This is a genomic window from Allokutzneria oryzae, from assembly GCF_042429765.1.
GTDB classification, from domain to species: domain Bacteria; phylum Actinomycetota; class Actinomycetes; order Mycobacteriales; family Pseudonocardiaceae; genus Allokutzneria; species Allokutzneria oryzae.
In genome coordinates, this window is record NZ_JBHLZU010000010.1 from 164938 (window position 1) to 220625 (window position 55688).

Consider the following 55688-nt stretch of genomic DNA (forward strand, 5'->3'; position numbering starts at 1 on the left):
GCCCACTGCAGTCGGTCGCCCTCGGCGGGTCCGAAGCCGCCCACACGTACGGCGTGCCGAGCACGGACAGCGCGTTGCGCACCGCTGCCGCCGCCACCGGGTTGGGTGCCTGCACGGTGTGCCCACCAGGCAGGTTGATGTCGACACCGGAACCGGGCTGAGGCGGGATCGCGACCGGAAGGTTGGGCCTGCCCCCTCCTCCGCCACCGCCACCCCCTCCGCTGTAGCCACCGCCTCCGCCGGAACCCGAGCCACCACCGCTGCCGCCGGAACCGCCACCCTCACCCCGGCCGCCTCCCTCCGGGGGTGCGGGCGGAGCGATCGGAACACCGCCACCCTGAACCTCGACCGAGCCGCCGCTGCCGCCGAGCGGGGAGCCGAGTCCCCTGAGAGCGCCGGGATCCGCGGGTTGCAGCGCCCGGAGCCGCGAGGCCGCCTCGGTCAGCTGGTCGGCGACCTTCTTCAGCTCCGCCGCCGTCTTCCCGGCGTAGTCCGACGAACGTCCGAACGCCTTGGCGGCCGCCTCGCGTACCGCGTTGCCGTCGCCGGCCTTCTGCGCGGTCAGCGCCGCCTCGAACACCGGCTTCGCCCAACCGATGAACTCGTCGATCAAACCCTGGATCGCCTTGCGCCCCACGGTGATCGCCGTGACCGCTCCAGCGACTGAGCCCTGTGCGCTGCCGCAGTTGCCGGAGAGCCGGTCCAAGCCACCGTCGAGGGTGGCCACCCGCCCCTGGAACGCATTGGCCCGCTCGCCGTACCAGCCGCCCAGGGTCGCGCGGACCTGCGTGCTGTGCTGTGTCTTCACCTCCGCGATCGTGTTCTTGGCGGTGCCGAGCGACTCGGCCGCCTTGCTCGCGCTGCCGGTGTCACCGTCCAGCTTGGCCAGGTGCTCGCGCATGGGTCGCACGAGCGGTTCGATCAGACCCGCGGCGTCGGCCACGCGTCACCCCTGTGCCTGGGTGCGCCGCATCAGCGCGGCGTGGTCCGCGTCTTGCCGCTGGTACTCGGTGAGGGCTCCCGCGACCGACTTGGCGAGCCCGGTCAGGCCCGCGGCCGCGGCGGAGACTCCGTCCACCGTGGCCTTGGCCGCTTGCCCGAAGGCCTGGCCGATGCCGACCTCCGCGCCGATCTTGCCGAAGGCGTCCGGCGGCAGTGCGGTGATCCGACTCAGCGTTGTGCTGCCCACTCTGCCGAGGTCGTCCGCCAGCCGCGGGGTCGAGCTCGAATAGCTCGACAGCGCGGCCGGATCGACCTTGAAACCCTGCTCCACCATGCGCCTCAGGCTGCCGCACTTCAAGTGGCTTTGTCCTGAGATACCAAGGATTCACGCGAGTGAGGGGTGCTGCGGCCAGGATTTCGTCACGCAGAGCTGATCACGGATCCGTGGTCGGCCGGGACTGTCGGTGGGTGCTGTCACGATCCCGGCATGTCCATCGAGCAGAGCTGGAACCGGATCACTCGCACCCTGGCCGAACACGCGCCCGCCACGGCGAAGGAGCTGTTGCCACCCGCGGCGGAGGCGGACGTGCGCGCGGTGGAGGACGTGCTCGGCCAGCGCCTGCCGGTGGAACTGTTCGAGTGGTGGACGAGCTGCGGTGGAGGGCTGCATCCCGTTCTTCCGCACGGCTACATCCCGTACCGGCCGATCGGCTCGGCGAGCGCGTGGCGGGAGTGGACCCGCCGACACGGCGACGGCCCGCAGAAGGGCTCGGCGGCAGGCCTCCCCGGTGCTGGCTGGCATTCCCGCTTCGTCCCGATCGCCACGGACGGCGGCGGCTACGACCTCGCCGTTGACCTCCGGCCGGGCCCGCTGCACGGGTGCCTGTTCGCCTTCAGCCACCAGTGGGGAGTCGCGTACCCACCAGAGTGGTCGAGCCTCACCGCGATGCTCGGCGGCGTCGCCGACGCGCTGGAGACGGGCGGCCCGGTTGGCCGCTACCACGCGGAGACCACGAGGGGAGGCATGTTGGTCTGGAAGCTGTGACACCGACACGAGGCAGTCGCTGGCCAGGGAAGTCGCCAGCCCACGTCTGCCATGCCTGGAGCTGTCCGAGGAGGGACTGTCAGGCGTGACGATCCGGCCCGAGTGGGATCAGACCGCGGGAACCAGCAGTGCCCAGGACTTCACGGTGCCGTGGCCGACTCCCCACGGCAGGTGTCGGCCGACGTCCACGAAGTGCCCGCTGACGTCGTTGTTGTTCAGGGTGACCTCGACGGTGTCCTCGTCCTGTCCGGGCACGTGGCCGCACAGGCTGTAGAGCCACACCGGCCGGTCCGGCAGCTGGCCGTCGCTCATCAGCCGCTCGGCCACCACGAGTGTGGGCGGTCGCTCGCTGGCGGCACGGACGAACTCGTCGTCGATTCCGCCGAAGTCGCGCCAGGCCACCGGGCCGGCGAACAGTTCGGTCGGGCGACCCTCGCCATCAGCGCCGAGCTGGTGGAACACGGCCTCCGCGAGCGGGTGGTCCGGCTGCTGGATGGCGATGAACACCGGGAGCACGTTGTGCACCCAGGACATCAGGGCGTCGGCGAGCGGATGTGCGTCAGCCGAGCGCACACCCACGGCCTGGTCCCAGGCGTAGCCCTCCTCCCAGGCGGTGTAGCGCACGCCTAACGGCAGTCGCACGTACGCGCCGCCCGGGCCGTGCTCCGGTTCCTCGACGGCGATCTCCAGGTCGAGGTCGGAGAGCGCGACGACGGCGTCAGTGCGCTCGGTGCGCAGTCCGTGCGACTCGCTGAGCATCGCCGCGACCACTTCGGCGATACCGCAGGCGTCGAGTTCCTCCACGTCGGACACCCCTTCCGAAAACGATGTGCCCCGCGATCCGCGGACCGCAGGGCACATCGTGGCCGAAACGACGGATCAGACTCCCATCGGGTGCCAGACCGTCTTGTGTTCGAGGTACGCGCGCAGCCTGGTGATGTCCGGCTGGCGGGTCCAGTCCGGCTCCTTGGCCGCGGCGCGCAGCACGCGCTTGACCGTGCCCGCCGCGGTCCGCTCCAGATCGGCGCGGATCACCTCGGGCGCCCCGCACACGTCGAGCGCGTTGACGTCGGCGTGCGAGGCCAGCCACGGACCCAGCTCCGCGGCGTTGCCGGTCAGCAGGTTCACCACACCGCCCGGCAGGTCCGAGGTCGCCATGACCTCGGACAGCGTGACGGCGGGCAGCGGACGGTGGTGGCTGGACACCACGACGCAGGTGTTGCCGGTGGCGATCACCGGAGCCACCACGCTCACCAGGCCGAGAAGCGATGAGGCCTGGGGCGCGAGCACACCGACAACGCCGGTCGGCTCGGGCACCGAGAAGGAGAAGTACGGGCCCGCGACCGGGTTCGACGCGCCGAGCACCGAGGCGACCTTGTCGGTCCAGCCCGCGTACCAGACCCACCGGTCCACCGCGGCGTCCACAATGGACTCCGCCTTCTTCGCGTTCACGCCCTCCGCGGCCGAGACCTCCGAGACGAACTGGTCCCGCCTGCCCTCAAGCATCTCCGCGACGCGGTAGAGCACCTGGCCGCGGTTGTACGCGGTGGCACTGGACCAGCCGGGGAACGCCTTGCGCGCGGCGCCGACCGCGTCCCGCACGTCCTTGCGGGAGGCGTGCGAGGCGTTGGCGAGGAAGTTGCCCTTGGAGTCGTTCACCGGGTACACCCGCCCGGACTCCGAGCGCGGGAACTTCCCGCCCACGTAGAGCTTGTAGGTCTTGGTCACGCCAATACGCCCGTCAGACATCGAGGTACGCCTCCAGCCCCGCGCGGCCGCCCTCGCGACCGAAACCGGACTCCTGGTAGCCGCCGAACGGGGCGGTGGGATCGAACCGGTTGAAGGTGTTCGCCCACACCACACCGGCCCGGAGTTTCTGGGACATCCACAGGATCCGGGACCCCTTCTCGGTCCAGATCCCGGCGGACAGGCCGTACGGGGTGTTGTTGGCCTTGGCGACCGCCTCGTCCGGCGTGCGGAAGGTCAGCACGGACAGCACCGGCCCGAAGATCTCCTCACGGGCGATGCGCATCGCCTGGTGCACGTTGGAGAACACCGTCGGCGCGAAGAAGAAACCCTTGTCCGGCAACGGGCACGAGCTGGACCAGCGGTCGGCGCCCTCGGCCTCGCCGGAGGCGGTCAGCTCGCGGATCTTCGCCAGCTGCTCCTTGGAGTTGATCGCGCCGATGTCGGTGTTCTTGTCGAGCGCGTCGCCGATGCGCAGCGTGGAGACGCGGTAGCGCAGCTTCTCCATCACCTCGTCGACGATGGACTCCTGCACCAGCAGCCGCGAACCCGCGCAGCACACGTGGCCCTGGTTGAAGAAGATGCCGTTGACGATGCCCTCGACCGCCTGGTCGACCGGCGCGTCGTCGAAGACGATGTTCGCGGCCTTGCCGCCCAGCTCCAGGGTGAGCTTCTTGCCGGTCCCGGCCAGCGAGCGCTGGATCAGCTTGCCGACCTCGGTCGAGCCGGTGAAGGCGACCTTGTTGATCCCGGCGTGGTTGACGATCTCCGAGCCGACGTCACCGGCGCCGGGCAGGATGTTGACCACACCGGCGGGCAGCCCCGCCTGCTGGCAGATCTCGGCGAAGACCAGCGCGGTCAGCGGCGTGGTCTCGGCCGGCTTGAGCACCACGGTGTTGCCGCAGGCCAGCGCCGGGGCGATCTTCCACGCCAGCATCAGCAGCGGGAAGTTCCACGGGATGACCTGGCCGGCGACGCCCAGCGGTCGCGGGTCGGGGCCGTAGCCCGCGTAGTCGAGCTTGTCGGCCCAGCCCGCGTGGTAGAAGAAGTGCGCCGCGGCCGTCGGCACGTCGACGTCGCGGGACTCCTTGATCGGCTTGCCGTTGTCCAGGCTCTCCAGCACGGCGAGCTCGCGGCCGCGCTCCTGGATCAGGCGGGCGATGCGGAAGAGGTACTTGGCGCGCTCGGCGCCCGGCATCCGGCCCCACACCTTGTCGTAGGCGCGGCGGGCCGCCTTGACCGCGCGGTCCACGTCGGCGCTGCCTGCCGTGCTGACCTCGGCCAGCACCTCCTCGGTCGACGGGTTGACCGACTTGAGCGGCTCGCCCTCGCCCTCGACGAACTGGCCGTCGACGAACATCCGGTAGTTCGGCTTGAGGTTGGCGATGTCCCGGGACTCCGGAGCCGGGGCGTACTCCCAGATCTGCGTCATGTCTCAGTCCACCGTCACGTAGTCCGGGCCGCTGTAGTGGCCGTCGAGCTGGGTCCGCCGCTGCATCAGCAGGTCGTTGAGCAGGCTGGAGGCGCCGAAGCGGAACAGCTTCGGGTCCAGCCACTCCTCGCCGGCCACCTCGTGCACGGCGACCAGGTAGCGCAGGGCGTCCTTGGTCGTCCGGATGCCACCAGCCGGCTTCACGCCGCGCAGCTGCGAGGTCTGGGTCCACCAGTCGCGGACGGCCTGCAGCATCAAGTGCGTCACGGGCAGCGTCGCGGCGGGGGAGACCTTGCCGGTCGAGGTCTTGATGAAGTCACCGCCCGCGAGCAGCGCCAGCCAGGACGCGCGGCGCACGTTGTCGTAGGTCGACAGCTCGCCGGTCTCCAGGATCACCTTGAGGTGGGCGTCTCCACAGGCTTGCTTGACGGCGACGATCTCCTCGTAGACCTGGCCGTAGCGACCGGAGAGGAACGCGCCGCGGTCGATCACCATGTCGATCTCGGTCGCGCCCGCGTCCACCGCGATCCGGGTGTCCTCAAGCTTGATCGCCAGCGAGGACCGGCCGGAGGGGAACGCCGTCGCCACGCTGGCGACGCCGATGTCGGCGCCCTTCAGCTCGCGCACCGCGGTCTCGACCATGTCCGGGTAGACGCAGACGGCGGCGACCTGTGGCACGTCGGCGCGCTCGGGGTCGGGGCGCCGCGCCTTGGCGCACAGCGAGCTGACCTTGCCAGCGGTGTCGGCGCCCTCGAGGGTGGTCAGGTCGACCATCCTGATCGCGGTGTCGATCGCCCAGAGCTTGGACGCCTTCTTGATGCTGCGGGTGCCCAGCGTTGCGGCGCGTTGCTCCAGTCCTACCTGGTCGACGCCGGGCAGTCCGTGCAGGAACCGGCGCAGCGCGGCGTCGTCCCTGGTGGCGTCTGCCAGCTCTGGGGGAAGTCCCGGGATGTGCGGCGACTGGCGGGTCGCGGGGGTGTCCGCGGACTCGGCAGCCGTCGGCGGTGACGGTGCGGCCATGGTCTGGAGTCTAGGGCCAGGTCAGCGGGCGTCCAGCCCGTCGCGGTCGAGCACCGCACCGCGCCGCTGGCCCTGATCGGAGCAGGTCAGCGCCGGTGCGGGTGACCGGTCGCGGCGGAGCGGGCCGCTCGGTGATGGTGCTGCTCACATCCGGGTGCGGTTCCGGAGCGGTGGCCTGAGCTGCATGAGAGCGTGATCACCCCAGGTCGCGCGGTGGCCAGTAGGCCATTCGGTGATTACTTTTCTTAAGTGTTCATCAAGTTGTTGATCGGCCACGTTTTCCAGGGTTACCGTGGAGTAGCCGATCTGCCGAGGCGGGTCGGGCTAGGCCCGAGGGTCCACCGGACGCGCCACCGGTGGACCCTCGATTTTTACTTCTCCGCCAAGGCGTCCGCGCGAGCCGGGAAGACCGGGATCCGATCCAGGTAGGGCTCGGGGTCGCAGTCCCACTTCCATCCGCGCATCTGACCGGTGCTGCGCCTGCCGAAGAAGGCTCGCCACAGCTCATAGGGCTCCGCCTCCACGGTCGCGACCACCTCGCCCTCGCCGATCCGCCACTCGTCCTCGTTCGCTCGGACGACCAGCGCGCCAGTCGCTTTGCGTCGGGAGCCGACCATGTTCGCGATGTGGCTCAGCATCGGTCGCCATGCCTCGTCCGGCAGTCGCTCCAAACCGAGCGCCGAGCGTAGGTCGGCCTCGTGCTGCGTCACGTCGTGCACCATGTTGAGCTGCGCCTCTTCCTGGCGCAGGCGCTCCTCAAGACGGTCGCTGAACCCCGCCCACTCCATGAGGTTCTCCGTGACGGTCCGCGCCAGCCGCTCGCCGACGTGCCGCTCGGTCCACGTCTTGCCGGGAGCTCCGTCCATCCGGCCGGTCGCCGCGTCGTGTGCCACCCCGGGCAGATGTGCGAGCAGCGCACGGACGGACCACTCGGGGCACGCTGCCACCGGCAGCGCGAGCTGCCGCTCGTCCAGCGTTTCCGCGATCGCGCTGATCCGCATCCGTGCGTCTCGGTAGATGACGTCGTACATCTGTGCCTCTTCTCCAGCTAACGTCTGCGGTCATGGACGTGCTCGTCGTCGAACACCCGCTGGCAAAGGCCCGGCTCACCACCATGCGTGACGCCCGCACCGACAGCGCGGCATTCCGTGCCGCGCTGCACGAGCTGACGGTGATGCTGATCTACGAGGCGATGCGGGACGCGCCTCTCGCCGAGGAGCGCATCCACACCCCGGTGGCCAGGACGACGGGTTTCCGGCTCGCGAACCCGCCGCTGCTGGTGCCGGTGCTGCGCGCGGGTCTGGGCATGGCGGACCAGGCGCACAAGCTGATTCCGGACGCCCAGATGGGCTTCGTCGGTCTCGCCCGCGACGAGGAGACCCTCCAGCCGACGCCGTACATGGTCTCGCTGCCGGAGGACCTCGCTGGTCGGCCGGTGCTGGTGCTCGACCCGATGCTGGCGACCGGTGGCTCGATGGTGCACACCATCAGGCTGCTCACCGACCGCGGTGCCGCGGACGTCACCGCCGTCTGCGCACTCGCCGCCCCCGAAGGCATTCGCACGCTGGAAGGCGCCAACCTGCCTGTCCGGGTGGTCACCGCCAGCGTGGACGAGCGGCTCAACGACTCCGGCTTCATCGTGCCCGGGCTCGGTGACGCCGGGGACCGGCAGTACGGCGCCGTCTGACCCCTCCAGCAGGTCCTGTTCGGTCACCGCGCACCCCCGGACTACTTTAAAAAGATATAGCGCGGGTGATCTTGCCGTTCCGTTTCGCGCGGGTCAAGGGTGCGACATTCGAGTGAGGCGAGTGGTCTAGACCTTGACGTCTTGTGGTCTGGACCACATCGTCTGCTGTACACATCCGCGAACCCCGACCGAAAGCCGGACCCCGCACCGTCGCCTGATTCCGCTCCGCCGCCACGCAAGGACTTCTCCCTGCACCTTCCGGGCCCGCCCGGATTGAAGGAGCGATCGATCATGCACCGCAAGCGATGGCAACTGCCCCTCGCCCTCTGCGCGACCGTCTGTGTCGTGCTCGGACTCGCGACCTCCCCTGCGCAGGCCGCGACGACCCCGACCGCGACGTTCACCAAGAGTTCGAGCTGGGACGGTGGCTTCACCGGACTGATCACTGTCACCAACGGCGGCGCGACCGCGCTGAACGGGTGGAAGGTCGAGTTCGACCTGCCGAGCGGAACCAGCGTCGGCGCGTACTGGGACTCCCTCCTCACTCGCAGCGGTGACCGCTACGCGTTCGTCAACCGCGAGTACAACGGCGCCGTCGGCGTCGGGGCATCGGTTTCCTTTGGCTTCAACGGGGTCGGCAACGGCAGTCCGGTGAACTGCCGCCTCAACGGCCTGCCTTGCGAAGGCGGCGCGCCGGACACCGAGGCCCCGAGCGTGCCTTCGGGCATCGCCGTCTCCGGTACGAGTGCGAACACCGTTTCCTTGAAGTGGAACGCGTCCACCGACAACGTGGCCGTCACGGGGTACGAGGTCTTCCGTGGTGGGGTGTCCGCCGGGAGCACTCCGGACACGACCTTCACCGTCAGCGGACTGACCCCGGAGACCGACTACACCTTCACCGTCCGTGCCAAGGACGCGGCGGGGAACGCCTCCGCACAGAGCGTTTCGGTGGCGGCGCGCACCGGAAAGCCCGGTAGCGAGCCCCCTCCCGGCGGTCACGTGCGCGTCGGGTACTTCCCGCAGTGGGGTATCTACGAGCGCAAGTTCTTCATCAAGAACCTCGACACCTCGGGAGCCGCGGCGAAGCTGACGCACCTCAACTACTCCTTCGCCAACATCCACCCCACCGAGCTGACGTGCTTCGCGGTCACCAAGCCGACGACCTCCGACCCGAAGGACCCGGACCAGGGGACCGGGGCCGGTGACTCCACGGCGGACTACGTGTGGCCGTTCGACGCCGCGCAGAGCGTCGACGGTGTCGGCGACGGCGGCTGGGCCGGGGCGGGGCCGCTGAAAGGCAACTTCAACCAGCTGAAGAAGCTCAAGGCCAAGCACCCCAACCTGAAGGTGCTGCTCTCGCTCGGAGGCTGGACGTACTCGAAGTTCTTCTCCGACGCGGCCAAGACCGACGCGTCGCGCAAGAAGCTCGTCTCGTCCTGTGTGGACATGTACATCAAGGGGAACTTGCCCAAGCACTACGACATGGGCGGCCCGGGAACGGGGGCGAACATCTTCGACGGCTTCGACCTCGACTGGGAGTGGCCCGGCGCGGAAGGGCACCCCGGCAACCACTTCAGCCCGGCAGACAAGGTCAACAACTCGTTGCTGATCGAGGAGTTCCGCCGTCAGCTCGACGCGCTCGGCTCCACGACAGGCAAGAAGTACCTGCTGACCGCCTTCACCCCGGCCGCGCCCGCGCTGGCCGAGGCGGGCTGGGAGATGGCCAGGGTCGCCAACAGCCTGGACCTGTTCAACTTCCAGGGCTATGACTTCCACGGAGCGGGCAGCGACAACTCGTGGGAGCCGAACCGCACCGGCCACCACGCGAACCTGCACACCGACGTCGATGACCCGTACACCACCAAGTTCAGCGTCGACGTGGCGCTGAAGATCTACACCGATGCCGGTATCGACCCGAAGAAGCTCGTGCTGGGCGTGCCGTTCTACGGGCGCGGCTGGCAGCAGGTGACCGACGGCGGCAAGAAGGGGGAGTGGCAGGCGGCCAACGGTGCCGCTCCTGGCGACTTCGCCGTCGAAGCGGGAACGCGGGCGTACAAGAACCTGAAGGTCCAGTTCCCGACCGTCCACCACGACGAGCAGGCGGTCGCGGCGTACGCGTTCGCCAACGGGCAGTGGTGGTCCTTCGACGACGCCTGGGTGATCGGCAAGAAGATGGAGTACGTCAAGGCGAAAGGGCTTGGCGGAGCCATGATCTGGTCGCTCGACGGAGACGACGGAACGCTGATGACCGCCTTGGACAACGGGCTGAGGTGAGTCGGTCGGCGCACAGGGACGGACTGTCCTGATCGGACAGTCCTGGTGGGGCTCGGGGAACCGTTGGCGGCGGGGTATCCCCGGGCCCCTCCTTCACTTCGGCTCGACGGACCAGCCCCGCGACTGGGCCCGCAGGACCTTCTCGAAGTTCTCCGCGACGTCGATCCCCGGGGGCATGTGCGCCCTGGCCTCCAGCGACACGAGCCCGTGCACCAGCGCCCAGGACGCCAGCGCGATCTCCTCGGCCCTGGAGCCTGTGAAGTGCCCGGAGACGATCCCGGAGCGCACGACGTCGAGAAGCGGCTGGAGCGTGGCGGCCGCCTCGCGGCCCGCCTCCTCGTCCGGGTCGAAGCCGGGAACGGCGTCCGAGAACATGATCGCGTAGAGGTGCGGGTCGGCCTGAGCGCTCTGCCGGTAGGCGATGCCGAGCCGGACCAGGTCCTCGACGGGGTCGCCGGAGAGCTCGACCGTGGTCAGCCGCTCGCCGAAGCGGCGGAACGCCTCTCGGTAGAGCTCCCGCAGCAGCGCGGGCTTTCCCCCGAAGAGCGAGTACACCGCGGTGGTCGATGTGCCCACGTCCGCTGCGAGTTTGCGCAGGCTCAGCCCGTCCGGTCCGTCGGTGGACAGCGTCTCCGCGGCGCGGTCGAGCAGGCGGACGCGCAGGGCGTCGTCGTGGACCTTCGGTCTGGGCACCCCTCCAGGGTAACGGAACACTGTTTTGAAACGTCCGTACGCCGCTTGACCTGGTGATCAGTGATACCACGGCGGTACCATCCCCCGCATGGCTATGACGCTGCGGTTGACCGAGGACGAGAATCGGCAACTCGACGAGCTCGCCGTCGCCGAGGGCCGATCCAAGCAGGACGTGGTGCGACTCGCGCTCGCCGACCGGTGGGCCCGGCTGCACAAGGAACGGCAGCTGACCGAGGTGCTGGCGCGGGTGATGCCCAGGTACGGCACCCTGCTGGACCGCCTCGGCCCCACCTGATCGGTGGCCATCGGGCCAATTTCGGTGCTGTGCCTGAGAAAACCCGCGATTTCTACCTAGATTCAAGTCCTCTATGAAAGCCGCCCCCAATGGCCGATCGGGCGTCCACTGTCAGTGACCCCCGATATCGTCAGACCGCGCGGTGAGCTCGGCCCGTACGCGGGTTCTTCCCTGCCCCGCGAGCTACGTCGACCACGGGAAAAAGGCCGAGTGATCTCCTATCTGGACGCCAGCGACCTGCTGGTGCTGGCAACCGCTGTGACCGGCGGTGACCTCGTCGTTCGCGACGTGGGGCTGCTCGATGCCGCCGCGCACCGCCCCCGCGCCGCCGTTCTCGGCGTCGAGGCGTACGGAACCCTCTGGCTCAAGGCCGCCGCGATGCTGGACTCCATCGTCTGCACCCGCCCGCTCGTCGAGGGCAACTGGCGGCTGGCCTGGGTGGCCGCGGTGACCTTGTGCGACATCAACGGCTGGTGGATCGACGCCGAGGAGGACGACGCGCTGGAGGTCGTCCGCGAGGTCGGGCGCGGCGAGTTCGACGTCGCCGACGTGGCAGCGCGCTTCGAAGCCTGGGCCGTCGCCAAGGAGGAGCAGGGCTGAGCCGCCTCCGGCCCGGAGCTTGACCTGGAGCGCGCTCCAACTTCTACCGTCGTCCTCGTGAGTTATTCGATCGCCGAGGCAGCCGAGCGCAGCGGACTGTCCATGGACACCCTTCGCTACTACGAGCGCATCGGGTTGATCGACCCGCCGGCCCGGGACTCGGGCGGCAGGCGCAGCTACTCCGATGACGACCTCGGTTGGCTCGGGTTCCTGTCCTGTCTTCGCATGACCGGTATGCCGATCCGCCTGATGTGCGAGTACGCCAGGTTGCGGCATTACGGCGCGGCCAGCGCGGGCTCGCGCAAGCAGATCCTGCTGGAACAGCGTGCCGCGGTGCGGGAGCGCATCGCTGAGCTGCAGATGTGCCTGAGCACGCTGGACTACAAGATCGACAACTATGAGACGGTCGAGCAGAGGGTCGCTGAGCTGACCCCGCTCGCCCAGGAAGCGACAGCATCATGAGCAATCTGCCCACCCGTCGGCTCGGTGCGCTTGAGGTCTCCGCTCAGGGCCTGGGGTGCATGGGAATGAGCGAGTTCTACGGCGAGACCGACGAGAAGGAGTCGATCGCCACCATCCACCGTGCCATCGACCTCGGGGTGCGGTTCCTGGACACCGCGGACATGTACGGCCCGTACCTGAACGAGGAGCTGGTCGGGCGGGCCATCGCCGACCGGCGCGACCAGGTCGTGCTGGCCACCAAGTTCGGCATCGTGCGCACCGACGACCCGCACGTGCGTGGTGTGCGCGGTGACGCCGCGTACGTCCGCCAGTCGGTCGAGGGGTCGCTGAAGCGGCTGGGTGTCGACCACATCGACCTGTACTACCAGCACCGGATCGACCCGAACGTGCCAACGGAGGAGACCGTCGGCGCCATGGCCGAGCTGGTCGCCGAGGGCAAGGTCCGGTACCTCGGGCTGTCCGAGGCCGGCGCGGACACCATCCGCCGGGCGCACGCGGTGCACCCGATCGCCGCCCTGCAGAGCGAGTGGTCCCTGTGGTCCCGTGACATCGAGGACGAGGTGATCCCGACCTGCCGTGAGCTCGGCATCGGCATCGTGCCGTACTCGCCGCTCGGCAGGGGCTTCCTCACCGGCCGCTTCACCAAGGCGGCCGACTTCGGCAGCAAGGACTTCCGCGTCGTCGGTCAGCCGCGCTTCAGTGAGGAGAACCTGGCGAAGAACCTCGCCATCGTCGAAACGCTGCGGGAGCTGGCCGCGGCCCGTGGTGTCACCGCGGGGCAGCTCGCGCTGGCCTGGGTGCAGAACCAGGGCGAGGACGTCGTGCCGATCCCGGGCACCAAGCGCCGCAAGTACCTGGAGGAGAACGTCGCGTCCGTCGCGATCGAGCTCAGCGCCGAGGAGCTCGACCGCATCGCGGCCGCGGTGCCGCTCGACCAGGTTGCGGGCAACCGTTACCCCGAGCAGATGATGCGCCTGCTCAACGGCTGAGCTGACGGGATGGCCTCCCGGCCCGTGGGACCGGGAGGCCATCCCGCGCCTAGCCGAGCAGTGTGGAGATCTCCTCACGCAGCGCGGAAAGCCGCTCGCGGCCCCGCTTCCGCGCGTCGTCGAGCTCCGTCGCGGCGGCGACCGGTTCGACGATCTCCAGGTACGCCTTCACCTTCGGCTCCGTGCCCGAGGGGCGAACCAGGACCCGCAGTTCCTGTCCGCGCATCGTCAGCACGTCCGCCTTCGGGCGCAGGTCCGTCACGTCCACGGGGATTCCGGCCAGCTCGGCAGGTGGTTCGGCGCGCAGCCTCGCCATCGTCCTGCCGATCACGCCAAGGTCCTGCACGCGCAGGGAAACCTGGTCGGTGAGGTGCAGGCCGTGCGCGACCGCGAGGTCGTCCAGCGCGTCGAGCAGTGAGCGCCCGGACGCCTTCAGTGACGCGGCAAGATCGCAAGCCAGCACGGCCGCGCTGATCCCGTCCTTGTCCCGCACCACATCGGGGTCGACGCAGTGGCCGATGGCCTCTTCGTACGCGTAGACCAGACCGGTGCCGTTTCCGTCGCCCGCGCGCACGAGCCACTTGAAGCCCGTCAACGTCTCGTCGTAGCGGGCGTTGTGCTTGGCGGCCACCGATCGCAACAACTCGGACGAGACGATTGTGGTCGCCACCAAGGGGTCCGGGTGGGCCGATCGGTCCAAAGTGGACAGAACGCGCTCGCCGAGCAGTGCTCCGGTCTCATCGCCCCGAAGCATTCGCCACGAACCGTCCCGCTGCCGGACGCCGAGCGCGCAGCGGTCCGCGTCCGGGTCGAGCGCAACGGCCAGATCAGCGTCCACAGCGGAGGCCAGCTGGAGGAGCAGGTCCGAGGCGCCGGGCTCCTCCGGGTTCGGGAAGCTCACGGTGGGGAAGTCCGGATCGGGTCGCTCCTGCTCCGCGACCAGATGGACATCGGTGAAACCCGCGTGCGCCAACGTTTCCCGCAATGTCGCCGCGCCAACGCCGTGCAGCGTCGTCGCGGCGACACGAAGTCCGCGCTCGGGGCTCCTCGGCAGGCTGGCAGCTCGCTCCACATAGGACTGAACGAGGTCCTCGCCGAGCGTCGTCCAGCCCTGGGCGACAGGGACGCTGACCGCCGCGCCCACCTTCGCGATGGCCGCCTCGATCTCCCGGTCCGCCGGGGGCACGATCTGCGAACCCGCGTCCAGGTACACCTTGTACCCGTTGTCAGCGGGCGGATTGTGCGACGCGGTCACCTGGACACCGGCCACGGCGTTGAGCTTGCGCACCGCGAACGCCAGCACCGGGGTCGGCAGGGGCCGGGGCAGGACGCGAACGTCGAAGCCGGCCGCGGTGAGCACGCCGGCGACGTCGCGGTGGAACTCCTCCGAGCCGTGCCGCGCGTCGCGCCCGACCACGACGACGCCGCCGGACTTCCCGGCGGCCGCGAGCCACTCTCCAAGACCGGCGGTGGTGCGAACCACGACCGCGCGGTTCATCCCGTTCGGCCCCGGACGAACCGGTCCGCGCAGACCCGCGGTGCCGAAGCTCAGCGGCGCGCGCATCCGGTCGGTCAGCTCGTCGATGGCGGGCTGCTCACCGACCATCGCCTGGGCGAGCAGCCGCTGCAGCTCCTCGCGGTCGGCGGCGTCGACGTCGTCGGCGATCCAGCGGAACGTGCGGTCGCGGAGCTCCGGGGACAGCGTCACGCCCGGCTCACCAGCTCGTGCAGCAGCGTGCCCATCCGGCTCGCGGCCTCGCGACCCGCCTCCAACACCTCTTCGTGGTTCAGCGGCTCGCCGGTGATGCCCGCCGCCAGGTTCGTGACCAGGGACAACCCGAAGACCTCCGCGCCAGCCGCACGTGCGGCGATGGCCTCCAGCACGGTGGACATGCCGACCAGGTCGGCGCCCATCGCGCGCAGCATGCGGATCTCGGCGGGCGTCTCGAAGTGCGGACCGGGCAGACCGGCGTAGACGCCCTCCTCCAGGGCGGGGTCGATCTCCCTGGCGACGGCGCGCAGGCGGCTGGAGTAGAGGTCGGTCAGGTCCACGAACCGCGCGCCGACCAGCGGTGACGCCGCGGTCAGGTTGAGGTGGTCGCTGATCAGGACGGGCTGGCCGACCTGCATGCCCTGCCGCAGGCCGCCCGCAGCGTTGGTCAGGACGACGGTGGTGCAGCCGGCGGCCGTCGCGGTGCGGACCCCGTGCACCGTCTGCGGGATGCCCCTGCCCTCGTAGTAGTGGGTGCGGCCGAGCATCACCAGCACGCGCTTCTCACCGACGCGCACCGAACGGACCGTGCCACCGTGGCCGGCCACGCTCGGCGCGGCGAACCCGGGCAGCTCGCCCATGGGGACTTCGGTGACGAGCTCGCCGATCACGTCGGCGGCCGGGCGCCAGCCCGAACCGAGGATGACGGCGAGGTCGTGCTGGCCGGTTCCGGTGCGCTCGGCCAGGGCCGCTGCGGCCGCGGTGGCGGCGGCTTCGGGGTCGATGGCCGGGTTGAGGGCGTCCGCGTCGCTGGTGGCGGCGGTCGCGCGGGTCTCGATGCTCACGTCCGGAGCCTAGCGACCGGATACGGGCGAGTCAGCTCGCGATGGCGAAGGTGGGCGCGATCCGGTCGTAGAGCTCGGTCTTGCCCCAGTCCTCGGAGTCGGTCGGCACCGTGATCCGGAGCACCCACAGGTCCTTGGTGTTGGGCAGCAGCGTCGCGTAGGTCGTGCGCGCCACCTCGACGCCCGCGCCACGGCCCCGGCTGTTGGACTTGCTGCTCTTGGCCGAGATCGTCCGGTAGATGATCTCCTGCGACCGCTCGTAGGAGTTCTGCGTCGCGGACGGCCGCTGAGAGCTCAGGTTGAAGCTGCCGCCGTCACTCGTGGCCGCCGCGCCCAGCTGCTCGAGGTACCGCGAGATCTTGTTGTGCGGGTAGAAGCCGGCGAAGCGCTCCACGGCCAGCTCGTTGCGGCCGTCCGGCGAGATGAACCTGATCACGGTGCTCGACATGGTCGAGTTGATCCGCTGCTCCTGGAAGTCGGTCCAGTTCTTGGGCACCTGGACGCTGAAGTCGCCACCTTGGTCTCCCTTGGCGAGCTGGGCCACCTCGTTGCGTTGCTCCAGTGCGGCAAGCGGAACGGACTGGACCGCCAGGTTCCCCGTGGTCTTCTGGGTGCTGAAGTCCGGCAACACCCGATAGCCCGCGGCGGTTCTGGCCAGCGCGAACCCGCCACCTGCCGACAAGACGAAGAGGAGGGCGGACAGGGCCACGGTGAGCAGCCGCGCTCCACGCCGCTGCGGCGGTGGCGCGGACGTGGCGGCCAGCATGAACGGCAGCGGCCCCGGGTCGGCGGCGAGTTCCTTCGCCATCGACGCCTCAACCGCTCGTTGGCGCTCCGAGCCGCGCTGCTTCACCTGTTCCACCACGGGGTTCGGCGTCAGTGCGTAGCTGTGCTCGGTCTCGTCGTGCGGGAACAGGCGGGTGCCGGGCTCCGGCAGCAGCGGGTGCAGCCGTCTGCGGACCTCCGCCAGCGGCATGCGGTCGCCGGGGTTCTTGGTCATCAGCCCGGTGATCACCTCGCCGAGCACACCCTCGTCGCTCGGAGCCGGGACCTCCCCGTGCACGACCTGGGTGACCGTCTCCAGCGGGTCGTCCTCCACGTCGTAGGGCGGGGTTCCCTCCATGGCCGCGAAGAGCGTGGCGCCCAGGCCCCACAGGTCGGCGCTGGGCGACGCCGGGTCACCGGAGGCGACCTCGGGCGCGATGTAGGCGGGAGTTCCCAGCAGGAGCCCCGCGCTGGTCAGGGTCGAGTCGGTGACGCTGCGGGCGATGCCGAAGTCGGTCAGTTTGACCCTGCCGTCGGCCCCTACCAGCACGTTTCCCGGCTTGACGTCGCGGTGCGTGACGCCGGCCTGGTGCGCGGCCTCCAGCGCCGCGGCGACCGCGTTGCCGACCTCGGCGGCCTGCGTGACGTTGAGCGGGCCGTGCTTGCGGACCAGTTGGGCGAGGCTGCGCGAGGGCAGCAGCTCCATCACCACGAACGGCTCGCCCTCATGCCGGACGACGTCGAACAGGGTTACCACGTTCGGATGAGAGAGAACGGCGATGGCCCGCGCCTCCCGGAGGGTCCGCTCGCGCATGGCGTCGGCCTCATCCGGCGGCATCCCCAGTGGTAGCCGGACCTCTTTCACCGCGACCTGTCTGCGCAGCATCTCGTCATAAGCAGCCCAGACCGTGCCCATGGCGCCGCGTCCGAGCACCCGCTTGAGCCGGTAGCGCTCGGCGATCAACCGCTCGCTCGGCTCCTGGGACTCGGAGTTCTGGTCAATGTCGGCCGGGGACACGCACCCATTCTCCACATCTCGGAGCCTGTCACCGTCTTGTGCGACAAGTCGGGTCCAACTGCTTACAGAATGTGACCGCAGTGGATTCGCGCGCCAGCTCCCGGATAGGTGAGTTCACCGTGAAATGGCGGGGGAGCCCCCCGCTGCGAATTCTTCCAGACACCCCTGACATTCCTGTCCCCGCGAGCCCCTTTCTCGGCGTAGTTGTCCACATTGGCCCCCGTTGTCCACAGGTCGCCAATTTCGGCTTCTCCTCCGCCCCGCGTCATCGCAACCTGGACGAGGAGCACCACACGAGCAACACGACCTGGGCAGCGAACAAGGAGGTGATGCCTATACGAGCCCACGCGCCGCTGGGGCCCGCCCCTTCCACCACCACACCGCGGTGACGCATGATCCGACGTCATGACCGTGGTTATCGGGATCGACTCCTCGACTCAGTCGTCGAAGGCCATCGCCGTCGACGCCGCCTCCGGCCAGGTGCTCGCCGAAGGCCGCGCCGCGCACCCCGACGGCACCGAAGTCCATCCCGACGCGTGGTGGCGGGCCACTCAGCAGGCCTTGGCCGAGGCCACGGCCGGGCTTTCCGAGCCGGTCCAGGCGATCGCCGTGGCCGGGCAGCAGCACGGGATGGTCACCCTGGACTCCGAGGGCGAGGTCGTCCGTCCCGCGCTGCTGTGGAACGACAACCGCTCCGCGACGCAGGCTCGGCGGCTGACCGAGGACCTGGGCGGACCGACGCGGTGGGCGGAGCGCACCGGTTCGGTGCCGGTCGCCAGCTTCACGGTCAGCAAGCTGGCCTGGCTTGCCGAGCACGAGCCCGCCAACGCGGATCGCACGAGCAGGGTCCTGCTGCCGCACGACTGGATCACCTGGCGGCTGGCCGCACCGGGAACGGAGACGGCGACCGATCGCGGTGACGCATCAGGGACGGGCTACTTCTCGCCTGCGACCGGTGAGTGGCTGCCCGACCTGCTGACCGCCGCCCTCGACGGCCGAGCGCCCGAGCTGCCCCGGGTGCTCGGACCGGCGGAGGCGGCGGGCCGGACCCCGGGCGGGGCCCTGCTCGGGGCCGGGACCGGCGACAACATGGGTGCGGCGCTGGGACTGGGCGCCGGGCCGGGGGACGTGGTCGTGTCCCTCGGCACCTCGGGCACCGTGTTCGCGGTGGCCGAGAACCCGACCGCCGAGCCGACGGGAGCGGTCGCCGGGTTCTGCGACGCCACCGGCCGGTTCCTGCCCTTGGTCTGCACGCTCAACGCGGCGCGGGTGCTCACGGCGACCGCCACGATGCTGGGCGTCGACCTTGCGGGACTGGACCAGCTCGCGCTGCGGGCCGAGCCCGGGGCCGGTGGGCTGGTGTTGCTTCCGTACCTGGACGGGGAGCGCACGCCGCAGCTGCCCGACGCCAGCGGCACCCTCGTCGGGCTCCGCCGGTCGAACATGACGCCGGAGAACCTGGCGCGAGCAGCGGTCGAGGGCATGCTCAGCGGCTTGGTGGACGGCCTTGACGCCCTTCGTCGGCAGGGCGTCGAGGCGCGGCGGGTGTTGCTGGTGGGCGGTGCGGCACGGTCGGCCGCGGTCCGGGCGGTGGCACCGCTGCTGTTCGGCGTGCCAGTGGAGGTGCCGGAGCCCGCCGAGTACGTGGCGCTCGGGGCTGCTCGACAGGCGGCGTGGGCCTTGGCGGGTACTGCGGAGCCACCGGCATGGTCAGTGCGATCCGAGGCTTGCGCGCCTGGCGTGGCCGATGTCGGCGAGGAGCTGCGGGCCGCGTACGCCGCTGTCCGCGACCAGGTCCATGGCCAGTGACCTGCGCTGATTCACCGCCCGTTTGAGCAGTGAATCAGCGCACCACCTGTTCATAGCTGCGTTCTGCCCGCTGACCGGACTTGACCCGGGTGGGCGAGGGTTTTAGTTTGTCGATCCAACAAACGAAGTGGAGGATCATGCGAAGTCCGGCCGATCGCCCGGTCGATCAGACGGGGCTGCGCAGGCTGAACCTGTCGCGGGTGCTTCGGGCGCTCCGTGTGGACGGGCCGCAGTCGCGGGCGCTGCTCGCTCGCCGGACCGGTCTGAACAAGGCCACCACGTCGAGTCTTGTCGGTGAGCTCGAACAGCGTCGGCTCGTGCGACTTGGTGAGATCGTCTCGGGAGCGGTGGGGCGTCCCAGCCAACCCGTCGAGCTCCGTGGTCGGACTGTGTGCGGGATCGGGCTTGAGATCAACGTCAACTACGTCGCTGTCGCTGTCCTCGACCTCACCGACCAGATGGTGTTCTCCAAGCGGGTCCCGCTCGACGTCGTGGCACTCGGACAGGTTGCGGCCATGGATCTCCTGGCCGATCTCGCGGCTGAGGCCATCGCCGAGGTGCGGGACGCGGGCAACTGGGTCACCGGAGTCACCGTCGCGGTACCCGGCCTGGTGGACACCGAGAACGGGATCGTCCGCCACGCGCCCAACCTGCGCTGGCGGGACGCCTCGGTGGTGGAGCGGCTCGTCACCCGGCTCGAACTCCCGCGCGAACGGATCTCGGTCGACAACGACGCCAACCTCTCCGCGCTGGCCGAACACGCGGTCGGGGTCGCAGCTGGCGCCACGGACCTGCTCTATCTCACCGGTGAGGTCGGCGTCGGCGGTGGCGTGATCGCGGACGGTCGGTTGGTCCGAGGGGCGACCGGGTTCACCGGCGAGGTCGGGCACATGCCGCTCAACCCTGAGCCAGCTCCGTGTGGTTGTGGTCGCAGCGGTTGCTGGGAGACGCAGGTCGGCCTGGCCGCGCTGCTGCGGTCGGTCGCCAACTTCGACGACCGGGTCCATGACTCCGCGTTAGACCTTGAGCAGCGACTGCGGGTGATCGCGTCCCGTGCCGCTGACGGTGAACCCAGGACACGTCGCGCTCTGGCGGAGATCGGCTCTGCTTTGGGGATCGGTGCTTCGATCCTGGTCAACATCCTCAACCCCACCGCAATCGTGCTCGGCGGTTACTTCGCCGTGCTCGGCGAGTGGCTTGTCGAACCCGCCCGGCGGGAACTCTCTGAGCGAGTCATGGCGTCCGGCTCCTGCCGTTTGCTGTTGTCCGACCTCGGGTTCACGGCTGCGGTGCGAGGCGGCGCGTACGCCGCTCTGGACCGGGTCTTCGACGACCCGTCGATCGCCCCGCTCGTCGCTCCAGCTGAAGTCCCACACCTTGGAGGCATCGCGTGACCGACTACACCCCGCGCCCTGAGCACAAGTTCAGCTTCGGTCTTTGGACGGTCGGCTGGCCCGGTAACGATCCGTTCGGCATCGCGACCCGGCCGACGATGGACGCCGTGCACGCCGTGGAGAAACTCGCTGAGCTCGGCGCGTGGGGCGTCACCTTCCACGACGACGACCTGATCCCGTTCGGCGCGGATGACCGCGAGCGTGACCAACGCGTGCAGGCCTTCCGCAAGGCGCTTGACGCCACCGGTCTCGTGGCGCCGATGGTCACGACGAACCTGTTCACCCACCCCGTCTTCAAGGACGGCGCGTTCACGGCCAACGATCGTGACATCCGTCGGTTCGCGCTGCGCAAGGTGCTGCGCAACATCGACTTGGCCGCCGAACTCGGTGCCACCACTTATGTGTTGTGGGGCGGTCGCGAGGGTGCGGAGTCGCCTGCGGCGAAGGATGTGCGCGTCGCCTTGCAGCGCTATGCGGAGGCGTTGGACCTGTTGTGCTCGTACGTCAATGAGAAGGGCTACGCCATCCGGTTCGCGTTGGAGCCCAAGCCGAACGAGCCGCGCGGCGACATCCTGCTGCCGACCATCGGCCACGCGCTCGGCTTCATCAACAAGCTCGCGCACCCCGAGATGGTCGGCCTGAACCCCGAGGTCGGACACGAACAGATGGCCGGGCTGTCCATGGTGCACGGGGTCGCACAGGCGTTGTGGCAGGACAAGCTGTTCCACATCGACCTCAACGGCCAGAACGGGCCGCGCTTCGACCAGGACCTGCGTTTCGGCAACGGGGACGTCAAGACGGCCTTCTTCCTCGTCGACCTCCTGGAGCGGGCGGGCTACGAGGGGCCGAGGCACTTCGACTTCAAGCCCGCGCGCACCGAGGACGAGGACGGCGTGTGGGCGTCGGCCGAGGCGTGCATGCGCAACTACCTGATCTTCGCCGACCGGGCGCGGTCGTTCCGGGCCGATCCCGAGGTCGCTGAGGCGTTGCGGGCATCACGGGTCGCCCAGCTCGCGGTACCGACCCTGTTGCCCGGTGAGACCCTCGACGACCTGCGTGCCGAGGAGTTCGACCCGGAGATCGCGGGTACTCGGGGGATGGGGTACGAGCGGTTGGACCAGCTCGCCCTGGAACATCTTGTCGGCGTCCGGTCAGGCGGTAACGAAAAGTAACAAAGGACATAAAGATCGCTGACCAGGGTGACCTCGCGCGGGTGAGGAGGGCAGACTCAAAGCGTCACCTGTTGCTGGAGGAGGCAGTCATGCGTGCAACGAGCCGAGCGATCGTGGTCACCCTGTTCGGGGTGTTGGCGTTGCTCGCTGTCACGCCCGTCTCCTCGGCGCTCCCGGCTCCGGCACAGATCGGCGTGGTGGTGGCGCAGCAGCCGACGACCACCGCGCCGCCGACCGAGGGGCAGCAGCCCGCCGTGCCGGAGGACCGCAACCGGGTCACCATCGGCATCATCGCGGTCGTGCTGCTCGGCACGGTGCTGCTCGGCCGCCGCATTCGCAAGCGGGCGCAGAAGGCCTGAGCCACGCCTGGCGGTCACACAATCGTGCAAGGGCGATCAGCGCAATTGCGCACTATTGCTCGGTGACGTGCCGTGGCCGGCTCGGCTCACTGAGTGATAACGGCGCTTCTCAGTACGGAAGTACGGTTTTCTGGCGGTGTAAACCGGGTTCGAAAACGTTCCGTCTTCGTTGACGATTCACGGGACATAGCGCTGCACTGCGTGGAAGCGTTACGCCGTGACCGGTTATCCGGATACAGCCAGACCGAACTCGGTTGCTCCACTCGGCGCAGCGTGGCGACCGGCAATCGCGCCAGCCCGCTTCTTGATCACCTATGAAGAGTGCATGGTGCAGGATGGATGCACATGAGCACCGACACCAAGGCCCAGTGCCGCTCCGCCGTTGAGCGGCATGCGGATGCGCTTGTCGAGCTCTCCCACGCCATCCACGCGGACCCCGAGCTCGCCTACCAGGAGCACCGCGCGGCGGCCAGGGTCGCCGACGTCCTCCAGCGCGAGGGCTTCGCCGTCGAGCACGGCGTCGGCGGCCTGGAGACCGCCTTCACCGCGACCTACGGCTCCGGTGAGCTGGTCGTCGGGCTGTGCGCGGAGTACGACGCGCTCCCGGAGATCGGCCACGCGTGCGGCCACAACGTCATCGCCGCCGCGTCGACCGGCGCCGCGCTGGCCCTCGCCGAGGTCGCCGATCAGCTCGACATCACCGTCAAGCTCGTCGGCACCCCCGCGGAGGAGGTCGGCGGCGGCAAGGTCGCGCTACTGGAGGCCGGCGTCTTCGACGACGTCGCGCTGGCGATGATGGTCCACCCCTCACCCGAGGAGTCCGTCGCGTGCACGTCGCTGGCCATCGCCGACGTCGAGGTGCGCTACAGCGGACGGACCTCGCACGCCGCCGCGGCTCCGCACCTGGGGATCAACGCGGCCGATGCGATCACCGTCGCCCAGGTCGCCATCGGATTGCTCCGTCAGCATCTCGAAAGCGGCCAAATGGTGCACGGGATCGTCACACACGGCGGTGCGGCGCCTAACATTGTCCCAGCGGACACCGCCGCCGTCTTCTACCTTCGCGCGACGGACCTCGGCTCCTTGCGACGTCTGGAGAACCGAATCCGGGACTGTTTCAAGGCAGGCGCCGTCGCGACCGGCTGTACGCATGAGGTCACCCACATCTCAGCCATCTATGCCGAGCTGAACCCCGACCAGTGGTTGGCCTCGGCTTATCGAAAGTCGATTTCCGAACTCGGCCGGGTACCGATGGACCCGGAAGAGGAGCGGAAACGACAACTCTGGAGTACCGACATGGGCAACATCACCCGAGCGTTGCCCGCCATTCACCCCACAATCGCCATCGACTGTGGAGACGCGGTGAACCACCAGCCCGAGTTCGCGGCGGCCTGCGCGTCGGCATCTGCCGACCGCGCTGTGCTCGACGGCGCGCTCGCGCTCGCGTGGACCGCCGTCGCCGCCGCCGGCGACGGGGAGCAGCGCGCCCGGCTGCTCCGCGGCGTCGCGGACCGTCTCTCCGGTCGGGTCGCCGCGGACGCGGCGGCAGCAGGAGGTTTCGCGTGACCGTCCTCGACTCTCGTCCCGACTACCCGCGGGGTGCCCGCGACCACTCCGAAGTGCTGATCACCGAGTCCGGCGCGACCATGTCCACTGTGGAGGACCTCGGCGCAGGACGCGGGCCGTCCTGGCTGGACGCCTGGATGCTGCGCCACGCGCAGGACGTGGTCAGCTGGCGCAGGCACATCCACGCCCACCCCGAGCTGTCCAGGCAGGAACACGCGACAACGGAGTTCCTCGCCGAGAAGCTGGAGTCGGTGGGTCTCAAGCCCCGGCTGCTCCCCGTCGGCACCGGGCTGATCTGTGACATCGGTTCCGGGCCGCGCTGCGTCGCGCTGCGCGCCGACATCGACGCGCTGCCGCTGACCGAGCGCACCGGCAACCCCTTCTCGTCCACTGTGGACGGCGTGATGCACGCCTGTGGCCACGACGCGCACACCACGGTCCTGCTCGGCGCCGCGCTCGCGCTCGCGCACGCGCCCGGTCTGCCCGGCCGGATCCGGCTGATCTTCCAGCCCGCCGAGGAGGTCATGCCCGGCGGCGCGCTGGACGTGCTCGCCGCGGGCGGGCTCGACGGCGTGGAGCGGATCTTCGGCCTGCACTGCGACCCCCGGCTGGAGGTCGGGCGGGTCGGCACCAGGGTCGGCGCGATCACCTCCGCCAGCGACCTGATTGAGCTGCGGCTGACCTCACCGGGCGGCCACACCTCACGGCCGCACCTGACCGCCGATCTGGTGCACGCGCTGGGCACCGTGATCACCGGGCTGCCCACGCTGCTCTCCCGGCGGGTGGACCCGCGGTCGGGCACCGTGCTGGTCTGGGGCGCGGTCCAGGCGGGTGAGGCGGCCAACGCCATTCCCCAGGAGGGCGTGCTGCGCGGCACGCTGCGCACCGGCAACCGGGACACCTGGGCCGAGCTGGAGCCGCTGGTCCGTGAGCTGATCACCTCGCTGCTCGCGCCGATGGGAGTCGGTTTCGACCTCCAGCACCGTCGCGGTGTGCCGCCCGTGGTCAACGAGCGGGAAAGCACCAGGCTGCTGCGCTCCGGTGTGCTCGCCGCCCTTGGCGAGAACGCTCTGGCGGGTACCGAGCAGTCCTCCGGCGGCGAGGACTTCGGCTGGTACCTGGAGCACGTCGAAGGCTCCTTCGCGCGGCTCGGTGTCTGGCCAGGCCACGGCCCGCAGCGTGACCTGCACCAGCCCACCTTCGACCTGGACGAGCGGGCGCTGCTCGCCGGTGTCCGCGTCATGGTGCACACCGCGCTGACCGCGCTGGCCTGATCGACGGCGTGTTGGCTCGCCAGGGGCGGCTGGTCACACCAGCCGCCCCTGTCAAGTCGGGGACCGGCACCTTCGGTCAGTTGTCCACAACGGCCGGAGTTGTCCACAGCTAGCCGAATCCTCCCGCCACACCACCCCGGTTTGCTGGATGGTCGTGGCATGCCTCATCGACCCGACCCCTGGCACGGGGCGCACAGCTACCAGCGGTTCCGCGCCGTTCTGGGCGACACCAAGCTGCGGTACGCGCTGCGTCACGGCAGGCTCGTCCAGCCCTGGCGCGGAGTGGTGGTACCGCGGGAACGGATGGGTGACCCGCGGACCATGGCGGCGGCCGCGCTGATGGCCATCGGTGGCGGCGCCGTGCTCTCCGGTTTCACCGCCGCCTCGATGTACGGCTGCGCCGCCGCCGACACCCACCAAGTGCACGTCACCGTCCCGTACTCGCGCTGGCCACGCAGCAGACCGGGACTGGTGATCCGGCACAGCCGGTTCGCGACCGACGACGTGGTGGAGCTCGACGGGCTCCCGGTGCTGGCGCCGGATCTGGTCTTCTCCGAGCTGTTGTGCACCGGGCCAAGGCCCACGGCGCTCGCCTGCGCCGACCAGCTGATGCGTTCACTGCCGGGGGACCTGCAGCCGGTTTTCCGGGAACAGATGCATCACCGGCTCGACCGGCGTGACGATCGGCGCGGCGTGTCCGGAGCGCACGCGATGGTCGACCTGATCACCGAGCGGGTCGAGACACCGCAGGAGAGCTGGTTGCGACTCCTGGTCGTTGACCATGGTTTTCCGTTGCCCGAGTCGCAGTACGAGGTCCGTGACCGTGATGGGACGCCATTGCGGCGGGTCGCGCTCGCGTGGCCGGAGCTACGGATCGCGCTGGCCTACAGCGGGCCGGATCGTCGGCCACTGGACTCGGCGCGCGACGCGGGACAGGACCGGGCGCTGTCCCGGAAGGGATGGATCTCCGTGCGCGCGGGCGCGGCGGATCTCCGCGCGCCGACCGCGTTGATGACCCGGTTGTGGGCCGCGTTCCGGCAGCGACGGGCCGCCGGATGCGGGGATCAGGTGGGGCCGAGGCCCGCGCAGGGCCTGGTGCGCAGGTCGTTGACGTAGTCGGCCGGGGCGCCCGCGGCTTCGGCCGCGTCCGCGACCACGCCGAGGTAGCGGGCCGACGGCAGGCCACCCTCATAGGCGTCGAGCACGTACAGCCAGGCGAGCACCGAACCCTCCAGGGTCTGCACCCGGAGCCGGATCTTCTTGTAGAGGCCCAGCTCCGCGCCTTCCCACCGATCGAGGCGCTCCTCGTCGAAGGGACTGACGTCGTAGAGCACGACGAAGACCTGGGATGTGGGGTCCTCGACGATCGTGGAGAGCGCGCCCTCCCAGCCGAGATCCTCACCGCCGAAGGTCATTCTCCAGCCAACGAGCCACCCCGCGCCTGACATCGGCGAGTGTGGAGCTCGCTCCTTCATCTGGTTCGGTTCCATGTTGGACCCGTAGGCGGCATACAGCGGCACGAGAGACAGAGTAGCGACCTCGATCACGAGATGGGACCCATCGGGCAATGCGGCCACCCGCTCACACCGTTCGGGTAGCGCGTACGGTTGACGCGCTCGGCGTTGGGAGCTAGTGCTCTAGGAGGAGTTTCCGTGACCCGCATCGTGATCATGGGCGGCGGACCTGCCGGGTACGAGGCGGCGCTGGTCGCCGCGCCGCACGGTGCCGACGTGACCGTCGTCGAGGACGAGGGTGTCGGCGGTTCGTGCGTGCTCTACGACTGCGTGCCGTCCAAGACCTTCATCGCCTCCTCTGGCGCCCGCGCGGCCTTCCGCTCGGCCGACGAGCTGGGCATTCGCAACGACGACGCCGAGGTTGGCGTCGAGTTGCCGGTGGTCAACGGCCGGGTTCGTGGCCTCGCGCTCGCCCAGTCCGCCGATGTCCGGGCGCGCCTGCAGCGCGAGGGGGTGCGCATCCTCTCCGGCCGCGCGCGCTTCTGCGACGACGCCCCCGGCCTGGCCCAGCACCGGGTCGCCGTGGAGATGCTCAACGGCAACTCCGAGGTGCTGCCCGCCGACGTGGTGCTGATCGCCACCGGTGCCAGCCCGCGCATCCTGCCGGGCGCCCAGCCGGACGGTGAGCGCATTCTCACGTGGCGCCAGATCTACGACCTGCCCGAGCTCCCCGAGCACCTGATCGTGATCGGCTCCGGTGTCACCGGCGCCGAGTTCGCTTCGGCCTACACCGAGATGGGCGTCAAGGTCACCGTGGTCTCCAGCCGGGACCGCGTGCTGCCGCACGAGGACGCCGACGCCGCCGCGGTGCTGGAGGACGTCTTCGCCGAGCGCGGAACCACGATGATCAAGTACGCCCGCGCCGACCGGGTCGAGCGCACCAAGGACGGCGTGCAGGTCTACCTGGCCGACGGCCGCATGGTCGAGGGCAGCCACGCGCTGATGACCGTCGGCTCGGTGCCCAACACCGGCGACATCGGCCTGGACAGCGTCGGGGTCGAGCTCGGCAAGGGCGGGTTCATCCCGGTCGACCGCGTCTCGCGCACCAACGTCTCCGGTGTCTACGCCGCTGGGGACTGCACGGGGCTGCTGATGCTCGCCTCGGTCGCGGCCATGCAGGGCCGGATCGCGATGTGGCACGCGCTGGGCGAGGGCGTCCAGCCGATCAAGCTCAAGACCGTCGCGGCGAACGTGTTCACCCACCCCGAGATCGCCACCGTGGGCATCAGCCAGGAGGCCATCGACTCCGGCAAGGTGCCCGCCCGCACCATCATGCTGCCGCTGGCCACCAACGCCCGCGCCAAGATGGAGGGCCTGCGCCGCGGCTTCGTGAAGCTGTTCTGCCGCCCGCAGACCGGCGTGGTCATCGGCGGCGTCGTGGTGGGCCCGTCGGCCAGCGAGCTGATCCTGCCGATCGCGCTCGCCGTGCAGAACCAGCTGACCGTCGAGCACCTGGCCTACACCTTCTCGGTGTACCCGTCGCTTTCCGGGACGATCACCGAGGCCGGGCGTCGTCTGATGCGACACGACGACCTCGACTGAGCCACGGCATTTTCTTCAAGGGCCACGGGGCGCCGTGGCCCTTTTGGTTGCCACGGCAGGGAAAAGTGGAGTCCCCGGAAAAGCGACAACCACGCATGGGCAAGAAAGGGGGCGCCCCGCTTCGGCGGGACGCCCCATTTCTTTCGACGATCAGTCGTCGTCCTTCTCGGTCCAGTCGAAGGTCTTCGTGACCGCCTTCTTCCAGTTCCGGTACTCACGGTCGCGGGTCTTGTCGTCCATGGACGGCTCCCACTGCTTGTCCTGCGCCCAGTTCTCGCGGATGTCGTCCTCGGAGGCCCAGAACCCGGTCGCGAGACCGGCCGCGTACGCCGCGCCCAGCGCCGTGGTCTCGTTGACCACGGGGCGGATCACCGGGACGCCGAGGATGTCGGCCTGGAACTGCATCAGCGTCTCGTTGACCACCATGCCGCCGTCGACCTTGAGCGAGGTGAGCGGAACACCGGAGTCTGCGTTCATCGCCTCGATCACCTCGCGCGACTGGAAGGCCGTGGCCTCCAGCACCGCGCGGGCGATGTGGCCCTTGTTCACGTAGCGGGTCAGGCCGACGAGCGCGCCACGGGCGTCGGAGCGCCAGTACGGCGCGAACAGCCCGGAGAACGCGGGCACGATGTACGCACCACCGTTGTCCTCCACGGTCTTGGCGAACTCCTCGACCTCGGCGGCGGTGCTGATCAGGCCGAGGTTGTCGCGCAGCCACTGGACCAGCGAGCCGGTGACCGCGATCGAGCCTTCGAGCGCGTACACCGGGGCGTTGTCACCGATCTTGTAGCAGACCGTGGTGAGCAGGCCGTTCTCGCTGAGCACCTTCTCCGTGCCGGTGTTGAGCAGCACGAAGTTGCCGGTGCCGTAGGTGTTCTTGGCCTCGCCGGGGGACAGGCACGCCTGGCCGAAGGTGGCGGCCTGCTGGTCGCCGAGGATGCCCGCGATCGGCACCCCGGCCAGCGCGCCGCGCTCGCGGACCTTGCCGTACTCCTCGGAGGAGGACCGGATCTCCGGGAGCATGGACAGCGGGATGCCCATCTCCTTGGCGATCTCGGCGTCCCAGGACAGCGTGTCCAGGTCCATCAGCAGGGTGCGCGAGGCGTTGGTCGGGTCGGTGACGTGCACGCCGCCGTCGACCCCGCCGGTCATGTTCCACAGCACCCAGGTGTCCATGTTGCCGAAGAGGAGCTCGCCCGCCTCGGCCTTCTCCCGCGCGCCCTCGACGTTCTCCAGGATCCAGGCGACCTTGGGGCCGGAGAAGTAGGTGGCCAGTGGCAGACCGGTCTTGCCGCGGTAGCGCTCCTGCCCGCCGCCGAGGTCGCCGAGGCGGTCGCAGATCTTGTCGGTCCTGGTGTCCTGCCAGACGATCGCGTTGTAGACCGGCTTTCCGGTGCTCTTGTCCCACACCACCGCGGTCTCGCGCTGGTTGGTGATGCCGACCGCCACGATGTCCGCGGTGGTCAGGTCGGCCTTGGCCAGCGCGCCCGCCGCGACCCGGCGGGCGTTCTCCCAGATCTCCTCGGCGTTGTGCTCGACCCAGCCCGCCTTCGGGAAGATCTGCTCGTGCTCCACCTGGTCGGAGGACACCACTCGACCCGAGTGGTTGAAGATCATGCAGCGGGTGGAGGTGGTCCCCTGGTCGATCGCTGCCACGTACTGCGTCATGCCACTGTCGCCTTTCTGCGTGGGCTGGAGAGCGTGCTCAGGTCAGGGCCATTGCGAGCAGACCGGCCAGCGCGCCGCCGATCAGCGGGCCCACCACCGGGACCCAGGAGTAACCCCAGTTCGCGCCGCCCTTGCCCTTGATGGGCAGCACCGCGTAGGCGATGCGCGGGCCGAGGTCGCGGGCCGGGTTGATCGCGTAGCCGGTGGGCCCGCCGAGGGAGTTGCCGATGCCGATCACCACGAACGCCACGGCCGCGTAACCCAGCGCGGAGTTGCCGAACTCCGGGACGCCGTGCTCGGCGACCTTCGCGGTCGGGCTGGCCAGCACCCAGAACACCAGCACGAAGGTGCCGATCACCTCGGTGACGACGTTCCACGGCTTGTTGTCGACGGTGGGACCGGTGGAGAACACGCCGAGGGTGTTGGCCGGGTCGTCGTGGGTGTCGAACTGGAGCTTGTAGGCCAGCCAGCACAGCGTCGCACCGAGGAACGCGCCGACCATCTGTCCCGCGAAGTAGATCGGCACCTGGTTCCAGTCGACCTTCTCCGCCACCGCGAGGCCGAGGGTCACCGCCGGGTTCAGGTGCGCGCCGCTGGGAGCGGCGACGCTGGCACCCGCGAAGACCGCGAAGCCCCACCCGAAGTTGATCAGCAGCCAGCCCCCGTTGTGCCCGAGGGAGTTCTTCAGGGTGACGTTGGCCACCACCCCGGCGCCCATCAGGATCAGGATCCCCGTCCCGATCAGTTCCCAGACGAAGATCTCTCCGCCAGTCATCGCTGCCCCTCCGTGTTCCGTCCACCGGTCCACATGCGACAGCGACCCACGTCAGGGTGCGGCGCCGCATCCTCGAACTCGGCGGACCGTACTTCCGCAGACGAGTGGATGTCCACGGATACTTTCTGAACCAGGTGATTCCGTTACCCCGATGACATGGGTGTTCGGCTGATCGGACTGCCGAGTAGCGTGATTGCTGGTCCAATACGCCGACGCCGGGCACAGGGAGGCGATGCCGCGTGGCGAAGCGGGAAGCACGAGGATCGACCGGCAGGACGGCGCGGCCGGCGGGTGCGGCCGAGCTGGGTCCGGCCGACCGGGAGCGGAGCTGGCAGCAGCTCGGTTCGGAGCAGTTCGACGTCGTGGTCATCGGCGGTGGCGTGACCGGCGCGGGCGCCGCGCTGGACGCGGCCACCCGTGGCCTTCGGGTCGCCCTCGTCGAGGCGCGCGACCTGGCGTCCGGGACCTCCAGCCGCTCCAGCAAGCTTTTCCATGGCGGATTGCGCTATCTGGAGCAGTTGGAGTTCGGTCTGGTCCGAGAGGCGCTGCGGGAGCGGGAGCTGATGCTGACCCGCCTGGCGCCGCACCTGGTGAAGCCGGTGAGCTTCCTCTACCCGTTGACGCACCGGATCTGGGAGCGGCCGTACACCGCCGCGGGCCTGATGCTCTACGACACGATGGGCGGCGCGCGCTCCGTTCCGGGACAGAAGCACCTCACCAGGGCGGGCGCGCTGCGCATGGTGCCCGCGCTCAAGCGGGACGCGCTGATCGGCGGCATCCGCTACTTCGACGCGCAGGCCGATGACGCGCGGCACACGATGACCGTGGCCCGCACCGCCGCCCACTACGGCGCGGTCGTGCGGACCTCCACCCAGGTCATCGGAATGCTGCGCGAGTCCGACCGCGTCTGCGGTGTGCGCGTGCGCGACGTGGAGACCGGCGAGGAGACCGAGGTCCAGGCGCACGCGGTGATCAACTGCACGGGTGTGTGGACCGACGCGATCCAGAAGCTCTCCGGCAGCCGGGGCCGGTTCCGGGTGCGGGCGAGCAAGGGCGTGCACATCGTCGTCCCGCGCGACCGGATCGTCTCCGAGAGCGGGATGATCCTGCGCACCTCGAAGTCCGTGCTGTTCGTGATCCCGTGGCGCAACCACTGGATCGTCGGCACCACCGACACCGACTGGAACCTCGACCTGGCACACCCGTCCGCGACCAAGCAGGACATCGACTACATCCTCGAACAGGTCAACAAGGTACTCGCGACGCCGTTGACCAAGGACGACATCGAGGGCGTGTACGCGGGTCTGCGCCCGCTGCTCTCCGGCGAGAGCGACGACACCTCCAAGCTCTCCCGCGAGCACGCGGTCGCGCGGGTGTCCCCCGGCCTGGTGGCCATCGCGGGCGGCAAGTACACGACGTACCGGGTCATGGCCGCCGACGCGATCAACGCGGCCGCCGTCGACCTGCCCGGCCGGATCGCGCCGTCGATCACCGACAAGGTGCCGCTGCTCGGCGCGGACGGCTACCACGCGCTGGTGAACCAGGCCGACCAGCTGGCCGCGAAGCACGGACTGCACCCGTACCGGGTCCGGCACCTGCTGGACCGCTACGGCTCACTGGTGCACGAGGTGCTCGCCGAGGCCGACGGCAGGCCCGAGCTGCTGCGGCCGGTGCCGGGCGCCCCGGACTACCTCCAGATCGAGGTGGTCTACGCCGCCAGCCACGAGGGCGCGCTGCACCTGGAGGACGTGCTCACCAGACGCACCAGGATCTCCATCGAGTACCCGCACCGCGGTGTGGAGTGCGCGGAGAAGGTCGCCGAGCTGATGGCGGGCGTGCTCGGCTGGGACGACAAGACGATCAAGCGCGAGGTGGAGGTCTACACCGCGCGGGTCGAGGCGGAGCGGGACTCCCAGACGCAGCCCGACGACCAGGCCGCCGACGCCAAGCGGACCGCGGCGCCGGAGGCGCGGCAGCAGATGCTGGAGCCCGCGGCGAACTGATCGACGACAGGGGCGCCCTCCGCTGGGAGGGCGCCCTTCGCGTTGCTACAGATCGGGATCGGTGAGCTCGGTGAGCAGCTCGTCGAGGTGCTGGGTCAGCCTGCGGGCGTCGGCGGGGGAGATCGTGCTCCACGGGACTCCGCCCGGCGAGGTGCTCCGCGTCTGGAGGTAGCGCCCCGCGGGCGTGTCGAAGAACGCGATCACCCGGTCCGCGCGCCGCCGCTTGCCGTGCTCGTCCCTTGCCGCCGCGCCGAACTGGCCGCGATCACCGACCTCACTGACCACAGTGGACAGTGCGTTCGCGTCCTCGGCCCGGACCCCGTACTGGCGAAGCGCGGCCTCAAGCGCCGCAACAGAATCCCCGGCCTGCGCCGCGGCGGCGTCCAGGTCGGAGCTCGGCAGCGTGATCGAGCGCCCCGGCCCCGCGGGCAGCGGCGGCAGCACCGACAGCGCGGTCCTGGGGAGGCCGTAGTCGGCGACCTGGCGCAGCGTCAGCTGAGAACCTTCAAGCACCGCAAGCACTCCGTCGCTCCCGCGCGCCGCGGCGAGTACCCGCACGCTGCGGCCGAGCCACACGCGGCCGTCGACCTCGCGGTCCGGCAGGGCGAGCACTCCGAGCATCTGCTCCAGCTCGGCATCCAACCGGATCGGCCTGCCCAGACCGCGTTCGCCGATGTCGTCCCACACCGCCCGCTCCAGCTCCGCGCGCTCGCTGTGGGTCTTTCCCGGCGAAGGAACCCTGAGCACCAAAGGCATCTCCGGCAGGCCCAGGTGGTTCCAGAGCACGTCGAACTCCACTGTGGAGAGCACGACCTCCCGGGCAGGGGCCTCGCCGAAGAGCGTCACGACAGCGGGCCCTCCCCGATCACCGGCGGGGCGACCAGGAAGGAGTCGCCGAAGATGTCGTCGGTCTCGACCAGGTAGTCGGCGCGGCGGTGCTCGCGGTCCTCCTCGCGCCTGGTCGAGGCACCGACGAGCACCCCGTCGGAGCGCACCTGCTCGACGCCGACCACGCCGTAGCCGGCGGGTGGCGGGGTGGGACGCGCCGGGGTCGCGGCCGCCGACGCCTGGGTGACCGCGCCGACCGGGCGCTGCTCGACCGGCGGGACCGCGCCGGGCGACGCACTCGCGGAGGCCAGCGAGGTGACTCCGGGCAGTGCCGGGGCCGGACGTGCAGTGGGGGCCGGGTTGAGCTGCGCGGCCGTGGGGGTGGCGGCGCGCGGGCCGGGCGTGATCTGCTTCGCCGCCTGCGACCCGGTGACCGGGCGGCCGGGCTGGCTCGTGGTGCCCCGGCTGACGGGGTTGCGCTGGGTGGGGACGGAGCCGCCACGCGGGCGGGTGACCGCCCTGCCGGTGCCGGGCACCGGAGCCCCGTCGACGCGCGGCTGCACGGGCTCGACTGTGAGCTGCGGCGGCTGGCTGAACTGGCCGAGCGTGCTGGTGTTGGCCGTGGTCTTGCTCTGGTAGGCCGACATCACCTCGACCGCCTGGCGTTCGGCCGACGAGCGCGCGACCTCCTGGCGCTCGTAGTCGGTCTGCCCGCCGAACAGGTGCACCAGGCCGGTCACCAATGCGCACGGTTCCTCGGCGACCACCTTGACCGGCCGCGGCATGTCGGCGCGCGCCTTGCCGATGTGCTCGGCCTGCTGCTCGGCCGACAGGCGCATGGCCTCGGCGCCGGTCTTGGCGTCGCGGGCCCACTGCACCAACGGGTTGAGCTTGCCCTGCGCCGCGTCGGAGGCCTTGCCCTCCCAGCCCGCACCGCCCCGGTTGAGCGCCGCCTTGATGTCCTTGTCGATCTCTTCGAGCGCCTTGGACATCTCGGACCAGCGACGGATCGACGCGGCCGAGGCCGCCGGTCCTGGGCCGCTGTGCAACTGGCGGTACAGCTCCTCGTGCGAGTAGCCCTGCCAGCGATGGTCGGCGTTCATACCGTCGCCTCCTCAGCCGGGAAGTAGGTCAGCAGCCGGACTGCTTGTCGTCCATCAGGTCCCGGTTACCGCGCTCCACGCCCCGGTAGCCGCGTTCGATCTCCTCCAGCGCGAGCACCGCGTTGTTCAGCTGCTGCTGGTACCCCTCCAGCGCGCCGAGCGCGGCCTCACCGCTGTCCACGGAGCGGTCGTTGAACTTCGCGGCCGCCTCGGAGCTGACGGGGTCGCCCGCCCACGGCCGGATGCGCAGGTCCGACCGGGCCTGGCCGACCTCGGGGGTGAGCCGGTCCAGCGCGCGCTGGAACGCCTTGCGCATCGTCGGGATCGCGGCCTTCTCGACCTTCATCCGTTGCTGCCCGGAGCCCCCGGACACCGCTTCCGAGGTGGCGAGCTGGCGGGACAGGTCGCCGTTCGGGGCGTTGGAGAACGGCACGGTGCACTCCCGGTCTCTGCGCGCGCGGATGTCTTGCCGGGGTCACTGTAGCGACTGTGTGTGATCACTTGGAGTGCTTCCCGTGACGAAACCCGGACCGGGCTAGGCACTCAGCGCGTTCGTTCCCTCACTTTGCGCTGATCAGGGTGCTCATGGCGGCTTGGGCAACCTCCTGAGCGCGGGAACACATTTGCTCAAGCGACGGGGGGTGGGCATTGCCGGAGTTCCCGAACTGAACGTCGAGGAACTGGCCGGCGGCAACGTCGACGTCGACGTTGCAGAAGCCGGTCTGGGCGGCGGTGCGCACCACGAGCGCGGGGAAGCCCGCGACCTGTGTCTGGGTGGCGTCGGCCTGCGCGGTCTCGTCGAGCCACACCTCGACGCCCTGCTCGGTCACCAGGCCGATGCGCACCGCGAGCGCGCGCGTGCTGTCCCGGAAGTCGCAGACCTTGGCGTTGCCCATGTTCGGGTTGCGACCGGCCTGCGGCGGGCGGTCCATGCCGAGGTCCTTGCGCTGTGCGGCGGTCAGCAGCTTGCACGGGTCGGCCTTGTCGAGCCTCAGCTCGCGTGGCCGCGGCGGCAGCGTGATCGGCGTCGTGGTGGGCAGCGGCTCGTCCACCCGGGTCCGCCGCTGCTCGTGCGCGCTGATCGCCGGGGCCGACGTGCAGCCCGTGGTCAGGGCGGCGACCAGGAAGACAGTCAGGAGCCCGGCTGTGCGCATGCGACGTACCGTAGCGACCCGGTTTCTCAGGCTCGCAGTGTCCAGACCACGAGCGTCTCCGGGCGGCCGTCGACCTCGATCTCGTTGCGCAGCTTGTGGGACAGGGTGAACCCGCACTTCTCCGCGACGCGGGCCGAGGCCGCGTTGCCCTCGGCGTGGTCGTAGCTGACCTCCTTGAGGTCGAGCGCGCCGAACCCGAAGCGCAGCGCGGCGCCGATCGCCTCCACGGTCGTGCCCCGGCCCCGAGCGAGCGGATGCGCCCAGCACGCGACCTCGGCGGTGCCCGCGTCCAGGTCGAGGTTCTTCAGGCCGACCTCGCCGAGCAGCTCACCCGTTGCCGGCTCGGCGACGGCCCACGAGCAGCGCTCGTCGTCGGCCCACTCCTGGGCGCGCAGCGCGACGTAGCGACCCGCGGCCTCCAGATCCGGCACGTTGTAGTGGTAGACCCAGCGCCGCATCGCCTCGTCCGCGAAGGCGGTCACCAGCGCGGGGCGGTCGTCCAGCCGGTCGTCCGCGCGCAGGGTGCGCAGGTAGTGGTTGCCCGCGTTGATCTCGACGGCGTCCACGGCCTCAGTCCTCGTCGTCGCGTCGCCGGCCCCGGATCTCTCGCCGCACCTCCCGGTGCCGGTCGCGGATCTCCTGGTGCATTTCCCGATGCATCTCCAGGTGCTTGCGGCGCCGCTTCGCCCGCTTGCGCTGCTGCTTCGCGCGCTCCTCCGGGTCGTTCCAGTTCTGGCCCCAGATCGCGCCGAGGAACACCGACAGCGCGAGCGGGGCGAGGAACACCAACCAGGTGTTGAGGATGAAGAACAGCGGGACCATCGCGATCCAGGACACCGCCATGACCCCGGCGGCGATCCGCTGCGCCTTCGACTGCTGCGGGACGTCGAGCTCGTCCGAGCCGGGGTCCGCCGCGACCGCGGGCACCGTCGTGGCCGCGCGGGGGACCATGCCGCTCAGGTCGGGGTGGGGCTCCGGCAGGTCGGCGAAGACCGCGAGCAGTTCGCCCTGGGTCCGCGCGGTGGTGACCTTGGCCGTGCGCTCGCCGTACTCCTCGACGTCCAGCCGCCCGGCCGTGAAGTGCTTGCCGAGTGCTTGGACGGCGGCTTCCCGTTCCGTGTCACCGACGCGGAGCAGGGACGGGTCAGGTTCGCTCACAAGAATGAATGTTAAGCCCGCTCACCGACAACAGGTCAGCCTCCGCCGAACATCAGCAGCAGGACCAGGCCCACGACGACCAGCCCGATGACGAATGAGCCCGAGCCGAAGGTGCCGAGGATGGTCACCACGACGCCGAGCACGATGATCGGCACGGTGATGGCGGCGATCACCCAGGTGCTCGGACCGCGCTTGACCGGCGGGTGCGCGATCTGCGGCTCGTGGGAGATCGGCGGTGGGGTGTAGGCGGTGTAGGTGTCGAGCTGCCGAGGCGCCTCGAAGTTCGGGTGCGGCCCCGGCAGGTCGAGGAACAGCCGGAGCAGATCGCCCTGGGTGCGGGCGGCCGCGGCCTGGGTGGCGCGGTCGCCGTACTCCTCCGGTGTCAGCCTGCCCGCGGTCAGGTGCTCGTTGAGCAGGCGCTCGGCATCGACCCGGTCGGCGTCGCCGATCCGGATGTCCGGCAAGGAAGGGTCACCCACCCTGCCGATCGTACGGCCGGGAGGGTCCAGACCGCAGCATGCGCACCAGCGCGAGCGCGACGAAGACCATCGACGAGAGCACGCCGACGACGGCGACGAGCTGCATCAACCGATGGGACCCGACGCCCCAGAGCACGGTCAGGCCGAACACGCCGACGCAGCCCGTGAGGAAGACCGCGCCCGAGATCGCCAGGGCCTGGACCGGCCCGCCGAGGTCCTGGTGCCGTGGCTGCCGCCCCACGGGCTCCTGCGGGGTGAACGAGATCGACGGCGCGGCGCGGTGGTGCCCCGGCAGGTCGGAGAACAGCGGAAGCAGGTCCGCGGCGCACTTGGCCGTCCCGGCCAGCGCGGCGCGCTCCCCGTACTCCTCTGTGGTGAGCCTGCCCGCTTCGAGGTGCTCGCCGAGCATCCGTTGCGCCTCGGCGCGCTCGGTGTCTCCAATGCGGGTCTGCGGGTCAAGCGGCTGCGTCATGCGCACGACGCTAGCCAGACCGGCGCGGCCCGCCCTCGGCCGTTCGGCCAGTACCGCCTCGTCCGGGTGGCCAGCGGTGATCAGCTCGCATCGGTGACGAAGCCGTCGCGACCTTCGGCGAGGCGCTCCAGCTCGTCCTGCCAGCAGCTCGCGGACAGGCCGTCCGGGGCGGTCTCCAGCAGGACCACCCAGTCGGCGTCCTCCGCGTCGTCCTCGCCGGCGAGCAGCTCCTTGTGGACCGTGCACGGAGCCCAGCCGTCACCGAGCAGTTCCTCGGCGAGCGCCGCGGCGTCGTCCTTGTCGTGCAACACGATCAGCACCGGACTCGGTTCGTCCACTGTGGATTCTCCTGGGCTGGAGGTGTCGTCGAGCAGGCCGCGGGAGCGCAGCGCCTCGCGTAGCGCCGCGGTGTCCGGGACGTGCGCCGCGTCGAGCCCGACCGCGGCCGCGGCCGCGACGTTCTCCGCGGTGTCGTCGCAGAACAACGTGCCCGAAGGGGAGTGTTGCAACACGCGCAGGGCGCGGCGGAACGCCTCCGGGTCCGGCTTGGCCACCCCGAGCCGCGCGGAGGACACCACCGCGTCGACCTCGCGGTCGAGGCCGAGCAGCTCCAGGTCGGCGTCCAGGCGACTGGTGGCGTTGGTCAGCAGCGCGACCCGGCAGCCCCTGCCGCGGACCTCGCGGACCAGCTCCAGTGCCTCCGGGACCAACTCTCCCGGGCGCATGAAAGCGCGCATCGCGGCGCCCGCCGTCTCACCATCCACAGTGGAGTGCGTGGCCGCGAGGCGGTCGCGCGCGGTCTCCCACCACCGCTCGGCGTCGATCGCGCCGACGAGCGCGGGCCGGAGCACGTCCGGGGCGAAGGCCGCCGCGATCAGGCTTCCCCGCGGCAGGCCGTGGTCGTCCTCGATCGGCGCCTCCGACGGGAAGCGCCGCAGTACTCCGTCCAGGTCGAGCAGCAGCAGGCCGGGCCCGCTCAGTCCTTCACCTCGCACAGGACGACACCTTGCCCGACCGCGTCGCCGGGGGCCGCGGTGAGACCGGTGACGGTGCCTGCCTTGTGCGCGGTGACCGGGTTCTCCATCTTCATGGCCTCCAGCACGACGAGCAGGTCACCCGCCTCCACCTGCTGGCCGTCCTCGACGGCGACCTTGACGATCGTGCCCTGCATGGGCGCGGTGACCGCGTCGCCGGACGCCGCGGCCGAGGCCTTGCCGCCCGCGCGCTTGCGGGGCTTGGCCTTCACGGCCGTGCCGCCGCCGTTGCCGCCGATCGCGAGGTCACCCGGCAGCGTGACCTCCAGCCGCCGCCCGCCGACCTCGACCACGACGCTCTGCCGCGGGATCTCCACGTCCTCGGTCCCTGCCGCGCCGCCGAAGGGCTCGATGGTGTTGTCGAACTCGGTCTCGATCCACCTGGTGTGCACGGTGAAGCCGTCCTCGGCGGTGAACGCCTTGTCGCGCACGATCGCGCGGTGGAACGGCAGCACCGTCGCCATGCCCTCGACGACCATCTCGTCCAGGGCGCGGCGGGCGCGCTCGATGGCCTGCTCGCGGGTCTCGCCGGTGACGATCAGCTTGGCCAGCAGCGAGTCGAACTGGCCGCCGATCACGCTGCCCGACTCCACGCCCGCGTCTACGCGGACGCCGGGGCCCGACGGCGGCACGAACGTCGTGACGGTGCCGGGGGCGGGCAGGAAGTTGCGGCCCGCGTCCTCGCCGTTGATCCGGAACTCGATGGAGTGACCGCGCGGCTCGGGGTCGGCGGTGAACCGCAGCTCCTCCCCGGCGGCGATGCGGAACTGCTCGCGCACCAGGTCGATGCCAGTGGTCTCCTCGCTGACCGGGTGCTCGACCTGGAGCCGGGTGTTGACCTCCAGGAAGGAGATCGTGCCGTCCAGCCCGACGAGGAACTCCACCGTGCCCGCGCCGTGGTAGCCCGCCTCGGCGCAGATCGCGCGGGCGGCCTCGTGGATGCCGCGGCGCTGCTCGGTGGACAGGAACGGGGCCGGGGCCTCCTCGACCAGCTTCTGGTGCCTGCGCTGCAACGAGCAGTCGCGGGTGCCCACGACGACCACGTTGCCGTGCTGGTCGGCGAGCACCTGGGCCTCGACGTGCCTCGGCTTGTCCAGGTAGCGCTCCACGAAGCACTCGCCGCGCCCGAAGGCCGCGACCGCCTCGCGCACCGCGCTGTCGAACAGCTCGGGGATCTCCTCCATGGTGCGGGCGACCTTCAGGCCGCGACCGCCGCCGCCGAAGGCGGCCTTGATCGCGATCGGCAGCCCGTGCTCGGAGGCGAAGGCGATGATCTCGTCGGGGCCGCTGACCGGCTCCTTGGTCCCGGGCACCAGCGGCGCGCCCGCGCGCATCGCGATGTGCCGCGCGGTGACCTTGTCGCCGAGGTCGCGGATGGCCTGCGGGGTCGGTCCGACCCAGGTCAGGCCCGCGTCGATGACGGCCTGGGCGAACTCGGCGTTCTCCGACAGGAAGCCGTAGCCGGGGTGCACCGCGTCCGCCCCGGAGCGCTTGGCGACGTCGAGCAGCTTGTCGACGCTGAGGTAGGACTCGGCCGCGGTGGCGCCACCCAGGGCGAAGGCCTCGTCGGCCAGCCGCGCGAACGGCGCGTCCCGGTCGGGATCGGCGTAGACGGCCACACTGGCCAGCCCGGCGTCCCGACAGGCCCTGATCACCCGGACCGCGATCTCACCGCGGTTGGCGACGAGCACCTTGGCGATGGCTCGACCCTGCGTGTCGCTGTGCACTGACACCGCACCTCCTCGTGACGACGCGTCGGTCAACAGACTGGCGCGCGGGCGAGTCTAGGGTCCAGGTGAGGGGCACTACTGGAGAGCAACCTCACGTGCCGCGTGGGCGTCGTTGCTGTCATCGTCGGGAAAATCGAGGGGGTGAGCCGTGTCGTTCGCGCCGAGGTCGGTCATCGTGACCATGTGCGCCTGCGCCGTGGTGACCCTGGTCTCACTGACCATCGCCGCGGTGCGCGGGATGTCCGACGCCGCCCCGGGCTCGCCCCCGAGCTCCTCGTCCTCCTCCGCTCCACCTCCCGGCTCCGGCCAGCTCTACTGCAACACCGGGCCGTGCAAGGTGCTGGCCTCGCAACGGGTCGAGGGCGACCAGGTCGAGCTGCTGGCCGACGCGAGCGGCGGCAACGGCCGGATCCGCGTGGTCCGGGGCAACACCCACAGCATCTTCGAGGTCACCATCGGCCAGTACGCCACGCGGCTGGCCCCGCAGTCGCTGAGCTGCGCGCCCGGCCGCGCCGCGGTCTGCCTGGTCTCGGGCGAGGCGGGGGACACCGTCACGGGGGAGCTGTTCGTGCGCGGGCCGGAGGCGTGGGAGCGGGCCCAGTCGGCCTACGTGGCCACAGCGGGCCTGATGAACCTGCACGACGTGGACGGTGACGGCGTGCCCGAGCTGGTGACCGCGCAGAGCGGCTGTGACAGCGGGGCGACGCTGTGCCGGACCTACTTCATCGAGGTGTGGTCAACCGATACTGAGCAGGTCGGCTGCACCGCGCCGGTGGATCGGCTGGACCGGCTCCCCGGATACCCCTCAGCACTCGCGCCCGCGAAGACCGCGCTGCGCAAGTGCTGAGGGAGCGGTGATCAGGCCGCGACCGGCTCGGAGTCCAGCACGTCGGTGCGCGGGGCGTTGAAGACCTCGTCGTCCAGGGTGCCCTCGCTGCGCGCCACGAGCACCGGGACCACCATCTGGCCCGCGACGTTCGTCGCCGTGCGCATCATGTCCAGGATCGGATCGATCGCCAGCAGCAGGCCGACACCGGCCAGCGGCAGGCCCACCGTGGACAGGGTCAGGGTGAGCATCACCGTCGCGCCGGTCAGACCAGCGGTCGCCGCCGAGCCGACCACGGACACGAACGCGATCAGCACGTAGTCCCACAGCGACAGCGGCACCCCGAAGACCTGGGAGACGAAGATCGCGGCGATGGCCGGGTAGACCGCGGCGCACCCGTCCATCTTGGTGCTCGCGCCGAACGGGACCGCGAAGCTCGCGTACTCCTTGGGCACGCCGAGGTTGTCGATCGTGGTGCGCTGGGTCAGCGGCAGCGTGCCGATCGAGGAGCGCGAGACGAACGCCAGCTGGATCGCGGGCCACGCGTTGGCGAAGAACCTGGCGGGGCTGACCTTGCCGACCGTGCGCAGCAGCACCGGGTAGACCACGAACAGCACCACGGCGCACGCCACGTAGACGGCGATGACGAACGTCGCGAGCGGGCGGAGCACGTCGAAGCCGTACTGCGCGGCCGCCTTGCCGATCAGGCCGAGCGTGCCGATCGGGGCGAGCCGGATCACCCACCACAGCGCCTTCTGCACGACCTCCAGCAGCGAGCGGTTGAAAGCGACGAACGGCTCGGCCTTCTCGCCGACCTTGTACGCGGCGATGCCGATCACCACGGCCAGGAAGACGATCTGGAGCACCTTGCCGTCGGAGGTGAAGGCGTCCACCGGGTTGCTCGGGATGATCCCCTTGAGGAAGTCCACCCAGCTGCCCTGCGTCTTCGGCTTGTAGTTCGGGTCGGGGGTCAGCCCGACGCCCTGGCCGGGGTTGCTGATCAGCCCGGTCGCGATGCCGACGAGCACCGCGACCAGCGAGGTGATCCCGAACCACAGCAGGGTCTTGCCGGTCAGCCTGGCGACCGTGCCGGGCCCGCCGTTGATGTTGCGCAGGTTGGCGATGCTCACCACGATCGCGGTGAACACCAGCGGCACCACGGCGAGCATCAGCAGCTGCACGAAGGTGCTGCCGATCGTGCTCAGTGCGGTGCCAAGCCAGGTCAGGTTGCCGACCCTGGCGACGACGCCCAGCACGACGCCGAGCACCAGGCCCGCGACGATCTGGACCCAGAACGGGATTCTCTTGAGCACGACTGTCTTCCTCGGCTGGTTGATGGGGTGGGTTCGGTGTCGGGGAGCCGCGTCAGGCCGGACAGAGCGAACTCGCCTGCCGTCGCAGATCGACGTGCAGGCGCCTGGTCAACAGAAGCCGAGGAACACTCATGACGCCCTCAACTAACCAGCCGGATGCGCACGAACTTCCTGGTCACGCCAAAGTGTGACGACACCCACCCCCACCGACGCAAGCAGCTTCCTGGTGAGGGGGAGGCTGATCCCGATCACGCTGGACGGGTCGCCGTCGACGCCCTCCACGAACCAGCCGCCGAGCCCGTCCAGGGTGAACCCGCCCGCGACCGCCAGCGGCTCGCCGGTGGTGAGGTAGGCGTCCAGCTCCTCGTCGGTGATGTCGGCGAAGCGGACCGTCGTTGCCGCCGAGTCCTTGGCCCGCGCGACCAGCTCGCCGCCGGAGAACAGCTCGACGGCGTGCCCGGTGAGCAGCTCGCCGGTGCCGCCCGCCATCCGCTTCCACCGCCGCCGGGCGATGTCCACCGTGCCCGGCTTGCCGACGACCTCCGGCCCGTCGCCGAAGTCCATCAGCAGCATCGAGTCGCAGGCGATGACGACCGAGTCAGGGAACTCGGCGGCCACGCCGGGCCGGACGGCCTCCGCCTTGGCCTCGGCGAGCGCGACGACCAGGTCGGTCGGGGTGGGGTCGCCGAGCGCGGCGGTGACGGCGTCCTCGTCCACTCCGGAGACGCGGACGATCGGGTCGATCCCGGCGGCGCCGAGCACGGCGCGGCGGGCGGGCGAGGCTGAGGCAAGTACGAATCGCACGAGCCGCGAGACTACTGCCCCACCCCCTCGGACGATCTTGGCCATTCGCGGGCTTATGGACGTGTTCGAGCGCGCCAGGACGTCCATAAGCCCGCGAATGGCCGGGGGTGGGTCAGAGGGGGAAGTAGTGGGTGACGAGGTGGGTGGCGATGCGGTCGACGAGGTTGAGCTTCTCGGCGTCTTCTGCGGGTTTCAGGTTGGAGACGCCGCGGGGATAGCTCACGTTGCTGGTGATCGTCACCATTCCCATGGACTCCAGGGAACCGCGCACGGCGATGTAGTAGTCCTTGCCGGTCACACTGGTGGTGGGGGCGTTGCCGACGTTGTTGCCGTAGTGCGAGCACTGCTTCGCCGGTCGGTCCGCGACGGTGACGGTCTCCTGTTTGGAGGTGCCATAGCAGTAGAAGCCCGGAGCGAACTCCGCCGATCTGTCCGGGGTCACGGCGAGGGTCACGGTCAGCGTGAAGTCCGGAGTCCGGCCGACGCAGCCCTTGTGCTCGATCTTGTCGACGACGACCAGGATCGGTTCCGCCGCGGTGACCACCCGCATCGCGTCGGCTAGCGCCGCGCACATCGCGTCCTTACCGTCCTCGCTGAGGGCCGAGGCCATGTTCGCGTCGATTCCCCTCGGCGCGGCAACGGCTCTGGGCTTCCGACAAGAGTCGGGGTACGGGTCCCGGGTGATCTGGCACGCCGGATCGGTCACCTCGTCCCACGCGTCCGCCGGGAATCCGAGCCGGGACGGGCGCTGCGGCGCCACGGGCGGAGGACCTGCCAGCTTCGAGCGAACGTTGTTCGCCACCTGGGGGAGCTCCTCGCAGCTCGACGCGCGCAGTGTGATCACCTGAAAGGCGTTGCCGTACGGCTTGGCGACGGGCTCCTGCGCCCATGCGAGGGTGCACGAACCCGAGGCGCCGGAGTTCTGCAGCCCGTCGACACCGCCCAGCCGGACGACCGTCTCCGAGGCATCTCGGGTCCTGGCGACCGGATCGCCGGCAGGGGAGACTTCGATGGAGATCGTCTTGTCCGGGGCGAGTTTCGCGTAGCAGGAGTCGACTCGGTGCTGGTCCGCCCTGAGTTGCGCCGCGTCGCCGCCCGGCGCGCTCGCCAGCAGTGCACAGGTGGGCCAGTCGCCCAAGCCGTTGCCGGGTGAGCGCAACACCGGCTCGGGCTGGGCCAGCCGCTCGACGACGCCGTCGATCACCTCCCGTGGCGTTGCGCACCCGAGTTCCGGTTCTCGCGCCGACGTCGCGCTCGTGACCTGGATCGACGTGGTCGCCGATAGCGGCAGGTTCACCTCGCAGCTGTAGTCGCCGCCAGGGAGGGAGACGCCGGGGGCGGTGGTGTCGAGCTCTTGGTAGGCGAGCACATCGCGGGCAGTGAACGGTGCGGAGTCCATCCGGTCCGCATGGTCGAAGGCCGCGCCGACGTTGAGCCTGACCGTGCGCCGACCGTAGTCGGGTGTGATCACGTCCATCGCGCAGCTGTGCGGACTGCCCTGCTCCGGCGTGCTCGGTGTCAGGGTCGTCGGCACCGCGGCCGACAGCAGCTTGCAGGCATCGACCCTGGCAACCGCCCACTCGGCGGGTTCCTCCGGAATCGGGACGACATCTTTGTCCACTTTGGACAGAGCTTCCCCTGGGACTGTGCTCGTGCACCCCGTCGACAGCAACGCGAGTGCCAGCACGACAGCCGTGATCGGCCGCTTGTTCATCTTTCCCCCGTTGACGATCCGCCGATGCCCCCACATCGGCGCGGTGTTCGGGAGAACATAGGGCAGTGCCCCCGACCTAGGTCTTCACCTAGGTCGGGGGCACCCGGACGGGGGGACCGCTCAGCGTTCGCCGTTGGGCAGCGCGGTCGGCGCGGGCAGGCCGTCGCGTGCGGCGGGCGCGCTCTCGCCACCGGCCGCGGGCAGACCGCCGACCAGGGGGAGGTCGAAGCTGGTCCGGCTCAGGTCCACGGTGATCTTCGGCAGCCGCGACGGTGCGGCGATGTAGGAGTTGTCCGTGCCCCCGATGATCACCGCGAGCTGGTGGCCCGCCGGGATCACGTGGTCGAGCGCGGAGAGCCGGAAGGTCATCGTGTAGCTCTGCCCTGGCTGGAGCGGCTGGCTGCTGCTCAGCGACGAGTAGTTGGACAGGTCGGCCCAGCCACGCGCCAGCACCTCGTGGTCGACCTGCTTGGTCGTGGTCGCGGTGTCCCGGTAACAGGCGTCGTCGCCGTCGCGGTTCTCGCCCCAGCACGACTCCGTGCTCAGCGTCCTGATGCCCTCACCGCTGCCCCGGTAGTCCCGGATCGTGTTGGGGCCGTAGTGAACCAGCGCCGCGGTGAGGTGCGCGCTCGGTGTGGACGAGCTCGCGGTGACGGTCACCGAACCCGTTCCGGAGAGCCGCAGCTCGTTGGCCAGGTTGCCGGTCGTGAACAGCACGCGCGAGGGCGACGCCGCGTTGGGTTGCAACGCCCATGAGTACTCGTTGGTCTGACCGTTGTCGGTGAACTGCTCGGTCTTGCCCGCCGGAGCCGCCTGGGTGCTGAGCTTGCCGAGTCCCGCCGCCGATCCGGGCTGCGGGCGCACGGCGGTGAGCTTGCTCGCGGGCGGCCAGACCTTGTCGGTGCTCCAACGGTCGGGACTGCGCTCGACATCGGCCATCGGCTCGGTGTCGATCCCGTTGGCCACGTTGAGAAGCGTGTGGTCGAACCAGCGGTGCAGCGTGCGCACCCATTCCGCCCTGCGGAAGTCGAACGGGTCGACGTGACCGGTCTGGCTCAGCCAGATCTTGCGCTTCACCCCGTTCTTGGCCAGCGCGTCCCACCACTGTCCGAAGTGGAGGGTCATCACGTTCATGTCGCCGAGGCCGTGCACGACGAAGACGCTCGCCTTCACCTTGCCCGCGTTCGGGACGTGGTTGCGGTCCACCCACATCGGGGTGACGTCGCCGTTGGCGGCGGTGCCCTGGTCCAGCACGGTCTTGGCGTGACCGCAGTCCGAACGCCCGCCGCCCTCGACGGTGCGCGCCAGACCGGAGGGGCCACCGCGCCGGAAAGCCATCCCGTCGCCCCGGTAGTAGTCGTACCAGGAGCTGATCGCACCGATGGGCACGATGGTGCGCAGACCGTCCACACCGGTCGCCGCGACACCGTTGGCGATCGTGCCGTCGTAGGACTTGCCGATCATGCCGACAGCCCCGGTTGACCAGCTCGCCGCGACCTCGGTGCCGCCGGTCTTGCCGCTGTAGCCCTTGCCGCGGCCGTTGAGCCAGTCCACGACCGCCTTGGCGGAGGTGACGTCCGACCGGCCGCCGACGTCGACACAGCCCTCGGACCTGTTGGTGCCCGCGAGGTCGACGAGCACCACCGAGTAGCCACGCGGCACGAAGTAGTTGTCGTAGTACAGCGGGAAGCCGACCGGCCGGCCGCTGGAGTCGTAGGTCTTGCGCTCGGACTCGTTACCGCGTCCGCAGCACGAGTAGTACGGGCTGGCATCCATGATCACGGGGACCTTGGCGGTCGTCTGCGGCCGCACGATGTCGGCCGCGACCCGGTCGCTCACACCGTCGCGGTCGCCGTCCATGCCGATGTCCACCCACACCGTCTCGCGGACCGCGTCGGCGAGCGCGTGCACCGGCTGGGTGACGCCCCCGCTCAAGGCGAACGCGTCCGTCCGCGCCGACGCCGGCATCGCGATCATCGATGTGACCAGGCCCATCAGCCCGACCACCACGCCGATCCGTCTCAGCACCGTGCACCTCCGCCTCGTGATCTGTCTTGACGCTATTCAGCCAGGTGGCACCGGCGGCAGAGCCGATAGTTGTGGGCGGGACTGAGTAGTCGTGCGGATGCGTTCCGCTTTGTCCGGGTCGCACCATGGCGGGATGGGTTCGATCGTCGGGGTGGTGCGCCGTCACCGCTGGCCGCTGTCCCTGTTGGGGGCGGCGCTGGCCGGTGGCCTGGCCGGACTGGTGCTGCTGGGACAGGACAGGACGCGGCCGGAACCGGTCGACAGGGTGCTGCTGGTCCTGGAGTCCACCGTCACGTCGGGACGGCCGCTGGCCGCGGTCGCCGACGTGCTCGAAGGGATCGACCACGTCGACGTGCTCTCCACGACACTGGACCGCCCGTCGCACGCGCGGTTGCGGCTGCGCACCGGGCCCAGCTGCCACCAGGTCGATCTCAACCTGGACCAGCAGCTCACCGTGCTGCACCAGCCGATCGACTGCCCCTGACTCAGAAGCGGTGCGCGGAAGCGCGCCACGCACCCGGTCCGGGATGGTGCGGCCGCCGCAGCAGCGACGCGCGATCCGCCCACAGCGACCGGGTTTCCCGTTCCGGCGCGGGAGCCTGCTGGCTCGCCAGGGCCGTGATGACCGCCGTGAGGGCCGCGAGCTCCACGTCGTCGGGCTCACCCCGGACGACGCGCAGCAGCGGCCGCTTCTCCTCCTCGGCGCTCACAGCGGGATGTTCCCGTGCTTCTTGGGCGGCAGCGTCTCGCGCTTCTCCTTCAACAGGTTCAGCGCCCGCGCCACGTAGCCGCGCGTGTACGACGGCGGGATCACCGAGTCCACGTAACCGCGCTCAGCGGCGACGTACGGGTTGCACAGCGTGTCCTCGTACTCCTGCTGGAGCTTGGCGCGCAACGCGTCGACGTCCTCGCCGCGCTCCGCCGCCTGCGCGAGGGTCTTGCGGTGCACGATGTTGGCCGCGCCGGAAGCGCCCATGACCGCGATCTGCGCCGTCGGCCACGCCAGGTTCACGTCCGCGCCCAGGTGCTTGGAGCCCATCACGTCGTAGGCGCCGCCGTAGGCCTTGCGGGTGATCACCGTGACCAGCGGGACGGTGGCCTCGGCGTAGGCGTAGATCAGCTTCGCGCCGCGCCGGATGATGCCGTTCCACTCCTGGTCGGTGCCGGGGAGGAAACCGGGCACGTCCACGAAGGTCAGCACGGGGATGTTGAAGGCGTCGCAGGTGCGCACGAAGCGCGCGGCCTTCTCGCTCGCGTCGATGTCCAGGCAGCCCGCGAACTGGGTCGGCTGGTTGGCGACGACCCCGACGCTCTGCCCGTCCACCCGGCCGAAACCGATCAGGATGTTCGGCGCGAACATCGGCTGGACCTCCAGGAACTCGCCGTCGTCGAGCACGCGGGTGACGACCTCGTGCATGTCGTACGGCTGATTGGCCGAGTCCGGGATGAGCGTGTCCAGCTCGCGGTCGTCGTCGGTCAGAGAGTCGGCGATCGAGCTCTCGGTCAGTCCGGGCGCGTCGTAGACCGGCGGCTCGGACAGGTTGTTCGACGGCAGGTAGCTCAGCAGCGCCTTGACGTAGGAGATCGCGTCGTCCTCGTCGGAGCCCATGTAGTGCGCGTTGCCGGACTTGGTGTTGTGCGTCCGCGCGCCGCCGAGGTCCTCGAAGCCGACGTCCTCGCCGGTGACCGTCTTGATCACGTCCGGGCCGGTGATGAACATGTGCGAGGTCTGGTCCACCATCACGGTGAAGTCGGTCAGCGCCGGGGAGTACACGTGCCCGCCCGCGCACGGCCCCATGATCAGCGAGATCTGCGGGATCACGCCGGAGGCCTGCGTGTTGCGCCGGAAGATCTCGCCGTAGAGGCCGAGCGAGACCACACCCTCCTGGATGCGCGCGCCGCCGCCCTCGTTGATGCCGACGATCGGCCTGCCGGTCTTGAGCGCCAGGTCCATCACCTTGACGATCTTCTCGCCGTACACCTCGCCGAGCGAGCCGCCGAAGATCGTCACGTCCTGGCTGAACACGCACACCGGGCGCCCGTCCACCGTGCCGTAGCCGGTCACGACGCCGTCGCCGTACGGCCGGTTGCGCTCCTGCCCGAAGTTGATCGAGCGGTGCCGCGCGAGCTCGTCCAGCTCGACGAACGAGCCGGGATCGAGCAGCTTCTCGATCCGCTCCCGGGCGGTCATCTTGCCCTTGGCGTGCTGCTTCTCGACGGCGCGTGCGGATCCGGCGTGCACAGCCTCGTCATTGCGGCGGTACAGATCGGCGAGCTTGCCGGCAGTGGTGTGCGTGTCCGGCTCCGTGCTCGGTGCCTCGCCGATCGGCTCGGTGGCGCTGCTCATGACCTGGGAGCGTATCCACCGGGGCCAGAGGTGGTTACCGATGCGTATTCCACGTCACTCTCCGGTGCCTTCTGAAACGTTCCACCTCGCCGTGGGCCGGCGTCGCGGTGCCCGTTTCGCACTCATAACGGGATCTGGGAGCAGACATTCCCCTCCGCTATGAGCACGAAACGGCGGCCCTTGGCGGCGTTGTTGACCGCTCACGCATAGATCTTCTTGTGCGCCAAGAGTTCGTGTCGCGGTCAGGCGGGTGTGGCTCGGAGGATGCTGATCGAGATCGGGAACTCGCACCGCCGCACCGCGTCCAGGCGCAGGCCTGCCGCCGCGAGCAGCTCCCTGAACTCCTCCTCGGTGCGCTCCTTGCCCGTGGTGCACACCATCATGTTCAGGTCGCTCATCACCACGAACGGTTCCGCGGCGAAGTCGTTGACGCCCGACGGCATGATCTGTTCGACGATCAGCAGCTCGCTGTCGGGGCGCATCGCCCGCGCGCAGCTGCGCAGGATCCGGATCGCGCTCTCGTCGTCCCAGTCGTGCAGGACGCTCTTGAGCACGTACGTGTCGTGGCCCTCCGGGACCGACTCGAAGAAGTCGCCAGGCACGATCCGGCAGCGGCCCGCGACCCCGGCCCCGGTGAGCACCGGCCCCGCCTCCGCAAGGCCCATGGGCAGGTCGTAGAGCGTGCCCGTGACGTGCGGGTTCGCGGTCAGCAGGCCCGCGATCAGCGTGCCGTTGCCGCCGCCGACGTCGACCAGTGTCGTGGTCGCCGACAGGTCGCAGTTGGCGACCACCACCGGGTTCTGCGTCGCGGTCGTCTCCGCCATCGCGCCGTTGAAGTGGACCTCCGCCTCCGGGTGCGCGGCCAGCCACTCGAACGGTGTGCTGCCGTACTCCAGCTCGATGCCCGAGCGGCCGGTGCGCACGCTCTCCGCCATGCGTCCCCAGGACTTCCAGGTCGGTTCGCCGCCGTAGGTGAGAGCCAGGTTGCGCACCGAGCCCGGGACGCCTTCCCGCAGCACCTCACCCGCGCCCGTGAGCACGTAGAGGTCCTTCTCCGTCTCCTTGACCAGGCCGATCTGCGCGGCCCCGCGCATCAGCCGCTTCAACGACGGTTCGTGCACGTCGAGGGCGGTGGCGAGCTGACTCGTGGTTCTCGCGCCCTCGGCGAGCGCGTCGGAGATCCCGAGCTTGGCGACGGTGTGCACGACCTGCGCCGGGCAGAAGGCGAACAGCATCCCGATGACGTATCCGCGATCGGCATCGGATCCAGCGAGCAGGTCTTGGGTGTTCATGCTCGACCCTGCGAGCAAGTCTTCGGTGTTCATCGGTTTCCTCTCCTCGCCGAGGGCCTCGCCAGAGAATGTCTCCCAGCGCGCCCCAACCCGCTCGCCGAGCGGTTACCCGAAAGAGTGTCCACAGTGGACGCGATGGTCGTTGGTGCTCGTCCGGACGTCGGCGACTACCCTGAGCAGGCGTGATCGCCGATCTCGCTCCCTTGCCCGCGGACGCGCTGCGCGCCGAGCTGCTGGCCCCGAACGGGCCGTTCACCGCGCTGGACGTGCTGACGCGCACCGGCTCGACCAACACCGACCTCGCCGACGCGGCCAGGAACGGGGCCCCGGACCGGACCGTGCTCATCGCCGAGGAGCAGACCGCGGGGCGCGGCCGCAACACCCGGCCGTGGACGTCCCCGGCGCGGGCGGGCATCCACGTCTCCGTGCTGCTGCGTCCCGCCGGGGTGCCGATGCCCCGGCTCGGGTGGCTGATGATGCTCGGCGGGGTCGTCGTCCAACGCGTCGTCAGCAGGCTGTGCGCCGTCGAGGCCGTCGTGAAGTGGCCGAACGACCTGCTGATCGGACCCGATCGGGCGAAGTGCTGCGGGGTGCTCGCCGAGGCGGTCGTCGGGCAGGACGGGCCCGCGGTGGTGCTCGGGATCGGTCTGAACGTCCACCAACGGGCGGATGAACTTCCGGTGGGTCCCGGCGGCTTGCCGCCGACCTCGCTGGCCATGCAGGGCTCCGCCTGCCTGGAGCGCGACCGCATCCTCGTCGAGCTGCTGCGGGAGCTCGACAGCGCGGAGCGGCTGTGGCGCGAGCACGGCGGCGACCCGGTGCGCAGCGGGCTCATCGACCGGTATCGCCAGGTCTGCGGCACCCTGGGGCAGCAGGTCCGGGTCGAGCTGCCCGGCAGTGACGGGCGGAACCGGTTCCTGCACGGCGTCGCCGAGGACATCGACGCCGACGGCAGGCTCGTGGTGCGCGCCGCCGACGGGTCGGCGCAGCCGGTCTCCGCGGGCGATGTCGTCCACCTGCGCCCGGCTACTCAGCCCGAGTGAGTCGCTAGGGGCCGTGGAGGCGACGCGAGTACCGTGATCGCCGCGTCCCGCACACCAGGAGGAGTCCCGTGGCCTACCCGGACGATCTGCTTTCCGACGACGAGCAGGTCGTGGTGCACAAGCACCCGCACTGGAAGATGCTGATCATCCCGGTGATCGTGCTGCTGGTCGTTGTCGGCGGTGGCCTCTACCTGGCCGCGCTGGTGCAGGAGACCGAGTGGCGGATGGCCGGTCAGATCGCGATCGCCGCCGTCGGCGGCATCCTGATCGTCTGGCGCGTGCTCGCCCCGTTCGTCCGCTGGCGCACCACCCACTTCGTGGTGACCACCCACCGGCTGATGGTCCGGGAGGGCGTGCTGAACCGGAGCGGCATCGACCTGCCGATGTCCAAGATCAACAGTGTGCGCTCGGACCAGTCGCTGAGCGACCGGCTGTTCCGCTGCGGCACGCTGGTCGTCGAGTCGGCCTCCGACGAGCCGCTGGAGTTCGACGACATCCCCCAGGTCGAGCGCGTGCGCACGCTGCTCTACCGCGAGACCAACGACGACCCGAACGACGACTACGTCCGCAGGCAGGGTCGCTGATGGGCGCCCGCGAGGTCGGCCTGCCGACGCGGTCGGTGCCGCTGGAGTCGTTCTACCCGCAGCGGGTGACGATCTGGGAGGTCGGCGCGCGCGACGGCCTGCAGAACGAGCAGACCGTGGTGCCGGTCGCCACCAAGCTGGAGTTCCTCGGCAGGCTCGCCGACGCCGGGCTGACCACGCTGGAGGCGACCAGCTTCGTGCACCCGAAGTGGGTGCCGCAGCTGGCCGACGCCGAGGAGCTGCTCGCGGGCCTTGACCACCGCGCCGGCGTGGAATACCCGGTGCTGGTGCCCAACGAGCGCGGCCTTGACCGCGCGCTCGCCGCGGGCGTCGGCCACATCGCGATCTTCGCCAGCGCCACCGAGACCTTCGCCAAGCGCAACCTCAACCGCACCCTCGACGAGCAGTTCGAGATGTTCGAGCCGGTCGTCACGCGCGCGCTGGCCGAGGGGCTGCGGGTGCGCGGCTACATCTCGATGTGCTTCGGCGACCCGTGGGAGGGCGACGTCGAGCCCGAGCAGGTGCACGCGGTCGGCGAGCGGCTGCTGGACATGGGCTGCTGGCAGCTCTCGCTCGGCGACACCATCGGCGTCGCGACCCCCGGCCTCGTCGAGGACGTGATCGCGGGCTTCGACGAGATCGACCGGCTCGCGGTGCACTTCCACGACACCTACGGCCAGGCGCTGGCGAACACGCTGACCGCGCTGCGCTGCGGTGTGTCCACTGTGGACTCCTCGGCCGGTGGCCTCGGCGGGTGCCCGTACGCGGAGTCGGCGACCGGCAACCTCGCGACCGAGGACCTGGTGTGGGCGCTGGACGGGATGGGCATCGAGCACGGTGTCGACCTGGACGCCCTCGCCGCGACCAGCGCGTGGATGGCCGAGCAGCTCGGCAGGCCGAGCCCGTCGCGAGTGGTGCGGGCGCTCACCGGATGACCGCCGCCTCGCGGGTCGTCTGGAGCGCCGGTGCTCCGCTCGGACTGCTTGCCCTGCAAGGGGATCGCGGCGTCGGCTGGGTGGCCCTCGCCCCGATACCGGACTACCCGGGACTGGCGCGTTCGCAGGTCTCCAAGCCGGTGGACCGTGACGAGGACCTGTCCGAGGTGTGGTCGGTGACGTGCTCCTCCGTTCACCGCGCCGCGCGGCGGCAAGGCGTGGCTGATGCGCTGCTGGCGGCCGCTGTCGAGCACGCGCGGGAAGCGGGCGCGCGAGTGGTCGAGGGCTGTCCGGTGGGCACCGAAGGGGTCAAGCGGGATTCCGGCTCGCTGTACCAGGGAACGCTGAACCTGTTCCTGGCCAACGGTTTCGAGCTTGTGGAGCGGCGCGGCACGCGTCGGGCGCTCGTTCGTCGTGCCGTGGCATGACCGAATGGGTCGCACCGTCGCCGGTGCTGCGCTGGGCCGAGTCCTACCCGGTGCTGACCTGGCAGGCCGACCGGCCCTGGCTGGCGATCTCCTCCGGGGTGCACGGCGGTGGGATCGGTGAGCGCTCGTGGGTGGTCAACGCGACGGTCGGCTCCAACTACGACCGCGACGATCCCGCTGAGCACGTGGCCGAACTCGCTGCTGTGACAGGACTTTCCGGTTCCGGCACGGGTTTGCTGACCGCCGTCGACGTCCGCCTCGCGGTGACCACTCCGGACAAGGGAGTGGTGGCGTCCGTGACGACCGGGGTCGGGCTGCACCCCACGTGGGCGGCAGCGAAGGAGTCCACAGTGGACACCTCACCCGGAACGATCAACGTGGTGTGCTGGCTTCCGGTGCGGATGTCCGAGGCCGCGCTGGTCAACGCCGTCGCGACCGCCGCGGAGGCCAAGGCGCAGGCGCTGGGTGAGGCCGGAGTGCCGGGAACCGGGACCTGCACGGACGCGGTTGTGTTGCTGTGCCCCACGAACGGGCCCGCCGAGGCTTACGGCGGACCGCGTTCGCGACTCGGTTCGGCGATGGCGCGTGCGGTGCACGCCTCGATCGCGGAGGGACTGCGGGTGAAGTTCCCGCGCTACGAGCCGTGGACCGGGCCGTGATCAGGCTTTGACGCTCTTGCTCTCCCTGCGGATCGGGCCGGTCACGTCGCCGGTGTGGATCTGCACCTGGGCGTAGGTCCGGATTCCCTTGTGGTTGCGGGTGGTCACCCTGATCCGGTCGGTCTTGCCCTTCTCGCAGCTGAAGTTCGTGTAGCCGCGCCGCGGGTTCGGCGAGTCCTCGAACACGTAGAGCGTGATGCTCCGGCAGCCCTTGGGCACCGAGGAGATCTCCGCCCACGCCTCGAAGTTGCCGCCGTTGACGCGGATGCAGGCCTTTCCGCCCTTGTAGTCCGAGCCGTTCCACTTCCAGCCGCACTGCCACGCGGGCGCGGCGGAGGCCGGTGCCACGGCAGTGAACGCTCCACCGACCGCCAGCAGGACTGCGAGCAGGGTCGAGCCGATTCTGTTCGACATGACCCCAGCCTGTTGCGCGCCGAGAGCTGGCCGCAACTGTTTCGGCTCTACCCGGCGGTAGTGGGCTCAGGAGCCGTCGCGGGTGCCGAACATGCCGGTGAAGGTGAAGCTCATGACGCGTTCTCCGTCCCGGAGCGCGGAGCCGGTGATCTCCACCAGCCCCAGGTTCTCCCGGCTGCGCGAGCGCCGCGCGGAGATCACTTCGAGCTGGCACCTCAGCACGTCGTCGGGGAAGACCGGAGCGGCCCACGACAGGTCCTTGCCGCCGGGCGAGCCCTGCGAGGTCGAGTCCGCCAGCACGTGGTCGACGTACTGGCGCATCCACAGCGACGCGGTGAACCAGCCCGATGCGCACAGCCCGCCGAGGACGGAGTTGCGGCCCGCCACCTCGTCGAGGTGGAACGGCTGGGGGTCGAAGCGCTCGTTGAACGCCAGCATCTCGGTCTTGTCGATCACGACCTCACCCAGGTCGATGACCGTTCCCGGCGTCAGGTCCTCGTACGCGATCGTTGCCATGGCCAGATCCTCACACAGCGACTTGTGACACCTCTTCGCTTGAAATGGTGAGGGGTGTCATACGCGGCCGCAGGGGGGAGCCCGTAATCTGCCCGGTGTGAGCCAGACCATGGATGCCGCCGACGCCGCCGGTACCGACCTTCCCGTGGACCACCTCGGTGAGGTGCACGCGCGCGTCGTCGCGGGCGGCGCGGAGAAGTACCACAAGGCCAACGCGGGCAAGGGCA

At 70.1% G+C, this 55688-nt stretch carries 58 protein-coding genes (2 of these 58 only partly in view); 24 read left to right on the forward strand and 34 right to left on the reverse strand.

The window, feature by feature from the left end; all coding sequences use genetic code 11:
• Both ACFFQA_RS12100 and ACFFQA_RS12105 read right to left on the reverse strand, forming a co-directional pair.
• On the reverse strand, nt 1–943 hold the 5' portion of the coding sequence (locus tag ACFFQA_RS12100) for a C40 family peptidase (protein ID WP_377851877.1). The gene continues 245 nt to the left of window position 1, outside the view; 943 of the gene's 1188 nt are visible here — the first part of the coding sequence; it begins with the start codon at nt 941–943; its stop codon lies off the left edge, out of view.
• A 3-nt stretch (nt 944–946) separates the two neighbouring features.
• A complete protein-coding gene (locus ACFFQA_RS12105; RefSeq protein ID WP_377851878.1) occupies nt 947–1276 on the reverse strand; it encodes a type VII secretion target in 330 nt (109 codons plus the stop codon).
• A 153-nt stretch (nt 1277–1429) separates the two neighbouring features.
• Here ACFFQA_RS12105 and ACFFQA_RS12110 point away from each other — a divergent pair, with 153 nt between their 5' ends.
• A complete protein-coding gene (locus ACFFQA_RS12110; RefSeq protein ID WP_377851879.1) occupies nt 1430–1987 on the forward strand; it encodes an SMI1/KNR4 family protein in 558 nt (185 codons plus the stop codon).
• Nucleotides 1988–2095: 108 nt separating this feature from the next.
• On the opposite strand, the gene ACFFQA_RS12115 is transcribed toward ACFFQA_RS12110, so the two are convergent.
• The 5 genes from ACFFQA_RS12115 to ACFFQA_RS12135 all read right to left on the reverse strand — a co-directional run bounded on the left by ACFFQA_RS12115 (nt 2096) and on the right by ACFFQA_RS12135 (nt 7216).
• A complete protein-coding gene (locus ACFFQA_RS12115; protein ID WP_377851880.1) occupies nt 2096–2791 on the reverse strand; it encodes a hypothetical protein in 696 nt (231 codons plus the stop codon).
• A 75-nt stretch (nt 2792–2866) separates the two neighbouring features.
• A complete protein-coding gene (locus ACFFQA_RS12120; protein WP_377851881.1) occupies nt 2867–3736 on the reverse strand; it encodes an aldehyde dehydrogenase family protein in 870 nt (289 codons plus the stop codon).
• The gene (locus tag ACFFQA_RS12125; protein ID WP_377851882.1) at nt 3729–5165 is read right to left on the reverse strand and encodes an aldehyde dehydrogenase family protein; all 1437 of its coding nucleotides are present in this window, start codon (nt 5163–5165) and stop codon (nt 3729–3731) included. The genes ACFFQA_RS12120 and ACFFQA_RS12125 overlap by 8 nt, the downstream gene beginning before the upstream one ends.
• A 3-nt stretch (nt 5166–5168) precedes the next feature.
• Nucleotides 5169–6185, reverse strand: coding sequence for a deoxyribose-phosphate aldolase (gene deoC / locus ACFFQA_RS12130; RefSeq protein WP_377851883.1), 1017 nt, complete (start codon nt 6183–6185; stop codon nt 5169–5171).
• 371 nt (nt 6186–6556) lie between these two features.
• Nucleotides 6557–7216, reverse strand: coding sequence for a maleylpyruvate isomerase family mycothiol-dependent enzyme (locus ACFFQA_RS12135; RefSeq protein WP_377851884.1), 660 nt, complete (start codon nt 7214–7216; stop codon nt 6557–6559).
• A 32-nt stretch (nt 7217–7248) separates the two neighbouring features.
• Here ACFFQA_RS12135 and upp point away from each other — a divergent pair, with 32 nt between their 5' ends.
• On the forward strand, nt 7249–7872 hold the full coding sequence (gene upp / locus ACFFQA_RS12140; protein ID WP_377851885.1) for a uracil phosphoribosyltransferase: 624 nt from the start codon (nt 7249–7251) through the stop codon (nt 7870–7872).
• 291 nt (nt 7873–8163) lie between these two features.
• On the forward strand, nt 8164–10146 hold the full coding sequence (locus ACFFQA_RS12145; RefSeq protein ID WP_377851886.1) for a glycosyl hydrolase family 18 protein: 1983 nt from the start codon (nt 8164–8166) through the stop codon (nt 10144–10146).
• A gap of 93 nt (nt 10147–10239) precedes the next feature.
• On the opposite strand, the gene ACFFQA_RS12150 is transcribed toward ACFFQA_RS12145, so the two are convergent.
• Nucleotides 10240–10839, reverse strand: coding sequence for a TetR/AcrR family transcriptional regulator (locus ACFFQA_RS12150; protein WP_377851887.1), 600 nt, complete (start codon nt 10837–10839; stop codon nt 10240–10242).
• Between the two features lie 88 nt (nt 10840–10927).
• On the opposite strand from ACFFQA_RS12150, the gene ACFFQA_RS12155 reads away from it, so the two are divergent.
• From ACFFQA_RS12155 to ACFFQA_RS12170, 4 genes are all read left to right on the forward strand, one after another.
• Nucleotides 10928–11134 (forward strand): YlcI/YnfO family protein, encoded by a 207-nt coding sequence (locus tag ACFFQA_RS12155; protein WP_377851888.1) that lies wholly within the window; start codon nt 10928–10930, stop codon nt 11132–11134.
• 210 nt (nt 11135–11344) lie between these two features.
• Nucleotides 11345–11734 (forward strand): type II toxin-antitoxin system death-on-curing family toxin, encoded by a 390-nt coding sequence (locus tag ACFFQA_RS12160; protein ID WP_377851889.1) that lies wholly within the window; start codon nt 11345–11347, stop codon nt 11732–11734.
• 57 nt (nt 11735–11791) lie between these two features.
• Complete coding sequence (locus tag ACFFQA_RS12165; RefSeq protein WP_377851890.1) at nt 11792–12196, forward strand: MerR family transcriptional regulator; 405 nt, start codon at nt 11792–11794, stop codon at nt 12194–12196.
• Nucleotides 12193–13185, forward strand: a complete 993-nt coding sequence (locus ACFFQA_RS12170; RefSeq protein ID WP_377851891.1) for an aldo/keto reductase — start codon at nt 12193–12195, stop codon at nt 13183–13185. The genes ACFFQA_RS12165 and ACFFQA_RS12170 overlap by 4 nt, the downstream gene beginning before the upstream one ends.
• A 49-nt stretch (nt 13186–13234) precedes the next feature.
• Here the strand turns inward: ACFFQA_RS12170 and ACFFQA_RS12175 are convergent, their stop codons facing one another.
• The 3 genes from ACFFQA_RS12175 to ACFFQA_RS12185 all read right to left on the reverse strand — a co-directional run bounded on the left by ACFFQA_RS12175 (nt 13235) and on the right by ACFFQA_RS12185 (nt 17524).
• Nucleotides 13235–14893: a phospho-sugar mutase gene (locus tag ACFFQA_RS12175; RefSeq protein ID WP_377851892.1), complete on the reverse strand. Its 1659-nt coding sequence runs from the start codon at nt 14891–14893 to the stop codon at nt 13235–13237.
• A complete protein-coding gene (locus tag ACFFQA_RS12180; RefSeq protein WP_377852260.1) occupies nt 14890–15681 on the reverse strand; it encodes a purine-nucleoside phosphorylase in 792 nt (263 codons plus the stop codon). The genes ACFFQA_RS12175 and ACFFQA_RS12180 overlap by 4 nt, the downstream gene beginning before the upstream one ends.
• A gap of 91 nt (nt 15682–15772) precedes the next feature.
• Nucleotides 15773–17524 (reverse strand): serine/threonine-protein kinase, encoded by a 1752-nt coding sequence (locus ACFFQA_RS12185; protein ID WP_377851893.1) that lies wholly within the window; start codon nt 17522–17524, stop codon nt 15773–15775.
• Nucleotides 17525–17929: 405 nt separating this feature from the next.
• Between ACFFQA_RS12185 and xylB the strand changes: the two genes are divergently transcribed.
• From xylB to ACFFQA_RS12220, 7 genes are all read left to right on the forward strand, one after another.
• The gene (xylB, locus tag ACFFQA_RS12190; RefSeq protein WP_377851894.1) at nt 17930–19333 is read left to right on the forward strand and encodes a xylulokinase; all 1404 of its coding nucleotides are present in this window, start codon (nt 17930–17932) and stop codon (nt 19331–19333) included.
• Between the two features lie 137 nt (nt 19334–19470).
• A complete protein-coding gene (locus ACFFQA_RS12195) occupies nt 19471–20727 on the forward strand; it encodes an ROK family protein (protein WP_377851895.1) in 1257 nt (418 codons plus the stop codon).
• Nucleotides 20724–21899, forward strand: a complete 1176-nt coding sequence (xylA, locus tag ACFFQA_RS12200; protein WP_377851896.1) for a xylose isomerase — start codon at nt 20724–20726, stop codon at nt 21897–21899. The genes ACFFQA_RS12195 and xylA overlap by 4 nt, the downstream gene beginning before the upstream one ends.
• 89 nt (nt 21900–21988) lie before the next feature.
• Nucleotides 21989–22258, forward strand: coding sequence for a hypothetical protein (locus ACFFQA_RS12205; RefSeq protein ID WP_377851897.1), 270 nt, complete (start codon nt 21989–21991; stop codon nt 22256–22258).
• Between the two features lie 345 nt (nt 22259–22603).
• A complete protein-coding gene (locus tag ACFFQA_RS12210; protein WP_377851898.1) occupies nt 22604–23824 on the forward strand; it encodes a M20 family metallopeptidase in 1221 nt (406 codons plus the stop codon).
• Entirely contained in the window at nt 23821–25098 is a 1278-nt protein-coding gene (locus ACFFQA_RS12215; RefSeq protein WP_377851899.1) for a M20 family metallopeptidase, read from the forward strand. The genes ACFFQA_RS12210 and ACFFQA_RS12215 overlap by 4 nt, the downstream gene beginning before the upstream one ends.
• 159 nt (nt 25099–25257) lie before the next feature.
• Nucleotides 25258–26214: a type IV toxin-antitoxin system AbiEi family antitoxin gene (locus ACFFQA_RS12220; RefSeq protein ID WP_377851900.1), complete on the forward strand. Its 957-nt coding sequence runs from the start codon at nt 25258–25260 to the stop codon at nt 26212–26214.
• Here the strand turns inward: ACFFQA_RS12220 and ACFFQA_RS12225 are convergent.
• Nucleotides 26163–26618, reverse strand: coding sequence for a gamma-glutamylcyclotransferase family protein (locus ACFFQA_RS12225; RefSeq protein WP_377851901.1), 456 nt, complete (start codon nt 26616–26618; stop codon nt 26163–26165). The two genes, ACFFQA_RS12220 and ACFFQA_RS12225, sit on opposite strands and share 52 nt — an antisense overlap.
• A gap of 132 nt (nt 26619–26750) precedes the next feature.
• Here ACFFQA_RS12225 and ACFFQA_RS12230 point away from each other — a divergent pair, with 132 nt between their 5' ends.
• Complete coding sequence (locus ACFFQA_RS12230) at nt 26751–28154, forward strand: NAD(P)H-quinone dehydrogenase (RefSeq protein ID WP_377851902.1); 1404 nt, start codon at nt 26751–26753, stop codon at nt 28152–28154.
• A gap of 150 nt (nt 28155–28304) precedes the next feature.
• Here the strand turns inward: ACFFQA_RS12230 and glpK are convergent, their stop codons facing one another.
• Both glpK and ACFFQA_RS12240 read right to left on the reverse strand, forming a co-directional pair.
• Nucleotides 28305–29822 carry a glycerol kinase GlpK gene (gene glpK, locus ACFFQA_RS12235; protein WP_377851903.1) on the reverse strand — a complete coding sequence of 506 codons (1518 nt, stop codon included), beginning with the start codon at nt 29820–29822 and terminating at the stop codon, nt 28305–28307.
• 37 nt (nt 29823–29859) lie between these two features.
• Complete coding sequence (locus tag ACFFQA_RS12240) at nt 29860–30597, reverse strand: MIP/aquaporin family protein (protein ID WP_377851904.1); 738 nt, start codon at nt 30595–30597, stop codon at nt 29860–29862.
• 239 nt (nt 30598–30836) lie between these two features.
• Here ACFFQA_RS12240 and glpD point away from each other — a divergent pair, with 239 nt between their 5' ends.
• Nucleotides 30837–32600, forward strand: coding sequence for a glycerol-3-phosphate dehydrogenase (gene glpD / locus ACFFQA_RS12245; protein WP_377851905.1), 1764 nt, complete (start codon nt 30837–30839; stop codon nt 32598–32600).
• Between the two features lie 45 nt (nt 32601–32645).
• Here the strand turns inward: glpD and ACFFQA_RS12250 are convergent, their stop codons facing one another.
• From ACFFQA_RS12250 to ACFFQA_RS12295, 10 genes are all read right to left on the reverse strand, one after another.
• Nucleotides 32646–33446, reverse strand: coding sequence for an ESX secretion-associated protein EspG (locus tag ACFFQA_RS12250; RefSeq protein WP_377851906.1), 801 nt, complete (start codon nt 33444–33446; stop codon nt 32646–32648).
• Entirely contained in the window at nt 33443–34531 is a 1089-nt protein-coding gene (locus ACFFQA_RS12255) for a PPE domain-containing protein (protein ID WP_377851907.1), read from the reverse strand. The genes ACFFQA_RS12250 and ACFFQA_RS12255 overlap by 4 nt, the downstream gene beginning before the upstream one ends.
• A gap of 28 nt (nt 34532–34559) precedes the next feature.
• Nucleotides 34560–34964, reverse strand: a complete 405-nt coding sequence (locus tag ACFFQA_RS12260; protein WP_377851908.1) for a transcriptional regulator — start codon at nt 34962–34964, stop codon at nt 34560–34562.
• Between the two features lie 127 nt (nt 34965–35091).
• Nucleotides 35092–35685: a DUF3558 domain-containing protein gene (locus tag ACFFQA_RS12265; protein WP_377851909.1), complete on the reverse strand. Its 594-nt coding sequence runs from the start codon at nt 35683–35685 to the stop codon at nt 35092–35094.
• 26 nt (nt 35686–35711) lie between these two features.
• Nucleotides 35712–36251, reverse strand: a complete 540-nt coding sequence (locus ACFFQA_RS12270; RefSeq protein WP_377851910.1) for a GNAT family N-acetyltransferase — start codon at nt 36249–36251, stop codon at nt 35712–35714.
• A gap of 4 nt (nt 36252–36255) precedes the next feature.
• Complete coding sequence (locus ACFFQA_RS12275) at nt 36256–36843, reverse strand: DUF1707 SHOCT-like domain-containing protein (RefSeq protein WP_377851911.1); 588 nt, start codon at nt 36841–36843, stop codon at nt 36256–36258.
• Between the two features lie 35 nt (nt 36844–36878).
• Complete coding sequence (locus ACFFQA_RS12280) at nt 36879–37322, reverse strand: DUF1707 SHOCT-like domain-containing protein (protein ID WP_377851912.1); 444 nt, start codon at nt 37320–37322, stop codon at nt 36879–36881.
• On the reverse strand, nt 37315–37794 hold the full coding sequence (locus tag ACFFQA_RS12285) for a DUF1707 SHOCT-like domain-containing protein (RefSeq protein ID WP_377851913.1): 480 nt from the start codon (nt 37792–37794) through the stop codon (nt 37315–37317). The genes ACFFQA_RS12280 and ACFFQA_RS12285 overlap by 8 nt, the downstream gene beginning before the upstream one ends.
• Before the next feature lie 80 nt (nt 37795–37874).
• Entirely contained in the window at nt 37875–38789 is a 915-nt protein-coding gene (locus ACFFQA_RS12290; protein WP_377851914.1) for an HAD family hydrolase, read from the reverse strand.
• On the reverse strand, nt 38771–40555 hold the full coding sequence (locus ACFFQA_RS12295; RefSeq protein ID WP_377852262.1) for an acetyl/propionyl/methylcrotonyl-CoA carboxylase subunit alpha: 1785 nt from the start codon (nt 40553–40555) through the stop codon (nt 38771–38773). Before ACFFQA_RS12295 ends, ACFFQA_RS12290 begins: the two co-directional genes overlap by 19 nt.
• Before the next feature lie 151 nt (nt 40556–40706).
• Between ACFFQA_RS12295 and ACFFQA_RS12300 the strand changes: the two genes are divergently transcribed.
• Nucleotides 40707–41405: a hypothetical protein gene (locus tag ACFFQA_RS12300; protein ID WP_377851915.1), complete on the forward strand. Its 699-nt coding sequence runs from the start codon at nt 40707–40709 to the stop codon at nt 41403–41405.
• 11 nt (nt 41406–41416) lie between these two features.
• On the opposite strand, the gene ACFFQA_RS12305 is transcribed toward ACFFQA_RS12300, so the two are convergent.
• From ACFFQA_RS12305 to ACFFQA_RS12325, 5 genes are all read right to left on the reverse strand, one after another.
• Nucleotides 41417–42697: a dicarboxylate/amino acid:cation symporter gene (locus ACFFQA_RS12305; RefSeq protein ID WP_377851916.1), complete on the reverse strand. Its 1281-nt coding sequence runs from the start codon at nt 42695–42697 to the stop codon at nt 41417–41419.
• Nucleotides 42698–42749: 52 nt separating this feature from the next.
• Nucleotides 42750–42830, reverse strand: coding sequence for a putative leader peptide (locus tag ACFFQA_RS12310; protein ID WP_377852264.1), 81 nt, complete (start codon nt 42828–42830; stop codon nt 42750–42752).
• An 11-nt stretch (nt 42831–42841) separates the two neighbouring features.
• Entirely contained in the window at nt 42842–43501 is a 660-nt protein-coding gene (locus ACFFQA_RS12315; protein WP_377851917.1) for a Maf family protein, read from the reverse strand.
• A gap of 112 nt (nt 43502–43613) precedes the next feature.
• Nucleotides 43614–45215: a hypothetical protein gene (locus ACFFQA_RS12320; protein WP_377851918.1), complete on the reverse strand. Its 1602-nt coding sequence runs from the start codon at nt 45213–45215 to the stop codon at nt 43614–43616.
• A 120-nt stretch (nt 45216–45335) separates the two neighbouring features.
• Nucleotides 45336–47192 carry a Xaa-Pro dipeptidyl-peptidase gene (locus ACFFQA_RS12325; protein WP_377852266.1) on the reverse strand — a complete coding sequence of 619 codons (1857 nt, stop codon included), beginning with the start codon at nt 47190–47192 and terminating at the stop codon, nt 45336–45338.
• Between the two features lie 184 nt (nt 47193–47376).
• On the opposite strand from ACFFQA_RS12325, the gene ACFFQA_RS12330 reads away from it, so the two are divergent.
• Nucleotides 47377–47727 (forward strand): hypothetical protein, encoded by a 351-nt coding sequence (locus tag ACFFQA_RS12330; RefSeq protein ID WP_377851919.1) that lies wholly within the window; start codon nt 47377–47379, stop codon nt 47725–47727.
• Nucleotide 47728: 1 nt separating this feature from the next.
• Here the strand turns inward: ACFFQA_RS12330 and ACFFQA_RS12335 are convergent, their stop codons facing one another.
• The 3 genes from ACFFQA_RS12335 to ACFFQA_RS12345 all read right to left on the reverse strand — a co-directional run bounded on the left by ACFFQA_RS12335 (nt 47729) and on the right by ACFFQA_RS12345 (nt 50915).
• Nucleotides 47729–47953 (reverse strand): acyl-CoA carboxylase subunit epsilon, encoded by a 225-nt coding sequence (locus tag ACFFQA_RS12335; RefSeq protein WP_377851920.1) that lies wholly within the window; start codon nt 47951–47953, stop codon nt 47729–47731.
• On the reverse strand, nt 47950–49590 hold the full coding sequence (locus ACFFQA_RS12340) for an acyl-CoA carboxylase subunit beta (RefSeq protein WP_377851921.1): 1641 nt from the start codon (nt 49588–49590) through the stop codon (nt 47950–47952). Before ACFFQA_RS12340 ends, ACFFQA_RS12335 begins: the two co-directional genes overlap by 4 nt.
• 242 nt (nt 49591–49832) lie before the next feature.
• Nucleotides 49833–50915 (reverse strand): methyltransferase, encoded by a 1083-nt coding sequence (locus tag ACFFQA_RS12345; RefSeq protein WP_377851922.1) that lies wholly within the window; start codon nt 50913–50915, stop codon nt 49833–49835.
• Nucleotides 50916–51064: 149 nt separating this feature from the next.
• On the opposite strand from ACFFQA_RS12345, the gene ACFFQA_RS12350 reads away from it, so the two are divergent.
• The 5 genes from ACFFQA_RS12350 (at nt 51065) to ACFFQA_RS12370 (ending at nt 54531) form a co-directional block, all read left to right on the forward strand.
• Nucleotides 51065–51925: a biotin--[acetyl-CoA-carboxylase] ligase gene (locus tag ACFFQA_RS12350; RefSeq protein WP_377851923.1), complete on the forward strand. Its 861-nt coding sequence runs from the start codon at nt 51065–51067 to the stop codon at nt 51923–51925.
• Between the two features lie 68 nt (nt 51926–51993).
• Entirely contained in the window at nt 51994–52509 is a 516-nt protein-coding gene (locus ACFFQA_RS12355) for a PH domain-containing protein (protein WP_377851924.1), read from the forward strand.
• Nucleotides 52509–53444, forward strand: a complete 936-nt coding sequence (locus ACFFQA_RS12360; RefSeq protein WP_377851925.1) for a hydroxymethylglutaryl-CoA lyase — start codon at nt 52509–52511, stop codon at nt 53442–53444. Before ACFFQA_RS12355 ends, ACFFQA_RS12360 begins: the two co-directional genes overlap by 1 nt.
• On the forward strand, nt 53441–53872 hold the full coding sequence (locus ACFFQA_RS12365; RefSeq protein ID WP_377851926.1) for a GNAT family N-acetyltransferase: 432 nt from the start codon (nt 53441–53443) through the stop codon (nt 53870–53872). The genes ACFFQA_RS12360 and ACFFQA_RS12365 overlap by 4 nt, the downstream gene beginning before the upstream one ends.
• Nucleotides 53869–54531: an adenosylcobinamide amidohydrolase gene (locus ACFFQA_RS12370; protein ID WP_377851927.1), complete on the forward strand. Its 663-nt coding sequence runs from the start codon at nt 53869–53871 to the stop codon at nt 54529–54531. Before ACFFQA_RS12365 ends, ACFFQA_RS12370 begins: the two co-directional genes overlap by 4 nt.
• Here ACFFQA_RS12370 and ACFFQA_RS12375 read toward each other — a convergent pair whose 3' ends face one another.
• Nucleotides 54532–54945 carry a hypothetical protein gene (locus ACFFQA_RS12375; RefSeq protein WP_377851928.1) on the reverse strand — a complete coding sequence of 138 codons (414 nt, stop codon included), beginning with the start codon at nt 54943–54945 and terminating at the stop codon, nt 54532–54534.
• A gap of 66 nt (nt 54946–55011) precedes the next feature.
• A complete protein-coding gene (locus tag ACFFQA_RS12380) occupies nt 55012–55461 on the reverse strand; it encodes a MaoC/PaaZ C-terminal domain-containing protein (RefSeq protein ID WP_377851929.1) in 450 nt (149 codons plus the stop codon).
• Between the two features lie 97 nt (nt 55462–55558).
• Here ACFFQA_RS12380 and ACFFQA_RS12385 point away from each other — a divergent pair, with 97 nt between their 5' ends.
• Nucleotides 55559–55688: the 5' portion of an acyl-CoA carboxylase subunit beta gene (locus ACFFQA_RS12385; RefSeq protein WP_377851930.1), read on the forward strand. Its footprint extends 1436 nt past the window's final position; only the first 130 of its 1566 coding nucleotides appear in the window; the start codon lies at nt 55559–55561; its stop codon lies beyond the right edge, outside the window.

What these genes read in the sequence shown, in the direction of transcription:
- ACFFQA_RS12105 (WP_377851878.1), bottom strand. Translation starts at nt 1,276, where the DNA reads ATGGTGGAGCAGGGTTTCAAGGTCGATCCGGCCGCGCTGTCGAGCTAT.
- ACFFQA_RS12110 (WP_377851879.1), top strand. Translation starts at nt 1,430, where the DNA reads ATGTCCATCGAGCAGAGCTGGAACCGGATCACTCGCACCCTGGCCGAA.
- ACFFQA_RS12120 (WP_377851881.1), bottom strand. Translation starts at nt 3,736, where the DNA reads ATGTCTGACGGGCGTATTGGCGTGACCAAGACCTACAAGCTCTACGTG.
- ACFFQA_RS12125 (WP_377851882.1), bottom strand. Translation starts at nt 5,165, where the DNA reads ATGACGCAGATCTGGGAGTACGCCCCGGCTCCGGAGTCCCGGGACATC.
- deoC (WP_377851883.1), bottom strand. Translation starts at nt 6,185, where the DNA reads ATGGCCGCACCGTCACCGCCGACGGCTGCCGAGTCCGCGGACACCCCC.
- ACFFQA_RS12135 (WP_377851884.1), bottom strand. Translation starts at nt 7,216, where the DNA reads ATGTACGACGTCATCTACCGAGACGCACGGATGCGGATCAGCGCGATC.
- upp (WP_377851885.1), top strand. Translation starts at nt 7,249, where the DNA reads ATGGACGTGCTCGTCGTCGAACACCCGCTGGCAAAGGCCCGGCTCACC.
- ACFFQA_RS12145 (WP_377851886.1), top strand. Translation starts at nt 8,164, where the DNA reads ATGCACCGCAAGCGATGGCAACTGCCCCTCGCCCTCTGCGCGACCGTC.
- ACFFQA_RS12155 (WP_377851888.1), top strand. Translation starts at nt 10,928, where the DNA reads ATGGCTATGACGCTGCGGTTGACCGAGGACGAGAATCGGCAACTCGAC.
- ACFFQA_RS12170 (WP_377851891.1), top strand. Translation starts at nt 12,193, where the DNA reads ATGAGCAATCTGCCCACCCGTCGGCTCGGTGCGCTTGAGGTCTCCGCT.
- xylB (WP_377851894.1), top strand. Translation starts at nt 17,930, where the DNA reads ATGACCGTGGTTATCGGGATCGACTCCTCGACTCAGTCGTCGAAGGCC.
- ACFFQA_RS12195 (WP_377851895.1), top strand. Translation starts at nt 19,471, where the DNA reads ATGCGAAGTCCGGCCGATCGCCCGGTCGATCAGACGGGGCTGCGCAGG.
- ACFFQA_RS12205 (WP_377851897.1), top strand. Translation starts at nt 21,989, where the DNA reads ATGCGTGCAACGAGCCGAGCGATCGTGGTCACCCTGTTCGGGGTGTTG.
- ACFFQA_RS12210 (WP_377851898.1), top strand. Translation starts at nt 22,604, where the DNA reads ATGAGCACCGACACCAAGGCCCAGTGCCGCTCCGCCGTTGAGCGGCAT.
- ACFFQA_RS12220 (WP_377851900.1), top strand. Translation starts at nt 25,258, where the DNA reads ATGCCTCATCGACCCGACCCCTGGCACGGGGCGCACAGCTACCAGCGG.
- glpK (WP_377851903.1), bottom strand. Translation starts at nt 29,822, where the DNA reads ATGACGCAGTACGTGGCAGCGATCGACCAGGGGACCACCTCCACCCGC.
- ACFFQA_RS12240 (WP_377851904.1), bottom strand. Translation starts at nt 30,597, where the DNA reads ATGACTGGCGGAGAGATCTTCGTCTGGGAACTGATCGGGACGGGGATC.
- ACFFQA_RS12255 (WP_377851907.1), bottom strand. Translation starts at nt 34,531, where the DNA reads ATGAACGCCGACCATCGCTGGCAGGGCTACTCGCACGAGGAGCTGTAC.
- ACFFQA_RS12265 (WP_377851909.1), bottom strand. Translation starts at nt 35,685, where the DNA reads ATGCGCACAGCCGGGCTCCTGACTGTCTTCCTGGTCGCCGCCCTGACC.
- ACFFQA_RS12285 (WP_377851913.1), bottom strand. Translation starts at nt 37,794, where the DNA reads ATGACGCAGCCGCTTGACCCGCAGACCCGCATTGGAGACACCGAGCGC.
- ACFFQA_RS12310 (WP_377852264.1), bottom strand. Translation starts at nt 42,830, where the DNA reads ATGAGTGTTCCTCGGCTTCTGTTGACCAGGCGCCTGCACGTCGATCTG.
- ACFFQA_RS12320 (WP_377851918.1), bottom strand. Translation starts at nt 45,215, where the DNA reads ATGAACAAGCGGCCGATCACGGCTGTCGTGCTGGCACTCGCGTTGCTG.
- ACFFQA_RS12325 (WP_377852266.1), bottom strand. Translation starts at nt 47,192, where the DNA reads ATGATCGCGATGCCGGCGTCGGCGCGGACGGACGCGTTCGCCTTGAGC.
- ACFFQA_RS12330 (WP_377851919.1), top strand. Translation starts at nt 47,377, where the DNA reads ATGGGTTCGATCGTCGGGGTGGTGCGCCGTCACCGCTGGCCGCTGTCC.
- ACFFQA_RS12340 (WP_377851921.1), bottom strand. Translation starts at nt 49,590, where the DNA reads ATGAGCAGCGCCACCGAGCCGATCGGCGAGGCACCGAGCACGGAGCCG.
- ACFFQA_RS12345 (WP_377851922.1), bottom strand. Translation starts at nt 50,915, where the DNA reads ATGAACACCGAAGACTTGCTCGCAGGGTCGAGCATGAACACCCAAGAC.
- ACFFQA_RS12360 (WP_377851925.1), top strand. Translation starts at nt 52,509, where the DNA reads ATGGGCGCCCGCGAGGTCGGCCTGCCGACGCGGTCGGTGCCGCTGGAG.
- ACFFQA_RS12365 (WP_377851926.1), top strand. Translation starts at nt 53,441, where the DNA reads ATGACCGCCGCCTCGCGGGTCGTCTGGAGCGCCGGTGCTCCGCTCGGA.
- ACFFQA_RS12370 (WP_377851927.1), top strand. Translation starts at nt 53,869, where the DNA reads ATGACCGAATGGGTCGCACCGTCGCCGGTGCTGCGCTGGGCCGAGTCC.
- ACFFQA_RS12375 (WP_377851928.1), bottom strand. Translation starts at nt 54,945, where the DNA reads ATGTCGAACAGAATCGGCTCGACCCTGCTCGCAGTCCTGCTGGCGGTC.
- ACFFQA_RS12380 (WP_377851929.1), bottom strand. Translation starts at nt 55,461, where the DNA reads ATGGCAACGATCGCGTACGAGGACCTGACGCCGGGAACGGTCATCGAC.